Source organism: Martelella mangrovi (assembly GCF_040545495.1).
GTDB classification, from domain to species: domain Bacteria; phylum Pseudomonadota; class Alphaproteobacteria; order Rhizobiales; family Rhizobiaceae; genus Martelella; species Martelella mangrovi.
Window position 1 is genome coordinate 1 of the sequence record NZ_JBEPLY010000018.1, and the last position, 56,559, is coordinate 56,559.

The 56,559-nt window shown below is 59.7% G+C and carries 56 protein-coding genes and 2 tRNA genes (1 of these 58 only partly in view); 34 read left to right on the forward strand and 24 right to left on the reverse strand.

Annotation, left to right across the window (positions count from 1 at the left end; all coding sequences use genetic code 11):
- A partial coding sequence (locus tag ABID12_RS19205) for a GlxA family transcriptional regulator (protein ID WP_354435708.1) occupies positions 1-677 on the reverse strand: 677 nt, incomplete at its 3' end.
- Positions 678-943: 266 nt separating this feature from the next.
- The gene (locus ABID12_RS19210; RefSeq protein ID WP_354435709.1) at positions 944-1,111 is read right to left on the reverse strand and encodes a hypothetical protein; all 168 of its coding nucleotides are present in this window, start codon (positions 1,109-1,111) and stop codon (positions 944-946) included.
- Positions 1,112-1,232: 121 nt separating this feature from the next.
- On the opposite strand from ABID12_RS19210, the gene ABID12_RS19215 reads away from it, so the two are divergent.
- Entirely contained in the window at positions 1,233-2,135 is a 903-nt protein-coding gene (locus ABID12_RS19215; protein ID WP_319519573.1) for a LysR family transcriptional regulator, read from the forward strand.
- 16 nt (positions 2,136-2,151) lie between these two features.
- On the opposite strand, the gene ABID12_RS19220 is transcribed toward ABID12_RS19215, so the two are convergent.
- Positions 2,152-2,781, reverse strand: a complete 630-nt coding sequence (locus ABID12_RS19220; RefSeq protein ID WP_354435710.1) for an exopolysaccharide biosynthesis protein — start codon at positions 2,779-2,781, stop codon at positions 2,152-2,154.
- Positions 2,782-3,045: 264 nt separating this feature from the next.
- Here ABID12_RS19220 and ABID12_RS19225 point away from each other — a divergent pair, with 264 nt between their 5' ends.
- Entirely contained in the window at positions 3,046-3,207 is a 162-nt protein-coding gene (locus ABID12_RS19225; RefSeq protein WP_106302128.1) for an entericidin domain-containing protein, read from the forward strand.
- Between the two features lie 66 nt (positions 3,208-3,273).
- On the opposite strand, the gene ABID12_RS19230 is transcribed toward ABID12_RS19225, so the two are convergent.
- Positions 3,274-4,350 carry a Gfo/Idh/MocA family protein gene (locus ABID12_RS19230; protein WP_354435711.1) on the reverse strand — a complete coding sequence of 359 codons (1,077 nt, stop codon included), beginning with the start codon at positions 4,348-4,350 and terminating at the stop codon, positions 3,274-3,276.
- A 324-nt stretch (positions 4,351-4,674) separates the two neighbouring features.
- A complete protein-coding gene (locus tag ABID12_RS19235) occupies positions 4,675-5,481 on the reverse strand; it encodes a fructosamine kinase family protein (protein WP_354435712.1) in 807 nt (268 codons plus the stop codon).
- Positions 5,482-5,611: 130 nt separating this feature from the next.
- On the opposite strand from ABID12_RS19235, the gene ABID12_RS19240 reads away from it, so the two are divergent.
- The 3 genes from ABID12_RS19240 to ABID12_RS19250 all read left to right on the forward strand — a co-directional run bounded on the left by ABID12_RS19240 (position 5,612) and on the right by ABID12_RS19250 (position 11,392).
- Positions 5,612-7,015, forward strand: coding sequence for an FAD-binding oxidoreductase (locus tag ABID12_RS19240; RefSeq protein ID WP_106301326.1), 1,404 nt, complete (start codon positions 5,612-5,614; stop codon positions 7,013-7,015).
- A gap of 195 nt (positions 7,016-7,210) precedes the next feature.
- Positions 7,211-10,906: an AsmA family protein gene (locus ABID12_RS19245; RefSeq protein WP_354435713.1), complete on the forward strand. Its 3,696-nt coding sequence runs from the start codon at positions 7,211-7,213 to the stop codon at positions 10,904-10,906.
- A gap of 96 nt (positions 10,907-11,002) precedes the next feature.
- Positions 11,003-11,392, forward strand: coding sequence for a YbaN family protein (locus tag ABID12_RS19250; RefSeq protein WP_354435714.1), 390 nt, complete (start codon positions 11,003-11,005; stop codon positions 11,390-11,392).
- 8 nt (positions 11,393-11,400) lie between these two features.
- On the opposite strand, the gene ABID12_RS19255 is transcribed toward ABID12_RS19250, so the two are convergent.
- Positions 11,401-12,456 carry a LacI family transcriptional regulator gene (locus ABID12_RS19255; protein WP_106301320.1) on the reverse strand — a complete coding sequence of 352 codons (1,056 nt, stop codon included), beginning with the start codon at positions 12,454-12,456 and terminating at the stop codon, positions 11,401-11,403.
- 584 nt (positions 12,457-13,040) lie between these two features.
- On the opposite strand from ABID12_RS19255, the gene ABID12_RS19260 reads away from it, so the two are divergent.
- From ABID12_RS19260 to mgrA, 7 genes are all read left to right on the forward strand, one after another.
- Positions 13,041-14,273, forward strand: a complete 1,233-nt coding sequence (locus ABID12_RS19260) for an ABC transporter substrate-binding protein (RefSeq protein ID WP_354435715.1) — start codon at positions 13,041-13,043, stop codon at positions 14,271-14,273.
- Positions 14,274-14,362: 89 nt separating this feature from the next.
- The gene (locus ABID12_RS19265; protein ID WP_106301314.1) at positions 14,363-15,256 is read left to right on the forward strand and encodes a carbohydrate ABC transporter permease; all 894 of its coding nucleotides are present in this window, start codon (positions 14,363-14,365) and stop codon (positions 15,254-15,256) included.
- Between the two features lie 10 nt (positions 15,257-15,266).
- Positions 15,267-16,163, forward strand: coding sequence for a carbohydrate ABC transporter permease (locus ABID12_RS19270; protein ID WP_319519582.1), 897 nt, complete (start codon positions 15,267-15,269; stop codon positions 16,161-16,163).
- Between the two features lie 3 nt (positions 16,164-16,166).
- On the forward strand, positions 16,167-17,258 hold the full coding sequence (locus ABID12_RS19275) for an ABC transporter ATP-binding protein (RefSeq protein WP_106302119.1): 1,092 nt from the start codon (positions 16,167-16,169) through the stop codon (positions 17,256-17,258).
- Positions 17,259-17,386: 128 nt separating this feature from the next.
- Positions 17,387-18,148, forward strand: a complete 762-nt coding sequence (locus ABID12_RS19280; protein ID WP_354435716.1) for a sugar phosphate isomerase/epimerase family protein — start codon at positions 17,387-17,389, stop codon at positions 18,146-18,148.
- An 11-nt stretch (positions 18,149-18,159) separates the two neighbouring features.
- Positions 18,160-19,293, forward strand: a complete 1,134-nt coding sequence (locus ABID12_RS19285) for a Gfo/Idh/MocA family protein (RefSeq protein ID WP_354435717.1) — start codon at positions 18,160-18,162, stop codon at positions 19,291-19,293.
- Between the two features lie 132 nt (positions 19,294-19,425).
- Complete coding sequence (mgrA, locus tag ABID12_RS19290; RefSeq protein ID WP_354435718.1) at positions 19,426-20,475, forward strand: L-glyceraldehyde 3-phosphate reductase; 1,050 nt, start codon at positions 19,426-19,428, stop codon at positions 20,473-20,475.
- A gap of 85 nt (positions 20,476-20,560) precedes the next feature.
- On the opposite strand, the gene ABID12_RS19295 is transcribed toward mgrA, so the two are convergent.
- Complete coding sequence (locus tag ABID12_RS19295) at positions 20,561-21,568, reverse strand: zinc ABC transporter substrate-binding protein (protein WP_354435719.1); 1,008 nt, start codon at positions 21,566-21,568, stop codon at positions 20,561-20,563.
- Between the two features lie 102 nt (positions 21,569-21,670).
- On the opposite strand from ABID12_RS19295, the gene ABID12_RS19300 reads away from it, so the two are divergent.
- Genes ABID12_RS19300 through ABID12_RS19310 form a run of 3 tightly spaced genes read left to right on the forward strand, consistent with a single transcriptional unit; the run spans position 21,671 to position 23,715 of the window.
- The gene (locus ABID12_RS19300) at positions 21,671-22,510 is read left to right on the forward strand and encodes an ATP-binding cassette domain-containing protein (RefSeq protein ID WP_435528264.1); all 840 of its coding nucleotides are present in this window, start codon (positions 21,671-21,673) and stop codon (positions 22,508-22,510) included.
- The gene (locus ABID12_RS19305) at positions 22,464-23,297 is read left to right on the forward strand and encodes a metal ABC transporter permease (RefSeq protein WP_435528265.1); all 834 of its coding nucleotides are present in this window, start codon (positions 22,464-22,466) and stop codon (positions 23,295-23,297) included. The genes ABID12_RS19300 and ABID12_RS19305 overlap by 47 nt, the downstream gene beginning before the upstream one ends.
- Before the next feature lie 13 nt (positions 23,298-23,310).
- Positions 23,311-23,715: a Fur family transcriptional regulator gene (locus ABID12_RS19310; RefSeq protein ID WP_106301297.1), complete on the forward strand. Its 405-nt coding sequence runs from the start codon at positions 23,311-23,313 to the stop codon at positions 23,713-23,715.
- Between the two features lie 33 nt (positions 23,716-23,748).
- Here the strand turns inward: ABID12_RS19310 and ABID12_RS19315 are convergent, their stop codons facing one another.
- Genes ABID12_RS19315 through ABID12_RS19325 form a run of 3 tightly spaced genes read right to left on the reverse strand, consistent with a single transcriptional unit; the run spans position 23,749 to position 26,292 of the window.
- Positions 23,749-25,026, reverse strand: coding sequence for a GGDEF domain-containing protein (locus tag ABID12_RS19315; RefSeq protein WP_354435720.1), 1,278 nt, complete (start codon positions 25,024-25,026; stop codon positions 23,749-23,751).
- Positions 25,026-25,568, reverse strand: coding sequence for a gamma carbonic anhydrase family protein (locus ABID12_RS19320; RefSeq protein ID WP_354435721.1), 543 nt, complete (start codon positions 25,566-25,568; stop codon positions 25,026-25,028). The genes ABID12_RS19315 and ABID12_RS19320 overlap by 1 nt, the downstream gene beginning before the upstream one ends.
- A 34-nt stretch (positions 25,569-25,602) precedes the next feature.
- Entirely contained in the window at positions 25,603-26,292 is a 690-nt protein-coding gene (locus ABID12_RS19325) for a fumarylacetoacetate hydrolase family protein (RefSeq protein WP_354435744.1), read from the reverse strand.
- Between the two features lie 322 nt (positions 26,293-26,614).
- Here ABID12_RS19325 and ABID12_RS19330 point away from each other — a divergent pair, with 322 nt between their 5' ends.
- A complete protein-coding gene (locus tag ABID12_RS19330; RefSeq protein ID WP_354435722.1) occupies positions 26,615-27,706 on the forward strand; it encodes a GGDEF domain-containing protein in 1,092 nt (363 codons plus the stop codon).
- A 78-nt stretch (positions 27,707-27,784) separates the two neighbouring features.
- On the opposite strand, the gene gnd is transcribed toward ABID12_RS19330, so the two are convergent.
- From gnd to rpsD, 4 genes are all read right to left on the reverse strand, one after another.
- The gene (gene gnd, locus ABID12_RS19335; protein WP_106302110.1) at positions 27,785-29,209 is read right to left on the reverse strand and encodes an NADP-dependent phosphogluconate dehydrogenase; all 1,425 of its coding nucleotides are present in this window, start codon (positions 29,207-29,209) and stop codon (positions 27,785-27,787) included.
- A gap of 164 nt (positions 29,210-29,373) precedes the next feature.
- The gene (gene ttcA / locus ABID12_RS19340; protein ID WP_354435723.1) at positions 29,374-30,240 is read right to left on the reverse strand and encodes a tRNA 2-thiocytidine(32) synthetase TtcA; all 867 of its coding nucleotides are present in this window, start codon (positions 30,238-30,240) and stop codon (positions 29,374-29,376) included.
- A gap of 62 nt (positions 30,241-30,302) precedes the next feature.
- Positions 30,303-31,229 carry a glutaminase gene (locus ABID12_RS19345; RefSeq protein ID WP_106301285.1) on the reverse strand — a complete coding sequence of 309 codons (927 nt, stop codon included), beginning with the start codon at positions 31,227-31,229 and terminating at the stop codon, positions 30,303-30,305.
- A gap of 105 nt (positions 31,230-31,334) precedes the next feature.
- Positions 31,335-31,952, reverse strand: coding sequence for a 30S ribosomal protein S4 (gene rpsD / locus ABID12_RS19350; RefSeq protein WP_106301282.1), 618 nt, complete (start codon positions 31,950-31,952; stop codon positions 31,335-31,337).
- Positions 31,953-32,251: 299 nt separating this feature from the next.
- Between rpsD and ABID12_RS19355 the strand changes: the two genes are divergently transcribed.
- Positions 32,252-33,079: an inositol monophosphatase family protein gene (locus tag ABID12_RS19355; protein WP_354435724.1), complete on the forward strand. Its 828-nt coding sequence runs from the start codon at positions 32,252-32,254 to the stop codon at positions 33,077-33,079.
- A 153-nt stretch (positions 33,080-33,232) separates the two neighbouring features.
- Here ABID12_RS19355 and ABID12_RS19360 read toward each other — a convergent pair whose 3' ends face one another.
- From ABID12_RS19360 to ABID12_RS19390, 7 genes are all read right to left on the reverse strand, one after another.
- Positions 33,233-33,913, reverse strand: coding sequence for a hypothetical protein (locus ABID12_RS19360; RefSeq protein ID WP_354435725.1), 681 nt, complete (start codon positions 33,911-33,913; stop codon positions 33,233-33,235).
- A gap of 311 nt (positions 33,914-34,224) precedes the next feature.
- On the reverse strand, positions 34,225-35,406 hold the full coding sequence (locus tag ABID12_RS19365; RefSeq protein ID WP_354435745.1) for a multidrug effflux MFS transporter: 1,182 nt from the start codon (positions 35,404-35,406) through the stop codon (positions 34,225-34,227).
- Positions 35,407-35,529: 123 nt separating this feature from the next.
- Positions 35,530-36,750, reverse strand: coding sequence for a multidrug effflux MFS transporter (locus ABID12_RS19370; protein ID WP_319519597.1), 1,221 nt, complete (start codon positions 36,748-36,750; stop codon positions 35,530-35,532).
- A 167-nt stretch (positions 36,751-36,917) separates the two neighbouring features.
- A complete protein-coding gene (grxD, locus tag ABID12_RS19375; protein ID WP_106301270.1) occupies positions 36,918-37,253 on the reverse strand; it encodes a Grx4 family monothiol glutaredoxin in 336 nt (111 codons plus the stop codon).
- Positions 37,254-37,389: 136 nt separating this feature from the next.
- A complete protein-coding gene (locus tag ABID12_RS19380; protein ID WP_106301267.1) occupies positions 37,390-37,623 on the reverse strand; it encodes a BolA/IbaG family iron-sulfur metabolism protein in 234 nt (77 codons plus the stop codon).
- A 2-nt stretch (positions 37,624-37,625) separates the two neighbouring features.
- On the reverse strand, positions 37,626-39,887 hold the full coding sequence (gene purL, locus ABID12_RS19385) for a phosphoribosylformylglycinamidine synthase subunit PurL (protein ID WP_354435726.1): 2,262 nt from the start codon (positions 39,885-39,887) through the stop codon (positions 37,626-37,628).
- Positions 39,888-40,017: 130 nt separating this feature from the next.
- Entirely contained in the window at positions 40,018-41,472 is a 1,455-nt protein-coding gene (locus tag ABID12_RS19390; RefSeq protein ID WP_106301262.1) for a TrkH family potassium uptake protein, read from the reverse strand.
- 104 nt (positions 41,473-41,576) lie between these two features.
- Between ABID12_RS19390 and ilvA the strand changes: the two genes are divergently transcribed.
- Both ilvA and ABID12_RS19400 read left to right on the forward strand, forming a co-directional pair.
- Positions 41,577-42,827 (forward strand): threonine ammonia-lyase, encoded by a 1,251-nt coding sequence (gene ilvA / locus ABID12_RS19395; protein WP_354435727.1) that lies wholly within the window; start codon positions 41,577-41,579, stop codon positions 42,825-42,827.
- 101 nt (positions 42,828-42,928) lie between these two features.
- Positions 42,929-43,255: an HlyU family transcriptional regulator gene (locus ABID12_RS19400; RefSeq protein WP_106301256.1), complete on the forward strand. Its 327-nt coding sequence runs from the start codon at positions 42,929-42,931 to the stop codon at positions 43,253-43,255.
- Between the two features lie 346 nt (positions 43,256-43,601).
- Here ABID12_RS19400 and ABID12_RS19405 read toward each other — a convergent pair whose 3' ends face one another.
- From ABID12_RS19405 to ABID12_RS19415, 3 genes are all read right to left on the reverse strand, one after another.
- A complete protein-coding gene (locus tag ABID12_RS19405; RefSeq protein ID WP_319519600.1) occupies positions 43,602-43,829 on the reverse strand; it encodes a hypothetical protein in 228 nt (75 codons plus the stop codon).
- Between the two features lie 330 nt (positions 43,830-44,159).
- Positions 44,160-44,235: transfer RNA gene (locus ABID12_RS19410), tRNA-Val, on the reverse strand.
- A 234-nt stretch (positions 44,236-44,469) separates the two neighbouring features.
- Complete coding sequence (locus ABID12_RS19415; protein ID WP_354435728.1) at positions 44,470-44,808, reverse strand: hypothetical protein; 339 nt, start codon at positions 44,806-44,808, stop codon at positions 44,470-44,472.
- 75 nt (positions 44,809-44,883) lie between these two features.
- On the opposite strand from ABID12_RS19415, the gene ABID12_RS19420 reads away from it, so the two are divergent.
- The 15 genes from ABID12_RS19420 to nuoL form a co-directional block, all read left to right on the forward strand.
- Positions 44,884-44,960, forward strand: a tRNA-Asp gene (locus ABID12_RS19420).
- Positions 44,961-45,371: 411 nt separating this feature from the next.
- Positions 45,372-45,737, forward strand: a complete 366-nt coding sequence (locus ABID12_RS19425) for an NADH-quinone oxidoreductase subunit A (protein ID WP_106301251.1) — start codon at positions 45,372-45,374, stop codon at positions 45,735-45,737.
- The gene (locus tag ABID12_RS19430) at positions 45,728-46,306 is read left to right on the forward strand and encodes a NuoB/complex I 20 kDa subunit family protein (RefSeq protein WP_024707024.1); all 579 of its coding nucleotides are present in this window, start codon (positions 45,728-45,730) and stop codon (positions 46,304-46,306) included. Before ABID12_RS19425 ends, ABID12_RS19430 begins: the two co-directional genes overlap by 10 nt.
- A gap of 15 nt (positions 46,307-46,321) precedes the next feature.
- Positions 46,322-46,918 (forward strand): NADH-quinone oxidoreductase subunit C, encoded by a 597-nt coding sequence (locus ABID12_RS19435; protein ID WP_354435729.1) that lies wholly within the window; start codon positions 46,322-46,324, stop codon positions 46,916-46,918.
- Positions 46,919-46,928: 10 nt separating this feature from the next.
- On the forward strand, positions 46,929-47,363 hold the full coding sequence (locus ABID12_RS19440) for a GFA family protein (RefSeq protein ID WP_354435730.1): 435 nt from the start codon (positions 46,929-46,931) through the stop codon (positions 47,361-47,363).
- Positions 47,360-48,550, forward strand: coding sequence for an NADH-quinone oxidoreductase subunit D (locus tag ABID12_RS19445; RefSeq protein WP_106301242.1), 1,191 nt, complete (start codon positions 47,360-47,362; stop codon positions 48,548-48,550). The genes ABID12_RS19440 and ABID12_RS19445 overlap by 4 nt, the downstream gene beginning before the upstream one ends.
- Positions 48,551-48,672: 122 nt before the next feature.
- Positions 48,673-49,638: an NADH-quinone oxidoreductase subunit NuoE gene (gene nuoE, locus ABID12_RS19450; RefSeq protein WP_106301239.1), complete on the forward strand. Its 966-nt coding sequence runs from the start codon at positions 48,673-48,675 to the stop codon at positions 49,636-49,638.
- A gap of 9 nt (positions 49,639-49,647) precedes the next feature.
- On the forward strand, positions 49,648-50,946 hold the full coding sequence (gene nuoF / locus ABID12_RS19455; RefSeq protein ID WP_319519603.1) for an NADH-quinone oxidoreductase subunit NuoF: 1,299 nt from the start codon (positions 49,648-49,650) through the stop codon (positions 50,944-50,946).
- Positions 50,947-50,950: 4 nt separating this feature from the next.
- A complete protein-coding gene (locus tag ABID12_RS19460; protein ID WP_354435731.1) occupies positions 50,951-51,310 on the forward strand; it encodes a pentapeptide repeat-containing protein in 360 nt (119 codons plus the stop codon).
- Positions 51,311-51,392: 82 nt separating this feature from the next.
- Positions 51,393-53,474, forward strand: a complete 2,082-nt coding sequence (gene nuoG / locus ABID12_RS19465; protein ID WP_354435732.1) for an NADH-quinone oxidoreductase subunit NuoG — start codon at positions 51,393-51,395, stop codon at positions 53,472-53,474.
- A gap of 10 nt (positions 53,475-53,484) precedes the next feature.
- The gene (gene nuoH / locus ABID12_RS19470; RefSeq protein WP_354435733.1) at positions 53,485-54,531 is read left to right on the forward strand and encodes an NADH-quinone oxidoreductase subunit NuoH; all 1,047 of its coding nucleotides are present in this window, start codon (positions 53,485-53,487) and stop codon (positions 54,529-54,531) included.
- A gap of 40 nt (positions 54,532-54,571) precedes the next feature.
- Positions 54,572-55,063, forward strand: a complete 492-nt coding sequence (nuoI, locus tag ABID12_RS19475; protein ID WP_319519606.1) for an NADH-quinone oxidoreductase subunit NuoI — start codon at positions 54,572-54,574, stop codon at positions 55,061-55,063.
- Positions 55,064-55,202: 139 nt separating this feature from the next.
- A complete protein-coding gene (locus ABID12_RS19480) occupies positions 55,203-55,817 on the forward strand; it encodes an NADH-quinone oxidoreductase subunit J (RefSeq protein ID WP_354435734.1) in 615 nt (204 codons plus the stop codon).
- 43 nt (positions 55,818-55,860) lie between these two features.
- Positions 55,861-56,169: an NADH-quinone oxidoreductase subunit NuoK gene (gene nuoK, locus ABID12_RS19485; RefSeq protein ID WP_106301220.1), complete on the forward strand. Its 309-nt coding sequence runs from the start codon at positions 55,861-55,863 to the stop codon at positions 56,167-56,169.
- Positions 56,170-56,176: 7 nt separating this feature from the next.
- A protein-coding gene (gene nuoL / locus ABID12_RS19490) for an NADH-quinone oxidoreductase subunit L (protein WP_106301217.1) crosses the window boundary here: on the forward strand, positions 56,177-56,559 show its 5' portion. It continues 1,627 nt past the right edge of the window; the window shows 383 of its 2,010 coding nt (coding positions 1-383); the start codon lies at positions 56,177-56,179; the stop codon falls past the right edge of the window.

A 56,559-nucleotide genomic window follows, 5' to 3' on the forward strand; every position in this document is an offset into this window, starting at 1 on the left:
AGTTCGATGATCTGCAGCACCTTGCCGTTCTGCACGCCGAGACGGGCTCTTAGCGGCAGGCGCTGGCGCTCGCTGGAGGGACGCACGCGGTCGGTCAGCGTCTGTTCGCAGATCGCGTTGACAAGCCCGTCGCCGAATTCCTGGCTGATCAGGTGCAGGATCAGGTCGATTGCGGCCGTGCCGCCGGCGCAGGTGTAGATATTGCGGTCGATTTCGAAAAGGTCGGCATGGGCGTCGATTTCCGGATAGGTTTCGCAAAACCCCGGCATGTTTTCCCAATGGATGGCGCAGCGCTTGCCCTTGAGCAGCCCGGCGCGCGCCAGAAGATGGGTCGCCGTGCACACCGAACCGATGCCGCGGCCGCGATTGTTGAGTTCGCGCAGCCAGGCTTCGAACGACTTGTTGCCGTAATCGTCGACATTGACGCCGGAACAGACAAGGACGAGGTCGGGGCGGTTCTCGCCCATCAGACAGCGGCGCTCGTCTGCAAGCGAGGTGTCGGGATCGACGGCGATGCCGCTGGAGGACGTGACCTTTTCGCCGTTATCCGAGGCGATGCGCCAGCCATAGGCCTCGAAGCCCAGCATTCGGTTGGCAATGCGCAAAGTTTCGACCGCGCCCGAAAAAGGCAGTAGCGAAAACTGCGGAACCAGGTAAAAAACGAATGATCTCACCATTGTGCTCACACCGCCCCAATAGAACCCCGTTTATGATCTTGTAAACTTAACTTCTGCAAGAATTATGGCATTCAATTGTCTGTTTGCGACACTGCCACAGACAAATGCGCCAGAGAAGGTGATCGAGGGTCGGTTTGTGATTTTTTTGTGAAACCGTGGCCTATTCGCTTCATGCCGCCGATCTGACGGCGGGCGCCGGTCATTGCACAGCATTGCTGCACTGCAGCAAGGACGACCGCCATTCATAAGATTGGCGGTCGCCCATATCAGTCATAACGCCAGGGCTTTTCGCGAACGATGACGTCGTCGCGCAGATGTGGCGGAATTCGGTTGAGACTCTGTTCGCGCACGGCGCGCCGTTCGGATTCACCACGCAGTTCGGTCAGGCGTGTGAGCGGTGTGACAAGATGCTTCAGGATGATGAACAGTCCCATTTCGTTTTCTCCTTCAAGGTCGTTTTCGAGAACCTGAGAGCAGGATAGGGGCATTTGACATTCAATCAAACGAAATGTAGTCATGGTATAGATCAATGAAATTGAATTGATGGAGTGCCGCATGGCTCATTTTCTGCAGACGCCGCTTCCGGTTCTGGACAATGACATTCTGCGAACATTTGTTGCGATCGCCGAAACCGGCAGCTTTTCCGGGGCCGCTGAAACCGTGTTTCGCACGCCCTCGGCGGTTTCCATGCAGATCAAGCGGCTGGAAGAGCAATTGGGCGTTTCATTGTTCGTGCGCGATGCGCGCGCCGTGCGGCTGACCCACAGTGGCGAGACGCTGCTCAATTACGCGCGGCGCATGCTGGCCCTTTCCAACGAGGCGATGTCGCGTTTCAGACATCCCGACATGCACGGCGTCGTGCGCCTTGGCGCGACAGACGATATCGGCGAGAAGATCCTGCCGTCCATTCTGAAGCGTTTTGCCGAGGCCTTTCCGGGGGTGATGGTCGATGTCTGCATCGATAACAGTATCGGTCTCAGGCGGCGGCTGAGCGAGCAACGGCTCGATCTCACGCTGCTTAACGACGGCGATGAAACGGTCGATGAGAACAGTGAACTCATCCTGCGCGAGCGGCTGGTCTGGGCCGGTGCGTCCTGCGGCACGGCATATATGAAGGATCCGTTGCCGGTATCCATGTGGGAGCAGGGCTGTTCCTGGCGTAACGAAGCCGTTCAGAAACTGACGGAAAAGGGACGCGCCTACCGCGTTGCCTACATGAGTGCGACGACCATGGTGCAACGGGCCGCCGTGCTGTCCGACCTCGCCGTCGCGCCGATTGCGTCCTATTATGTCGCAGACGGGATGCAGGTTCTGGGCGAGGCCGAAGGGCTGCCGGAGCTCGGCTTTTATGAAATTCGGCTGAAATTTTCCGAGCAGGGCGGCGAGCTTGTCGAGGCTGTGGCCGATGCCATCCGCCATGCTTTCGGCGCGGCCCAGCGGCAAAGCCGCGTGGCCTAGTGCGTTTCAGGGTGCTTCAGAACAACAGTGCGAGCAGGAAACCTGCGGCAAGGATCACAAGACCGGCCAGCAGGATCGATAGCACGCCGATCACCAGCCCGACGATCAGTCCATAGCCATCCCGTTCCGTTGCCGACAGGCCGATGATGGCCAGCGCGAGAGCGGGCAGCCAGTTGCCGAACGGGATCGGAAAAAACACCACGATTGCCAGCACAAGGCCGAATGCGCCGAGAACGCGTTCGGCCCTTCGTGTTTCAACAAACCAGAAGCGCGGACGCACGGCGCTTTCGATCCACCTGAGCCACGGCAGGATACGCGCCAGAAGCCGCATGCAGCGTTCGCCATCGATCGAAAAACGGGCAATACGTTCGGGAAACCAGACCCGGGCGTGTCGTGAGGCCATCATCTGCCAGGTGACAAGGATCAGCGGCAGCCCCAGAACCAGCGTTGCGCCGGGCGGAAGCGGAACAAGGTTCGGAATTGCAAACAGCGCAATGAAGGCGCCGAATGAGCGTTCCGCAAGCGCATTGTCCAGCCGTTCGAGCGTGACCCGGCCATTTGCATCCGGCCGCAGGCGGGCCAGAATATCGGAGAGTTTGTCGCCATCATCGCCACGGGACTCAAAATCCGGTTCACTGTCATTCACGTCTGCAAATCCTCGTTCCTCGTGTTCGCAAACATGGTGACTGACGGTGTTGGAAACCAGTTGTTTTTTGACTCTGTCTTCGAGGACGGGAGGCGTGGCAGGCGGCTGCGGGCGGAAAGCCTGTGGAAATCCGCCACCGGGCCTGTGGATAAGCTGTGGATCGCCTGTGCACGAACCAAACCGGGCAGAAACTTGCGCAGCCTGGGGAACCCTGCCGGCTTCCAGGCGTTTATCCGACGACCGATCAAAATTCAGGAGTTTGAAATGTTCAAGAAGAAAGTCATTGCCGCCGCTACACTGTTTGCCATGAGCGCTCTGATCACCTCCTGTGGCAACACGATCGAGGGCATGGGCGAAGACACTGCAGGCGCGATCAACGCAACGCAGGATGCCGGCCGCTCGATTGACAATGCAGCGTCCTACTGATCCTTACAGACTACCAGTTTTCCTCAACGCCCGGGTTTGATATCCGGGCGTTTTGTCGTTCAGCCCTCAAAAGGCGTTCTGCCAGCCATTGTAGAACGGGTGGTCCGGCAGGATCGGCAGGGCGACGGCGCTGTAGGTTTTGGCAGACCAGTAGGCGGCAGTGGCAAAATCAAGGCTCTGCCGGGCATCGCCGAGCGTCAGCGGAAGCGGTGTCTTTTCACACACCGCCTTGTGGAAATCCTGCATCTGGCCGGCAAAACCGGAAGGCGGCGGTGTGAAATCGGCCAGCGCCGCATCGATCTTGCGGCCGATTGCATCATTGGCGGCAACAAAGCGCCAGGGGGCGTCTGCGGCGGTGAAATCCGGCCTGCTGTCGGTTTCGATGGTGACGTTTTCGAAGCACAGCCGCATCCGGCTGAGCGGTTCGACGGAGCCGAGCGTCGCCGATGTGGTGGCCAGCGCCCCGCATTCCAGTTCGACGCTGATGCTGGCGCAATCCTCGACCTCGATCTTGTTGACCCGGGTTGCCGTGCGCGCAAACAGCGATCGAACGGGCCCCAGAAGATAGAACATCAGGTCGTTGGCATGGATGGCGTGGTTCATCAGAACGCCGCCAAGCGCGCCGGACCAGCTCTTGCGCCAGTCTTTTTCATAATAGGTTTCATCGCGCAGCCAGTGCACCTCGCAGGTGGCCACGAGCGGTTTGCCGGCAAGACCCGCATTGATGATGTGTCGTGCCTTCTGGGCGCCATCATTGTAGCGATACTGCATGATCGGCATGACCCGCCCGGAAGAACGCGATTCTGCGTCGAGAAGCTCGTCGATTTCCGCCAGCGCACCGACAAGCGGCTTTTCGCAGATAACGTATTTTCCCGCGTGCAGCGCCGCCAGGATCATCTTGCGGTGCGTGCCGGGCGGGGTACAGACATCGATCACGTCGATATCGTCCATTCCGACGATTTCGAGGTAGTCTTTCTCAAGCCGTTCGACGCCGAATTCCTTGCCGCAGGAATGCAGCAGATCGGTATCCAGGTCGCAGAGTGCTGCGACCTCGAAGCGCTCGGTATTGGTGCGGTAACCGTTCAGAATGTGGTTGCGGCCGATGCCGAGCCCGACAACAGCGACTTTCAGCTTTCTTGTCATTCACATGTCCTGATATGATGTTGCCTGTTCCGACAAGCTGTTTTGCTCCTCCCGCCAATGGCGCGGACCAAAGTCCCCGTCATGGCGTCCCTTGCGCAAGGCCCGGTTGCTGCAAAGGCCCGTGCGACGCATAAAGCGCCGGGCAAGCTGACGGCAAGACCCAGGATTTCGCGCGGCCAAAAAGATGAGGTTGTTTGGCGCCGATCACGGCCACACTAAGACTGGTCAAGGCAAACTTTGCAAGAGAATCAGACGCTTTTTAAATCATTGATTCAGCATAAACCGAATTTCTCCCGTGGTCACCGCTTTGAAAAACACTGGCGTTCAGTAACCGCAGCGTGAAAGAAATCCTTCTACCATAGACCGGTATCCGCTGCCGAACAGACGCAGGTGCACCAGGGCGGGCCAAAGGCTGTAGATGGCCTGTCGCTCGCGATATCCGGGCTCAAGCGCCGGGTAATTGCCATAAAAGGCGTCGTCGAGACTTCCGAAAAGATTGAGCATGGCCAGGTCGACTTCGCAGTGGCCGTAATAGCTGGCAGGATCGATGAAGGCCGTGACCCTGCCGGACGACGACATCACATTGCCGGACCAGAGGTCGCCGTGAAGCAGGGCAGCCGGCGGGTTGTCGGGCAGGAATTCGGCCAGGTTGCCGGCAAGCTTCTCGATGCGCCGGCCAATTGCCGGCGGGATATCGCCGATATTGTTCAAAAGCCGGTGGTCGCGCCAGAAGGCAACCCAGGAATCAGTTTCGTTGTTGATGATCGCCACCTTGCCGAAGGCGTAGTCATCTCCAAAGCCGAAGCGTGTGCCGGTGGCCGCATGGAGCGTGGCAAGTGCGCGCCCGAGATCGGCCTGAGCGCCGGAAAAGCCGCTGTGGCCGTCAACCTGAGTGATGATCAGCACCTTTTCGTTGGCGGCAACCACCTTGGGCGCAGGCGCCCCGGCAGCGGCAATCAGGCGCAGCATTTCGGCTTCGAGCGCCGGTGCCGGGCCGCCCTTGGCGATAAAATGCCGGTTATCGTGTGTATCGACCCGCATGACGGACGACAGGTCGCCGGACGCAAAATGGGAGAGGGTGACACGCTCGACACCGAGCAATTGCGCAATCGTGTCCTGAAAATCATTCATCGGGAATGCCGCTGCTGGATGGTTTACAATGCCTGCTGGCTCTGGACGTCGGGGACGATCCTCGCATAAAACGCTGAAACGGTCCGGCTTCGGTGAGAAGCTATGGCAAAACAGGTTCGGAGTGCAAGTTTTGGCAATTGAAGACGTTCAGACCCGTCCGCGTGATCAGCAGGCAGCCCAGCAGGTCATTGCGCTGTTGAAGGAGCGCTTCGGCGACAAGGTGCAGACGGGTGAAGCTTTCCGTGCGCAGCATGCGCACACCACCACCTATCTGCCGCCGCAGCTGCCGGATGCGGTGTTCTTCGCCGAAAGCTCGGACGATGTGAAGGCGGTTGTGAAGCTTTGCGCCGAATACAAGGTTCCGATCATTCCCTTCGGGACCGGCTCTTCGCTCGAAGGGCAGGTCAATGCGCCCGAGGGCGGCATTTCCCTTGACCTGTCGCGCATGAACCGGGTGCTGGAAGTCAATGCCGAAGACCTTGATTGCCGGGTCGAGCCCGGCGTGACCCGCGAGGAACTGAACGAATATCTGCGCGATACCGGGCTGTTCTTTCCGCTTGATCCCGGTGCCAATGCCTCGATCGGGGGCATGGCCTCAACCCGGGCGTCCGGCACCAATGCCGTGCGCTACGGCACGATGAAGGACATGGTGCTGGCGCTGACGGTGGTAACGGCCGATGGCGAGGAGATCACCACGGCGCGGCGCGCCCGCAAATCATCTGCCGGTTATGACCTGACGCGGCTTTTCGTCGGGGCGGAAGGCACGCTCGGCATCATAACCTCGATCACGCTGCGGCTTGCCGGCATTCCTGAAAAGATTGCCGGCGGGGTATCGTCCTTCGAAACGCCGGAAGACGCCTGCAACGCCGTGATCATGACGATCCAGATGGGCATTCCCGTGGCTCGTATCGAGCTTCTCGACAGTTTGCAGGTGAAGGCCTGCAACGCCTATTCCGGGCTTGAATTTCCCGAAAAACCACTGCTGCTGCTGGAATTTCACGGCAGTGAGGAGGCGGTGGCCATGCAGTCGGCCCAGTTTGCCGAAATCGCGGCCGAATGCGGCGGTTCGGAATTCATCTGGACGGCCAATGCCGAAGAACGCACCAAATTGTGGAAAGCACGTCACAGCGCCTATTGGGCGGGACGGGCGCTGGCGCCGGAACTCGATGGGTTTTCAACCGATGTCTGCGTGCCGATCTCGCGGCTTGCCGATTGCATGCGCGAAACCCGCGACGATGTTCAGCGCGAAGGCATTCTGGCGCCGGTGGTCGGCCATGCGGGCGATGGTAATTTTCATCTTCTGGTGCTGTTCGACGCCAAAAATCCCGACGAAATTATCCGTGTCGAGGATTTCACCACGCGCCTGGCCGAACGCGCGATTGCGATGGGCGGAACCGCGACCGGCGAACATGGCGTGGGGCAGGGCAAGAAACGCGTTGTCGGTCAGGAGATCGGCACGGCGGTGGCGGCGATGCGCGCGATCAAGCAATCGCTCGATCCGGACAACATCTTCAATCCGGGCAAGATCTTCTGACCGCGTAAAATCGGTCGGTCCAGGCTGTCGGGAGGCACGCCGAACTGGTTTGCCTGTGTCGCTCGTGATAGGTTTGCGGCAATGACGTAATCCGGGCGGAACAGGCCGCCTGCGGCACGGGAGGGGGCAAGTCCGATCTGCTGGTGCCGGCACCATCGCGACCGCCTGCATGAATGACATAAGGGAACCGCAAGATTGCTGGGACGAATACTTGTTTTCATCGGAGCGCTTCTGGTTCTTCTGCTGTTTTCGGCGCTGGTTATCCCGTATTTCGTCGACTGGGGCAGTTTTCGCAAGGAATTCGAGGTTCAGGCAAGCCGGGCGCTGGGCAAGAAGGTCGAGGTTGTCGGTGAGGTCGATGTCAGGGTGCTGCCGTTTCCCTCGATCACCATGCATGATGTTCGCGTTGGCCGCGATGCGTCGGGCATGCCGCTGGCCACGGCCGATGCCTTTTCGATGGATGCCGAGCTTGCGCCGTTTCTCAGCGGCGAGGTCCGCATCTTCAAGATGCTGCTGGATCACCCGGTTCTCAATCTGACGCTGGATGAAAACGGGGCAATGTCGTGGACGGCCACCGGCAATGCGCCGCTTTCGGCCCGACGCGTGGTGTTCGAGGACGTTGAAGTGCGCGATGGCGAGATCCGCCTGGCCGATGACGGCAGCGGTCGCGTGCGCACCCTTTCCGATATCAACGCCATGCTGTCGGCAAACGCCATTGAAGGGCCGTGGCGGATGGACGGCAGCGCCGTGCTTGACGGTCATCCGGGCGCCTTCACCATCCTGACGGGACGGCCGGATGCCGAAGCCGGCACGATGCGTCTCCGGCTTTCCGCAGACCCCGAGGAATGGCCGGTTTCGGCCGCACTTGAAGGCGATGTCACGCTGACGGATGGCCGGCCGGCCTATGCTGGCGGTTTCCGGCTTTCGGTTGTCGATGACGACGCCGATGCCGATGATATCCCGCCGCCACGCGCCAGCGGCCAGTTCGAACTCACCAATGAGTCGATCGCCGTTTCCGAATACCGGCTTGAGATCGGCACACAGGTCGACCCTTACGTGATTTCCGGCGAGGCGAATTTCGATACACGGCCGGGCGGTACGTTTCTGCTGACGGCCAACGGCCAGCAGTTCAATGTCGAGCGGCTGTCCGATTACGACACCAATCTGAAGAAGGATCGCGTTGCAACGCCGAGCGCGCGCGAAAGGCTCGATACGCTGATCGACTTTTTGCGGCAGGTGCCGTTGCCGCAGCTGCCGGGCACGGTCACCTTCCGCCTGCCGGCACTCGTGTCCGGTGATACCACGATCCGCTCCATCGTTCTCGATGCCGCGCCCGATGGCGATGGCTGGACGATCGAGGACGGATCGGCCGAACTGCCGGGGCGCACGCAGGTGGAGGTTTCCGGCAGGCTTGCGCTCGGTGACGAGACATCGTTTGCCGGCTCCCTGCTTGTTGCCTCGCGCCAGCCTACCGGTCTGTCACAGTGGCTGACGGGCGAGGTGGGGCCGGAAATCCGGGCGCTGAACAGGGCCGGCTTCTCCGCCGATGTCAATCTGACGCCGGATACCCAGATTTTCGAAAATCTCCAGGTCGTTGCAGGGGATGCAGTGCTCGATGGTGCAGTCTCGCGCCAGTCGCAGGGCGCGGGGACACCTCAGCTGGATCTCGATCTTTCCGGCAATGTCATCGATCTCAGCGCATTGCGGGCCCTTGCCGGGCTGATGGTCGGCGAGAATATCGATGGCGGACTCAATCAGCATCGCATTCACGCAACGCTGCGGGCGGGTACGGTGAACGCCTTTGATCTGAGCGCCGAGGTCGTGGATACGGATTTCACCTATCAGTCCGGCGCGGTGACCGTTGACCGGCTCGAGATCGGCGATCTCGCCGGTGCGGCCGTCACGCTTTCCGGGCAGGTCCAGGCCGGCCGCGCGCTGCCGACTGGTTCGGGACGGGTGACCTTTGCGGCTGACGATATTTCCGGTTTCGTTGCAACGCTTGAACAGCGTTTCGGCGACCATCCGGTTCTCGACAGACTGGCGGAAAATGCCGCCTGGTATCAAGATACCGATCTGGAGGCGGATATCGCCTTCGGACAGGACGGAACGGGCGTTTCCGCGGTTTTCAGCGGCAGTGCCAATGATAGCAAAATCTCGGGGTCGTGGCGGCGCGATGCGCTTATGGGTCCCAGCGGCATGAGTGGACAGGTTCAGTTGTCGAACCCCGATGCCGCCATTGTCTTCGGTCAGGCCGGGTTTGCACCGCTGCCGATCCCCGCGCCGGCCGGCGCGCAGGTTTCGCTCACGCTGGAGCGCTCCGAAGCGACAGGCCCGGTCTCGCTCGGCCTGCGTGCGGCAAGCGGGGAGACGCGGCTTTCGGTCTCCGGCGAGGCCGGTCTCGACACCGAAAATTTCCTCGGCGGCCGTTATGCCGTTTCCCTGACCAGTCCCGATCTTGAACCTTACCTTGCGATGAACGCATTCGCGGTGCCGGGAACGGCGTTCGGGGTTCCGCTGTCGGCAAAGGCGACGCTCGACATTTCCGCGCAGCAATACGCGCTTTCGGCCATCGAGGGGGAACTGGACGGCAATGCCGTGCGTGGCCGGCTTGCGCTGGCCCGCGGCGAACCGGTGGCGCATCTCGATGGTGCGCTGTCGTTCGACAGCTTTGATCTCGGGTGGTTGATGGAGGCGGTCTACGGTCCGAATTTCACGCTCGGCCCGGAAGGGTTGCCCGATACGCCGTTCGGTTCTGCCTATTTCGGCACGGCGGAGGCCGATATCGACATTCAGGCCGCTTCATTCGATGCCGGCCTGATGGAGCCGGTGACCGGCATGAGCGGCACGGTGGATTTTCGCGGTGGCGGGCTTTCGATGACCGGACTTTCCGGGCGCTTTCTGGGCGGCACGCTGTCGGGTGATCTGCAGATCGGCAATGCCGGCGGCGACGGTTATTTTCAGGCGCAGGTCAATCTCGCCGACGCGGCGCTGCCGGAAACGCTGTGGCAATCGGACGGAGAACCTGTGGTGAGCGGACGTTTCGATCTCGGCCTTGTGGTGGAAACGACGGCGGATACTGCGGCCGGACTCTTGGAACAGGCGAGCGGTTCCGGCATGTTGACACTGAAATCGCCGGTCGTTTCCGGGCTGGATCTTTCTGTTGCCGAGCCTTTGCTTGCCTGGGCCGATGCGCAGGGCACCGAGGTCACCAATGAGGCAATCGAACAGGAAATGCGTTCGCTGATCTTTGTCGACGGGTCGTTTGAGGCAGGCGATGTCGCTGTACCCTTCAGCATTACCGATGGTGTGCTGCAGGCCCGCAATGTCTTCGTCGATCTGCCGGAAGCCCGGATATACGGGGCCATGCGCACCGATCTTGCCAGGCGTGACGTTGACGCTTCGGTCGACGTGGCGCTGAAGCTGGGTGAGGAAAGCGAAGAGGGGGCCAATGCGGGCTTTTCCATCGGTTTTTCCGGGCCGCTTGCCGATCCCGATCGCAGCCTCGAACTGACGGAGGTGAACAATTTTCTGGCGTTGCGGGCGGTTGAACGCGAACGGGCGCGGGTTGAGCGGCTGCAGGCCGATATTCTCGAAAAACAGCGCCTGCGCCGTGAGGCGACGCTCTACAGCTTCCGTGCGGAACAGCGGGAAATCGAGCGTCAGCAGCGCGAAGAAGCCGAACGCCTGCGCCGCGAGGAAGAGCAGCGCCGCGCGCGCGAGGCCGGTGACGCCGCCGATGATCAGTCCGCCATTCCGGCACCTGCGCCCGACGGCGAGACCGCCATGCAGGGCGAACCGCCGCTGCCCGCCGACAGTGACTGGGACAGGCTGATCGAATCGATCATTGAAGGAAGTGCCGAACAACAGGGCATTTCGCCGCCTGCGCCGTAACCCAGTCAAAAAAAAGCCTGTTTTCAAACGCATGAACGCCGCTTCTGGACCGGGAAGACGTTTTTGGTTATTGAAGCCCGGATTTCGGGAGGCAGGGTGTTGAAGCGCAGATTTTTGCTTGTTGTCGGTTGGATCATGGTCGGACTGGGGGTTATCGGCGTTTTTCTGCCGCTGATGCCGACAGCGCCGTTTCTCATTGTTGCCGCTGCGGCCTTCGCGCGCTCGTCGCCGGAGCTTGAAGCGCGGTTGATGAACCATCCCCGTTTCGGTGCTCATCTCCGGCAATGGCGCCATCAGGGCGCAATCGCCGTTCCGGCCAAGATCATGGCGGTCCTGGCCATGGGGTGCAGTTTCCTTTCCGTGCTGTTTTTCGCACAGTCCTTTTTCTGGCTGCAGCTTGCCGTCGGGCTGGTGCTTCTAAGCTGCGCCGCCTTCGTGGTGACGCGTCCGTCCCCCGCACCTGTTGCCGTGCGCACGGATCGCTGAAGCGAGCGTCAGTTATCGCCGGGCGTTTTCAGCACCGGCGCCATCGACCAGTCCGGTTTGCTGATGCTTTGTCGCGGCGCGGATGTGCGGTCTTCGATACGGGCGAGGACGGCGCGGGCGAGTTCGCGCCCGGCCTGTCTGAAATCCTCGCTCATGGCGATGATCTCCGGGCTTATCCAGTTGAGAAAATGCGCCGGCTGTTTGGCGACGAGGTCGATATCCTCGCCCAGCGTCAGCCCGCGTGAGCGCAGCGCCGCCATGATCGGCACGGCGCTGCTGCCGCTGCAGGCGATAATCCCGTCCGGCGGGGTGCTGGATGACAGTGCGGCCATCATTCCTTCGCGGATTTCCGAAAGCGGGGAATCGGTGCTGACGGAGGTCAGCGGCGTTTCCTGAAGGCCGAAACGGCCAAGACCGCGCTCGAAGCCGCTGCGGAAATAGCGGTAATAGGTCAGGTGGCTTGGCGGCTGCAGACAGACAATGCGCCTGCGCCCGCGCTCTGCCAGTCTTTCGACCGCATCCATCGCATAGGCTTCGTTGTCGAAATCATGAAAAGGATAGTCGTGATCGTTCTCGGTGCGGCCGTGGGTCGCGAATGGCATGCCGCGCTCGCGCATCAGCGCGATGCGCGGATCGTCGGGCGCGATACGTGAAATGATCACGCCATCGGCCGAGCCGGTATCGAGAATGTAGCGGATCGGCGCCATCGGGTCGTGATGGATCGGCTGCGGCATCAAGACGAGATGATAGGGCGTGCCGGAGAGGGCGTCCGAGATGCCGAAAATCATCTGGCCCGACATGCCCATGATCTCCTCTTCCATGTTGAGGACGAGCGCGATCACATTGGTCTTGCCGGTGCGAAGCCTCACACCCGCGCGGTTCGGCATGTAGCCGAGCTGTTTGGCGACCAGACGCACGCGTTCCTTGGTGTGTTCGGCAATGTCCGGTGCGTCCTTCAGCGCCCGGGAGACGGTCGTCACCCCGAGGCCGGTCATATAGGCAATGGTCTTCAATGTCGGGCGCGCACTGGTTGTGTCGCGCATCTGGCCGGTCGTGGATTTCATCGGCGTCCTTCATCTCCCGCGTCGTTCCGGTTCAGGCGGTTCGGCTTCTCTCCCTGCCGGTGTCTGAACCTGTCCGACCCCGGATCGTGGCCAGCCTGAATGGGCCACGATACGCTGATTCTCCCGGATCGCGCGAACTTTGCGAGCCTTCCTGGCAATTTTGCGCGGCTTCCTTTCCGGCATGCCCGCAACCGTTCTCCGTCCTGCGTGTGGTGGACGAAAATACCGGGTTCACTGCGGTCCGGCACCCGTATTGGGCAACTTAATGTGATATTGGCTGTAACGATACAGAAAAATGCTGTTGCGTGTTAGAGCGCCTTTTTTCGAGTGGGGCAGGCCGTGCTCAAGGATATAGTCGGCCGGCTTTCGCAGGTGCGAAGCATCAGGGGTTATCGGCGTAATATTTCCATGAAAATATATATTTAACAGATAAATGTGGAAAATTTGCACTGCAATATAGGGTTGATGTCGGAGTTTTGATCTTGTGTCGACTTAAGTCTGGCGTCGGGGTTCCAATAAAAGGGTTGCGCGATATTTGGCTTTCGAATACCGTTTTACGGCAACGTTTCAGTTGGGAGGACAGTATGAAACATGCAATTCTCACCGCCGCCCTGGCGGCCGGCGTGGCCATGCCTGTCGCAGCCAATGCGACCGACCTTGAGGTCACCCACTGGTGGACTTCCGGTGGCGAGGCAGAGGCCGTGAAGGTGCTCGCTGACAATTTCAATGAAACCGGTAACAATTGGGTGGATAGTGCGATTGCCGGTTCAGGCTCCACCGCCAACCCGATCATCATCAGCCGGATTATCGGCGGCAATCCCATGGGCGCAACCCAGATGAACACCGGCCGTGATGCCGAGGAGCTGATCAAGGCCGGTTTGATGGTGGACCTGACGGAGCTGGCCGAGGAGGAGAACTGGGCCGAAAAGATCCGTCCGGCAAAGCTTCTGGAAGCCTGCGAATATGATGGCAAGATCTATTGCGTGCCGATCAACATCCACTCCTGGCAGTGGATGTGGCTGAACCGCCATGTGTTCGAGGATAACGACCTTGCCGTGCCGACCAACTGGGATGAACTGGTGGAGGCCGCGCCCGCGCTTCGTGAAGCCGGCGTCATTCCGCTGGCCACCGGCCAGCCCTGGCAGGTGGACGGTATCCGCAACGTCATGCAGAGCGCTGTCGGCGGTGTCGACAACTATCTCTCCGTCAATGACGAAAAAGATCCCGATGCCGTGATGAGCGATGCAAACCGGTCCATCTGGGAGGCGTTCGCGCAGGCCCGCGACATGGTGGACGATGCCTATTCCGGTCGTGACTGGAATGTGGCCACCAATATGGTGATCCAGGGCGATGCGGCTGCCCAGATCATGGGCGACTGGGCGCAGGGTGAATTCGCCATGGCCGGTCTGGAAGCCGGCGTTGATTACGATTGCCTTCCGGGGCTTGGCAACACCGCCGTGCTCGATACCGGCGGCGATGCGTTCTACTTCCCGAAAAATGACAATGAAGAGATTACGGCCGCCCAGCTGGAACTGGCGTCGATGCTGGTTTCACCGGAAACCCAGGTCGAGTTCAATCTCGTCAAGGGCTCTCTGCCGGTGCGTGGCGATGTCGACCTGGAAGCGGCCAATGCCTGCATGAAGAAGGGGCTCGAAATTCTCGCGAACCCGGAAAATGTCCTGCCGTCGACCGAGCAGATGCTCGATTCCGACACCCAGGGACAGATCACCGATCTGGCGCTTGAGTTCTTCTCCTCCAACATGTCGGTCGATGAGGCGCTCGAGCAGCAGCAATCGATCATCGAGCAGGCCCGATAAGCCTGCCATATGATCCGGAGCGGGGCGCAATCGGCGAACCCCGCTCCGTTTCCTCAAGGTCTGATGCCAACCTTTCAAGGGGAGCTGCAATGGCTGCTGTCGCTCGCCGTCCGTTTGGTCTGTTCAAGAATCTGAACGCCAAGATCGCGGCAATCCCGATGATGCTGACCGCCGTGGTCATTTTTATCGGCTGCACCGCCTGGACGGTCATTTATTCATTCACCGACTCGCGTCTGTTGCCGAGCGAAAATTTCGTCGGCTTTGACCAGTATGACCGGCTGTTCGACACCACGCGCTGGAATGTCGCAATCGTCAACCTGCTGATCTACGGGGGCCTGAGCCTCGTCTTTTCCTTTGTCGTCGGCTTTCTGCTGGCAACGCTGCTGGATCAGAAGATCCGCTTCGAAAATACATTCCGCACCATCTTTCTCTATCCCTTCGCGCTTTCCTTTATCGTCACGGGCCTTGTCTGGCAGTGGATCCTCGATCCCGGTCTCGGCGTGCCGAAATTTCTTGACGATCTTGGCCTTCCCGGCGGCGATCTTGCGCTGCTCGGCAACAAGAGCACCGTCATCTATGCGCTGGTGATTGCCGGTCTGTGGCAGGGAACCGGTCTGGTCATGGTGCTGATGTTGGCGGGGTTGCGCGGCATCGACAACGAAATCTGGAAGGCTGCAAAGGTCGACGGCATTCCCGCCTGGCGCACCTATATTTTCATCGTCATTCCGATGATGCGTGGCGTGTTCGTGACCACGCTGGTGATCGTCGCTTCCGGCATTGTCCGCGTCTACGACCTCGTCGTGGCGATGACGCAAGGAGGGCCCGGTTTTGCCTCCGAAGTGCCGGCGAAATACGTCTACGACCTGATGTTCCAGCGCGGCAATATCGGTCAGGGGCTCGCCGCCTCGACCATCATGCTGGTCACCGTCTTCATCATCATCGTGCCATGGGCGCTGATGGAATTCAGAGACAAGAAGAAGTGAGGAACGGATGATGAGTGCTGTTCAATCAACCGAACCGTCCGGCCCGCGCCCGAAACGCCGTCTCGCGCCCTCACGGATCATTCTCTATTCCATCCTGTTTGTCGCCGCCGTCTATTACCTGATCCCGCTTTACGTGATGGTGGTGACCTCGCTGAAGGGCATGCCGGAAATCCGCATGGGCAATATTTTCGCGCCGCCGGTCGAGATCACCTTCGAGCCGTGGGTGAAAGCCTGGAGCCAAGCCTGCACCGGGCTTTACTGCGAGGGTATCCGCGTTGGCTTCTGGAATTCGGTGAAGATCACCGTGCCGGGCATCATCGTCTCGATTGCCGTTGCCTCGGTCAATGGCTATGCGCTGGCGAACTGGCGCTTCAAGGGCTCCGAATTCTTCTTCACCGTGCTGCTGTTCGGGGCGTTCATTCCCTATCAGGTGCTGCTCTATCCGCTGGTGATCATCCTGCGCGAGTTGCATATCTTCTCGACGCTGCCCGGCATTGTGCTGGTGCACACGATCTTCGGCATGCCGATCCTCACACTGCTGTTCCGCAACTATTTCGCCTCACTGCCCGAAGAACTGTTCAAGGCCGCGCGCGTGGATGGCGCCGGTTTCTGGCAGATCTTCTTCAGGATCATGCTGCCGATGTCGCTGCCGATCTTCGTTGTCGGCATGATCATCCAGACCACCGGCATCTGGAATGACTTCCTGTTCGGCGTGATCTTCGCCGGCCAGCAGAATTACCCGATGACGGTGCAGCTCAACAACATCGTCAACGCGGTGCAGGGGGTCAAGGAATACAACGTCAACATGGCGGCAACGCTTCTGACCGGCCTCGTTCCGCTTATCGTCTATTTCATTTCCGGACCGTTGTTCGTGCGCGGCATCGCCGCCGGCGCGGTGAAAGGCTGAATGATGAACACAAGTGTCTCCATCAAGGATCTGTCGCTTTCCTTCGGCGCTATCGATGTGTTGAAGAACCTCGATCTCGATGTCCATGACGGCGAGTTTCTGGTTCTGCTCGGCTCGTCGGGTTGCGGCAAGTCAACGCTTCTGAACTGCATTGCCGGGCTTCTGGATGTCTCGGCCGGTCAGATTTTCATCAAGGACAGAAACGTCACCTGGCTGGAGCCGAAGGATCGCGGCATCGGCATGGTGTTCCAGTCCTATGCGCTCTATCCGCAGATGACGGTGGCAAAGAACCTGTCCTTCGGCCTGCAGGTCGGCAAGGTTCCCAAGCCGGAGATCGACAAGCGGGTCAAGCGGGCCTCCGAAATCCTGCAGATCGAGCCGCTGTTGAAGCGCAAGCCCGCCGAACTGTCCGGCGGTCAGCGCCAGCGCGTTGCCATCGGCCGCGCGCTGGTGCGCGACGTGGACGTATTCCTGTTCGACGAACCGCTCTCCAATCTCGATGCAAAGCTCAGATCGGAGTTGCGCGTCGAGATCAAGAGATTGCATCAATCTCTTGAAAACACAATGATTTATGTGACGCATGACCAGATCGAGGCGATGACGCTGGCCGACCGTATCGCGATCATGCGCGGCGGCGTGATTCAGCAACTCGACGAGCCGACAACGATCTATAATCGCCCGGTCAATCGCTATGTTGCCGGCTTCATCGGCTCGCCCTCGATGAATTTTCTCGATGGCGAACTGGCGCAAAAGGACGGCAAGACGATCTTCCGTTCCAACGGCGTCGATTTCGACCTCGACGGCTATGACGGCAATGGGCCGTTGCCGACGTCGGGCAAGGTGACCCTCGGTGTCCGGCCCGAGCATGTGATGGTCGATGATGAAATTCCCTCCGGCCAGGAGGTTCATCAGGCCGTGGTCGATCTGGAAGAGCCGATGGGCGCGGACAATCTCCTGTGGCTGAAACATGCAGGTCATCTGTTTACCGTGCGTGTCGGCGGCAACAAACGGTATCGCCCGGGTCAGGAAATCAGGCTCGCTTTCGCCATGGAGCTGGCGTCCGTTTTCGATGCGGAGACCGAACTCAGGCTTTAGTCCGTTTGGAAAGTTGCCGCTTTCCCTTTTGGGGGAACGCACTAATATGTAAAAAATGAGAAGGATCGCCGGCGTGCGCGCCGGTCGCATTGCGGAGATCGGCGGCAACACGCTGCCGGGAGGAAGACATGACAAAACTTGGATTTCAACTGTATGGCGCTCGGGAATATCAGCCTTTTTCGGGTATTTTCAATAAGTTGGCAGCCGCGGGTTATGGCGAGGTTGAAGGCTACGGCGTGCTCTATGACGATCTCGATACGGCCGGTCTGGAACGGCTGGCTGCCGATCTCGATGCCCTGGGCCTTTCGATGTCGACCGGTCATTTCAGTATCGCCATGCTGGAGAATGAGCCGGACCGCGTTCTGGAAATTGCCACCAGGCTGAACATGGACAGCGTGTTTTGCCCTTACCTACAGCCCGAACAGCGGCCCGATACCACAGCCGACTGGAAGGCATTCGGCGCACGGCTTGAAACCATCGGCACGCCGTTCCGCGATGCCGGCCTGATCTTCGGCTGGCATAACCACAATTTCGAATTTGAGCTTCTGCCCGATGGCACGGCGCCGCTCCGCCATATTCTGGAGAACGGCCCCTCTCTGGCCTGGGAGGCCGATCTTGCGTGGTTGATCCGGGCCGGCGCCGATCCCTATTTCTGGATCGAGCTTTTCAAGGAGCGCATCACCGCCGTCCACGTGAAGGACCTTGCGGAAGAAGGGGAGAACGCGGATGAGGATGGCTGGGCCGATGTCGGCCACGGCACGGTCGACTGGAAGGGGCTGATGAAGGTGCTGAAATCCATGCCGGTCAGACATTATGTTGTCGAACATGACAACCCGAATGACATCGACCGCACGATTGAGCGTTCGATCGCATCCTTCCAGACATTCTGAGCGAGGCATCCATGACCAAGGAACTGGGCGTCGGCATCCTGGGATGCGGCAATATTTCTGCGACCTATTTTTCGCTCGCGCCGATGTTCAAGGGGCTGAAGCTCCTGGCATGTGCGGATATCAATCCGGCAATGGCCACGTCGCGGGCCGAAGAATATGGCGTCACCGCGCAAGGTGTGGATGAGCTTCTGGCCAATGACGAGGTTGATGTCATCGTCAATCTCACGGTTCCCGGTGCGCATTACGACATGTCGAAGCGCGCGCTTGAGGCCGGAAAACATGTCTATTCGGAAAAGCCGCTGGTGCTTTCCGTCGACGAGGGCAAGGCGCTCGGCCGCATTGCCGCGGAGCAGAACCTGTCTGTCGGGTGTGCGCCCGATACGTTTTTGGGCGGCGCGCATCAGCTTGCCCGTTCCTTCATCGATGAAGGTGGTATTGGCGCGATAACCTCCGGCACGTGCCATGTCATGAGCCATGGCATGGAGATGTGGCACCCCAATCCCGACTTCTTCTTTCTTCCGGGTGGAGGGCCTGTCTTCGACATCGGGCCCTATTATATCGCCAATCTGATCAATCTTGTCGGGCCGGTAAAGCGCGTTGCAGCACTTGCCTCCACGGCAACCAAAACCCGCACGATCACCAGCGAACCGCGCAATGGCGAAATCATACCGGTTGAGACGCCAACCAATATCCATGCGCTGCTGGAGTTCGAAAACGGGGCAACGATATCGCTTGTCGCCAGTTGGGATGTCTGGGCGCACCGGCATGCCAACATGGAACTTTACGGCACTGAAGGTTCCCTGTTCGTGCCAGATCCGAACTTTTTCGGCGGCACTGTTGAAGCGGCAGGCCGCGACGGGCAGATTGAGGTGCTCGAAGAGCGCGGGCATCCGTTCGGCAAGCCGAATCAGGAAACGCCGCGCGGGTCGCGGGCGAATTATCGCACCGCCGGGCTGGCAGACATGGCGCTCGCCCTCATCGAGGGGCGCGACGCGCGATGCTCGCTTCAGCGGGCACTTCATGGGGTTGATGTCATGGCGGCAATCCTGAAATCCGGAGAAACCGGCGCGTTTGTGGATTTGTCGACGACCTGCACCCGGCCGGCCGCTCTCGATGCCGCAGCAGCTTCTGCTCTTTTGCGGTAGTCTTGCCATAAGGCATGGCCTGAAGCAGTCAGCCTGCCTATAATCACAATCACGAAAGGCGGCCTGGCCGCCTTTTTCATGCCGCCGTGCCGGCAGGCGCGACGGCGTTCTTCAGAAAACGGGAACGACATAATGAGCTGGACACCGTCCGAAACGCGTTACGACACGATGAAATATAACCGCTGCGGCAAATCCGGCCTCAAGCTGCCGGCCATTTCGCTGGGGCTCTGGCATAATTTCGGTGATGATACGCCGCGCGAACGCAAGATTGCCATTTGCCAGACGGCCTTCGACAAGGGCATTACCCATTTCGATCTCGCCAATAACTACGGGCCGCCGCCCGGAAGCGCGGAGTTGGCGTTCGGCACCATTTTGAAGCGCGAATTTGCAGGCCTTCGCGACGAACTGATCGTCTCATCCAAGGCCGGTTACGGCATGTGGGAAGGGCCCTATGGCGAGTGGGGCAGCCGCAAGAACCTGATTGCATCCTGCGACCAGAGCCTCAAGCGGCTCGGCCTCGACTATGTCGACATCTTCTATTCCCACCGTTTCGATCCCGATACGCCGCTTGAGGAAACCATGATGGCGCTCGATCATATCGTGCGGTCGGGCAGGGCGCTTTACGTAGGCATTTCTTCCTATAACTCCCAGCGCACCCGCGAGGCCTATGCCATCCTGAAAGAGCTGAAGACGCCTTTCGTGATCCATCAGCCGAGCTATTCGATGATCAATCGCTGGGTCGAGGATGACGGGCTGCTCGATACGCTGGAAGCACTGGGTCTTGGTTCCATCGTGTTCTCGCCGCTGGCCCAGGGCATGCTGACGTCGAAATATCTCAAGGGCATTCCCGAAGACAGCCGCGCTGCCCAGGGCAAGTCCTTGCAGCAGGCCTTCTTGAAGGAAGAGACCATCGCTCACATCCGTTCGCTGAACGCGATTGCCGAGCGGCGCGGGCAGACGCTGGCGCAGATGGCGCTCGCCTGGGTTCTGCGCAAGGGCCGGGTGACCACGGCGCTGATCGGCGCAAGCCGTCCCGAACAGGTGGAAGATTGCGTCGCCGCCCTCGACAATCCCGACTTTACCGATGCCGAACTGGCCGAAATCGACAGCTATGCGCTGGATGCCAATATCAATATCTGGGCAAAATCGGCCGAGCGCAAAGGCCCCGATCGCAGGAAATAAAAAAGCCCGCGGGTGGCAGCTACGACACCCGCAGGCTCCATCATCCCGGTCATGCGCGTGCCCGGGATGATGCCTTAATGGCCGTTTATTCAGCCACGAAGCAGTCGGTCAGATTGCTGGCAAGATTTTCCAGCAGCACGAAATAAAGGTCCGGTCCGTCTTCCAGCCCTGCGCCCAGCGGGTCCAGAACGCCGGTGCGGGCATCCGTGCCCTCGATCACCGTATTGATGATTTTCGGCGGAAACTGCGGTTCGGAGAAGACGCAGGCCGCGCCGAGATTGGTCAGCTTGTCATGGATTTCGCGGATGCGCTGGGCGCTCGGCGGGGCTTCCGGGTTGACCGTGATCGAGCCTGCGGCCTCGACGCCGAAGCGGTGGCCGAAATAGTGATAGGCGTCGTGGAAGACGACGTAGGGCTTGGCCGAAACACTGTCGATCTGGGTCTGGATGTCGGCCGTCAGGCCATCGAGCCTGTCTTCGAGCTTTTCGGCATTGTCGGCGTAGATTTCGGCATTGGCGGGGTCACTTGCCGCCAGCGTTTCAGCCATGGTCGCGGCAAAGGCCTTGGCGTTCAGCGGGTCCAGCCACATATGCGGATCGACCTCGCCGTCATGGTGATGCCCGTCTTCCGCATGTGCTTCGTGGTCATCATGCTCATCCTCATCGTGATGGGCGTGATCTTCGCCGTCATGATCATGACCTTCGTGGTCGTGATCATGCGCCTCGAAAGCGCCGCCTTCACGCGGCGCCAGCGTTTCCACGCCGGGGGCGTCTTCCAGCTCGACCAGTGTTGCATTGCCGCCAAGCGCATCGAGCGGCTTTTCTAGGAAGTGCTCGAGCGCCGGACCGATCCAGAACACCACATCGGCGTTCTGCAGCGCGCGTGCTTCCGACGGCGTCATGCTGTAGGTATGGGGTGAGGCCGCGCCCTTGACCAGAAGCGTCGTCTCCGTCTCCGTTCCCGCCGTCAGCGCGGTTGTCAGCGCATAAAGCGGCTTGATCGACGTGACCACTTTCAGGCTGTCGTCAGCCATGGCGGCTCCTGCGGCCGAGACAACCGCCGTGGTCAGGAGAAGCATTTTGAGCGATTTCATTGTCACCTCACTTGCATTAAAACGTAATGTTATTACATTAATTGCGTAATGCTATAACGTATGTCATAGAACACCGCAAGACGGAGTTTTGAGAAATTGAACATGACCAAAAAAGACGCCGACCTGCTGGTGTCGCTGGACGATGCCGGGATTAGGCGCGAGGGGCGCTTTCTGGTGCGCGGCGTGAGCTTTGATGTCCGCCGCGGCGAGATCGTCACCCTGATCGGCCCGAACGGCGCCGGCAAATCGACCAGCGCGAAAATGGCGATCGGCGTGTTCGAGCCGGATGAGGGCAGGGTGATCCGTGCTGCCCGGCTGAAGATCGGTTATGTGCCGCAGAAGCTCAATATCGACCATTCGCTGCCGCTGACCGTGCGCCGGCTGATGACGGTGACCGGCCCGCTGCCGCGATCTGCCATTCAGGACGCCCTGGAGCAGGTGGGCATCGCCCATATGGAAGAGGCCAGCGTGCAGACCCTTTCCGGCGGTGAGTTCCAGCGCGCGCTTTTGGCCCGGGCAATTGCCCGCAAGCCCGATCTGCTTGTGCTCGACGAGCCGGTACAGGGTGTCGATTATTCCGGTGAGATCGCGCTCTACGAACTGATTTCGAAGATCCGCGACCGGCAGGGGTGTGGCGTGCTGATGATTTCGCACGACCTGCATGTGGTGATGGCGCAGACCGATACGGTGGTCTGCCTCAACGGCCATGTCTGCTGCACGGGCACGCCGGAGGCCGTCAGCGGCAGCGAGGCCTATCAAGCCCTCTTCTGCGCGCGGGCGTCCGGTGCGCTTGCCGTCTATCGCCACCATCATGACCATACCCACCTGCCGGATGGCAAGGTGCGCCATGCCGACGGCACGGTGACCGAGCATTGCACACCCGGTGACGGTCATCATGACCATGCGCATGAACATGGACATGGGGAGACGTCGCATGCTTGACGATTTCTTCACCCGTGCGCTGATTGCCGGCATCGGCGTGGCGTTGACGGCCGGGCCGCTCGGCTGTTTCATCATCTGGCGCAAGATGGCCTATTTCGGCGACACCATGGCCCATTCCGCGCTTTTGGGGGTGGCGCTGTCGCTGCTGTTTACCGTCAATCTGACGCTCAGCGTCTTCGTCGTCGCTACAGCCGTCTCGGTCATGCTGATCCTTCTGGAGCGCCACCGCGCGCTGTCGACCGACAGCCTGCTCGGCATTCTCGCCCATTCCACACTTGCCGTCGGGCTGGTGATCGTCTCCTTCCTCACCTGGGTCAGGGTCGATCTCATCAGTTTCCTTTTCGGCGACATTCTTTCGGTAACGCGCACCGATATCGCCATTGTCTGGCTTGGTGGTCTGGTGGTCGTCGGGGTCATTGCCGCCCTGTGGCGGCCGCTTCTGGCGGCAACCGTTTCGCCTGAAATTGCCCAGGCTGAAGGGATGCGGCCGGAAACCTCGCGCTTCATCTTCATGCTGCTGATGGCGCTGGTGATCGCGATCGCGATGAAGATCGTCGGCATCATGCTGATCACCTCGCTTCTGATCGTTCCGGCAGCAACCGCCCGGCGCTTTGCCAGAACCCCGGAGGCGATGGCCGTGATCGCATCCCTGATCGGGGCGGTTTCCGTGGTGCTGGGCCTTTACGCCTCACTCTATTATGATACGCCGTCCGGCCCTTCGATCGTGGTGGCTGCCATGCTGCTGTTTCTTGCCGGCCTGATGCCGCTCGCTGTCCGTCGGGCATGAAGGAGGTCTTGTTATGAATATTGCCGCCAGAAAATTGACCCGCAATCAGTCGCTTGTGTTCGACTGCCTTGCCGGAAGCGACGGACCGCTGAGCGCTTACACCATCCTCGACCGGCTGCGCGATCATGGCTTCAAGGCGCCGCTGCAGGTCTATCGCGCGCTCGACAAGCTGACCGATGCCGGCATGGTGCACCGGCTGGAAAGCATGAATGCCTATGTCGCCTGCGCCCATCCAGATGAAGACTGTACCCATCACGGCATGACCGCTTTTGCGATCTGCGAGGGCTGCGGCGCGGTGATCGAATTCCACGCTCACGATATCGAGGATGCGCTGGTCTCGCTCGCCAAAGCCAAAAACTTCAAACCGGAACGGATGACCGTGGAAATGCGGGGGCTGTGCGAGGCCTGCCGGAACTGATGCCCCCTTGATGCCGCAGGAACTGCCTTGCCTTCAATAGGCTCGATATTCCGCAGCCTCGCTTTCTTCGAATGAATTCTGCGCCGTCTGCTTGTCAATACGTGTCCGGTTGCGACCGGCCTGCTTGGCCTCATAAAGCACGCGGTCGGCCCTGAGCAGCAGGTTGCGCGGCTCATGGGTGGTGTCCGACGGCCGCGCGGACGCCACCCCGATGCTGACCGAAAGCCGCTTCAGTGGACTTGTGGCATGGGTAATCGCCAGCCCGGCAATGGTTTCGTGGATGCGCGCGGCCATGCGAAGTCCGCCGGTCTCGTCGCAACCGGACAGGATCAGGGCAAATTCCTCGCCGCCGAAACGCGCGGGCAGGTCGCGGTCCGAGCGTGTGCAGGCCTTAAGCGCCTGCGCGACGCGCTTCAGGCATTCATCGCCGGCGGGGTGGCCATAGGTATCGTTATAGCCCTTGAAATGGTCGATATCGATCATCAGCAATGTAAGCGGCTCGCCATTTAGCCTGGCGGCCTGCCAGTTCTGCTTGAGGCTGTCGTCGAACAGGCGGCGATTGGCAAGATCGGTCAGGGCATCGGTATTCGATATCTGATCGAGCGAACGGTATTCGTGCAGCAGCGCCTCGCCCCGCAGCTTTTCGCGCAGATAGAGCAGGAATATTTTCCGCTCGATGGTTTCGATGCGCACATTGGCCAGCAGCGTCATAAGGGTCGTTGCCAGAAGAAAGATCAGCGGCGAGGCCTTCTCGTCCGGCAGGAGGGCCGGCAGCGGCATGATGAAATAGACGGCAATGGCGAAATTGATGGTCGAAGCCAGAAGCGCCTGAGGCGGGCGCAGCGGCAGCGCGATATTGGCAATGACGGCGACGAGGATAAACGTGTAGGGCTCAAAGCGGACAATCGGGTTGCCGATGGAGACCAGCATCAGCCCGGTGCCGAGCGATGCAGCCGATATGCCGAGAATGGACATAAGGCCCGGCAGGCGGATGTCCTGTTTGCAGATAATCACAAGTGATAGCGCTGCCATTATGGTCAAAATTACGCCAGCCCGGATGATCGACAGATGCACGAGCAATGCCGGGCGATAGATCAGGTCGATGGAAACGAAGGCAAACAGAAACACGATCCCGACCACGGCCGCGCGGACGACCTGCCGGTGACGGTTGGTGTGGATATGTTCGTTGAACCGGTCTTCGAGCGCTGCGGGAAAACTGATCATCCAGCCGGAGCGCGCCAGATTCCTGCCGATCAGCTCATCCAGTGCCTGATCATGCGCCGACAATGTGATGGCCGGGGCGGTGCGCATCAGGCATGACCATCATCGACGACAACGAGATCCCGGCTGAAGCGCTGCCAGTTCTTGCGGTAGCTCTCTGCCGAATGGCGAAGCCCTTCGATTGCCGCTTCGTCGAGCGTGCGGACCGCTTTTGCCGGCGCGCCGACGATCAGGCTGTTGTCGGGAAAGGTCTTGCCTTCGGTGACCAGAGCATTGGCGCCCACCAGGCAGTTCTTGCCGATAACCGCGCCGTTGAGAATGGTTGCGCCCATGCCGACCAGGCTGTTGTCGCCGATGGTGCAGCCATGGATGATGGCGTGGTGGCCGATGGTGCAACCTTCTCCGATGGTTGCCGGCGCGCCCATATCGGTGTGGATCATCACGCCGTCCTGGATATTGCTGCCTGCACCGATGGTGATCGGTTCGTTATCCCCCCGCAGGACGGCATTGAACCAGATGCCCACATTGTCACCGACGATGATGTCGCCGATCACCGCCGCGTCGGGCGCGATCCAGTATCTGTCGGCCGAGGGCAAGCTCGGTCGGCGGTCGCCAAGAGCATAAATCGTCACGTCACATCCTCCAGAAGAGAAACGCCACAGTATATCAGATTACGTCGAACGCAAGTTGTGCGACAGACTTAATCGCGCAGGAAATACGATCTCCGCGTGTGACCGGCCCGACCCCGGACGGTGTGCCGGTCAGAATGATATCGCCGGGGGCCAGCGTCACGTATTCCGACAGCGCGGCGATGATTTCCGGCACTTTCCAGATCATCTGGTTGAGGTTTCCATGCTGGACGTCCACGCCGTTGCGTGAAAGCACGATGGTGCCTTCAAAAGGATGGCCGATATCCTCTGCGCGGGCGATCGCGGAAACCGGTGCAGAATGCTCGAATGCCTTTGCCATTTCCCAGGGGCGGCTTTTCTTCTTGGCTTCGTCCTGAATGTCGCGCCGGGTGAAATCCACGGACACGCCATAACCGTATATGCAGTCGAGAGCCTCACTGACGGGAATGTCGGCGCCGCCACTTTTGAGGGCAACATAGCATTCGACTTCGTGGTGGACGTTTTTCGAAAGACCCGGATAGGGAAAGGGCAGGCCCGGCAGAAGAAGATTGTCGGCATTTTTCTGAAAGAAAAAAGGCGCTTCGCGGCTTGGATCGTGCCCCATCTCGACGGCATGGGCGGCATAATTGCGCCCGACACAATAAACGCGGCGGACCGGGAAACAGTTCTGGATCCCGGTGACGGGCAGTAATACGGGAGGCGAAGGTGGAAATACGGTGGCGGACATTGTCGGGGTGCCTTTTGTCTTGTCGTTATGCCGGACTGAGGTCTGGAACCTTGCGCATTCGGACAGGTTGATCAAGCGGTACATTAGACAACGATGACATAAACGGGGATGGTTTGCCCTGACGGCTTTTTTTACTTGTGGTCTAAGGCCGTTAACCATACTTACGCGTCAGAGCGTGTGAGGTGTGTTCCCCGAAAATTGTCGTCGGTCTCGTGCTGTGGTGCCTGAGGGGTGCCGGTTGCTGCAATGCGGTCGTTGCGCGCTGGTATTTGCGAAAAAAATCAAACTGACCGTGCGGATGGAAATGGTAGGACTGTGACCGATGATTGAGAATATGCACATTCTCGCCGGCATGCTCGAGAAGGTCGGGCTGGCCGCGCTGGTGGTCCTGACCTACCGTATCATTCTGCGCTGGCATTTGCCGGCGTTGTGGCGCGGACCGGCGATCGGCGTGCTCTTCGGGCTTGCTGCAGTCGTCACCATGATTGACCCGTTCGAAGTCAGTCCCGGTGTCATGATCGATGTTCGAAATGTCATGATTGCTCTTGCCGCCGTCTTCGGTGGTGTCTGGTCAGCTGTTATCGCGGGCTCGATTGCGGTTCTCGTCCGTATCGCTATCGGTGGAGCGGGGCTTCTGCCCGGAACGGTCAGCATCATTCTGGGAACCGTGATTGCGCTTACATTCGTGCATTTTCGCGGCAACAGACGCGATTTGCCGACCCTTGCGCTGCTGGGGCTGGTCATATCATTCAGTCTTTTGAGCGCCGTGTTGCTGCCGGTTGACGTGCTGGTGACCATGGCCGTGAAATCCCTGCCTGCGCTGATTGTGAGAAACATCGTCGGAACCATGCTCGTCGGCTCTCTGCTGGCCATGGAGGAGCGGCGCGAGAAGGAGTATATGACCTTCAAGCAGCTTGCCGAACGCGACGCTCTCACGGGGCTCAGCAATCGGCGGGCGCTGGAACTTGTCGAACGACGCACGCCCGGCCATGAGAGTTCCGGGCTTTTTTGCGTCATCATGTTCGACCTTGACCACTTCAAGAGCGTGAATGACACCTATGGCCACAGCTTTGGCGATGTGGTGCTGGCCCGTTTTGCCGAGATCATTTCTATGCGGATCCGAGGAAGCGATCTCGTGGTGCGCTATGGCGGCGAGGAGTTCTGCGTGATCCTCAACGATGCCCGCCTCGATAATGCCGAGCGTATCGCCGAGGACATCAGGCAGCAGCTCGCCAGGGAAAACTTTTCCCGCAATGTCACCGTCACGGCCAGCGCCGGCGTTGCGCAGTCATCGCAGGAGGCTTCGTCGGTCTATACCGTGATCAAGAATGCCGACATGGCGCTCTATATGGCCAAGCACAAGGGCCGGAACGAGGTCGTGACCTATTCGAAACCTGTCTATCTCCCTGGATGACGGGTCGTCCCGCTGTTTTCATAAAAAAAGCCCCGTTTCCGGGGCTTTTCTGCATTTATGGCCTTGTTACGGAGCGCCTCAGGCCGCGCCGCTGCCCCAGGGACCGTGATGGATATCGAGGCCATCGAGGCGGTCGAAACCATGGGCGCCGAAGAAATCGCGCTGTGCCTGGATCAGGTTGGCAGTACCGCGCGACTGGCGATAGGCATCGAAATAGGTCAGTGCCGAGGCAAGACCCGGAACCGGCAGGCCGGCAGAGGTTGCGGCTGCAACAATGCGGCGCAGCGACGGCAGGCACTCGTTGACCATGGCGGCAAAGGCCGGTGTGACGATCAGGTTGGCGACATCCGGCGTGTCGGAGAACGCCTTGGTGATCTCGTCGAGGAACTGCGAACGGATGATGCAGCCGGCACGCCAGATCCGGGCGATCTCGGGCATCGGCAGTTTCCAGTCATATTCCTGCGAAGCCGATGCCATCACGTCAAAGCCCTGTGCGTAGGCCGCGATCTTGGCGGCAAACAGGGCAAGTTCGAGATCGCGGTTGAGCCAGGGGCCGGGCGCAATGCCGAATTCAAGCTCTTCCTTGTTGAACATCGGTTCGGCGTTCTTGCGTTCATCGCGCATCGAGGAAAGGCAACGCGCGGCAACGGCGGCCTCGATAACGGTCGCCGGCACGGCAAGCTGCTGGGCCTCGATCGCCGACCAGCGACCGGTGCCCTTCTGACCGGCGGCATCGACGATGACATCGGGCATGGCCTTGCCGGTTTCCGGGTCCGCAGCCGTCAGCACCTTCGCGGTGATTTCGATGAGGAAGGAGTTCAGGCGGCCGTCGTTCCACTCGCTGAAGACCTGGGCGATCTCGGCAGCATTCAGGCCGACACCATCGCGCAGGATGCCGTAGATTTCGGCGATCATCTGCATGTCGGCATATTCGATGCCGTTATGGATGGTCTTGACGAAGTGTCCGGCGCCGTCCGGGCCAAGCCAAGCGCAGCAGGGATCGTCTTCATATTTTGCGGAGATCGAGGTCAGGACCTTTTCGACCCGGGCGTAGCTGTCTTCCGTACCGCCGACCATGATCGACGGGCCGTGGCGCGCACCTTCCTCGCCGCCCGAAACACCCATGCCGATAAAGGTCAGGCCGGTGCCTTCCAGTTCCTGGAAGCGGCGGCGGGTGTCATGGAAATTGGCATTGCCGGCATCGATGATGATGTCGCCCTTGCCGAGATAGGGGCGAAGCTTTTCGATTTCCTGGTCGACGGGCTCGCCGGCCTTGATCATGATGATGAGCGGGCGCGGCGGACGGATGGCTGCGACGAATTCCGAAAGCGTTTCTGTGGGAACGATATTCTTCTGAAGTTCACCTGCACCCGCATAAAACGCGCGCGTCTTGTCGACCGTACGATTGTAAACGGCGATTCTGTTGCCTTTTTCAGCAATGTTCAGGGCGAGGTTGGAGCCCATGACACCCAGACCGATCAGTCCGATTTCTGCTTTTTCCACGACATCACCTCTCGTGTTTTGATGGTGGCCTTTTGTGGCACCGCAAAAAACAAACAGCAAGGGTCGGAGCCGCAAAACTGTCTCTTTTCAGGAAGATGATCGAAAGTTTAGTAAAACTGACATGTTTTTTAAGCAGAAATCCGAACCGTGCCGGAGGGCAAATTTCAGTCGATTCCGGGTTTCAAACCGGCAAAATCAAACAGCTTCGGATCAAGGAGATGCGAGGCATTGACGTTTGAAAGCGCCCTTAACATCACATCCTTGCGGCCCGGCATGCGGGCTTCCATGTCGGCCAGCATCTGCTTCATGGCGTTGCGTTCCAGCCCGTCCTGCGAGCCACAGAGATCGCAGGGGATGATCGGAAACTGCATGGCTTCGGCAAAGCGCGCCATGTCATCCTCGGCGGCATAGGCGAGGGGGCGCAGCAGGGTCAGGTCGCCTTCGTCGTTCAAGAGCTTCGCCGGCATGGTGGCAAGCTTGCCGCCGTGAAACAGGTTCATGAAGAAGGTTTCCAGAATATCCTCGCGGTGATGGCCGAGCACCAGTGCATCGCAGCCTTCCTCACGGGCGATCCGGTAAAGATGGCCGCGCCTGAGCCGCGAACACAGCGAGCAATAGGTGGAACCGGGCGCGAGCTTGTCGGTGACAATCGAATAGGTGTCGCGATATTCGATCCGGTGCTTCACGCCCAGACGGTCCAGATATTCCGGCAGGATATGTTTGGGAAAGTTCGGCTGGCCCTGATCGAGATTGCAGGCGATCAGCTCGACCGGCAACAGGCCGCGCCATTTCAGTTCCATCAGGATGGCAAGAAGCCCGTAGCTGTCCTTGCCGCCGGAAAGGGCAACAAGCCAGCGTTTCTGCCCTTCAAGCATGGCAAAATCGGCAATCGCCTGGCGCGTCTGCCGCAACAGCCGCTTGCGCAGCCTTGCAAAATTGACGGAGGACGGCGCATTGGCAAACAGCGCGCGGAACGCCCGGTCTTCCGGCGATGTGTCGTCAGCTTCGGCAAAGGTTGCAGTTTCACTCATGGCCTGATGTCCGTCATGTTTCATTCCGTTGGTCATGCACATGCCTTGTCCTGCGGCCGTGATCAAGTGCCGAACACCGACCAGCCCGTGCGCGCGGCAAGCATTTCGAGGGCAACACCGCCAAGCAGGGAGTTGCCGGTTTCATCGAGAGCCGGTGACCAGACCGCGATCGAGGCCTTGCCGGGCGCCACGGCGAGAATGCCGCCGCCAACGCCGGATTTTCCCGGAAGACCGACGCGAAAAGCGAAATCGCCGGATCCGTCATAATGGCCGCAGGTCAGCATGATGGCGTTGATGCGCCGCGCACGCCGCGGTGACACGACCGAAAAGCCGGTCAGCGGATTGGTGCCGCGATTGGCCAGAAACAGTCCCGCATGGGACAGCTGAACGCAGTTCATGGCAAGCGCGCACTGGTGGAAATAGACGCCGAGAACATGATCGACGGGATGTTTGAGATTGTCAAAGCCGCGCATGAAGTTGGCGAGCGCGTAATTGCGGTAGCCGGTGCGCTGTTCGGAGCGCGCGACCTTCTCGTCGATATAGAGGCTGTCATCGTCGGCGACATAATGCATGAAGCGCAGGAACTCGCCGATTGCCTCGCGCGGCCGGTGCCCGGAAAGCACGATGTCGGTGACGACGATGGCGCCGGCATTGATGAAGGGATTGCGCGGAATGCCATGCTCGTGCTCGAGCTGGACGATGGAATTGAAGGCCGTGCCCGAGGGTTCGCGCCCGACCCGGCGCCAGATCGTTTCGCCGACCTTGCCAAGGGCGAGTGTCAGCATGAATGCCTTGCTGATGCTTTGCACGGAAAAGATGGTCTGAGCATCGCCGGCCTGATAGGTCGTGCCGTCGACGGTGGAAATCGCGATGCCGAGTTGCTCCGGCTCCACCTTGGCAAGCTCGGGAATGTAATCGGCCACCTTGCCCTCGCCGAGACGGGGGGCGAGGTCACGCACGATATCGTCGGCAATGGCCTGCAGATCCATGGTCGCTCTCTCGGGTTTCGTTGCTACCCTATGCGCAAAACACACCGGACAAAAGAAAAGCCGCCCCGAAGGAGCGGCTTTCCGGATTTCGATCCGCGTGAAAAATCAGCGCGAATAGAATTCGACAACGAGGTTCGGTTCCATGATGACCGGGTAGGGGATATCGGCGAGTGCCGGAACCCGTACGTAGGTCGCAACCATCTTGTTGTGGTCGGCATCGATGTATTCGGGAACATCACGCTCGGAAAGCTGGCTTGCTTCGAGAACGCTGGCGAGCTGCTTGGAGCGCTCGCGCACTTCGATGACATCACCCGGCTTGCAGCGATAGGAGCCGACATTGACCTTGGTGCCGTTGACCGTAACGTGGCCGTGGTTGACGAACTGACGGGCAGCAAAGACCGTCGGAACGAACTTGGCGCGGTAGACGATCGCGTCGAGGCGGCTTTCGAGCAGGCCGACCAGGTTTTCACCGGTGTCGCCCTTGCGGCGGTTGGCTTCCTCGAAGGTGGCCAGGAACTGCTTTTCGCGCAGCTCGCCGTAGTAACCCTTCAGCTTCTGCTTGGCGCGCAGCTGCACACCGAAGTCGGAAAGCTTGCCCTTGCGGCGCTGACCGTGCTGGCCGGGGCCGTATTCGCGGCGGTTGACCGGGGACTTCGGACGACCCCAGATGTTTTCGCCCATACGGCGGTCAATTTTATGCTTGGACGATTCGCGCTTGCTCATCGTATTTCCTTTAAGTCATAACAAAAGAACCGGGGTTTCCCGGCTCCAAGGAAACACGCCCTCCTTTGGTTCTTCCCGAGGGAAGATCCTGACAGGTTTTCGCGGAAAAAAGCGCCCGGAAAACCACGGGACATGTCGGTGAAACATCGGCCGGAGCCGGTGTTGGCGCGGAAATAGTCGGGTTTTAGCGAAAAGTCAACGACAAAGCATGCGGCTTTGGCCGGCAAACCATGGACTTTGCCGCCATGGTCATGATTTAACCGGCGCCAGCTTAGTCTAGTCAACCGGGATTTCATCACATGACGATCACCTCCGAAACGCTCGACGCCATCGCCGGGCTGATGCGCGACGCTGCGGCGCAGGAAATCCTGCCGCGCTTTCGAAAACTCGGCGATCAGGACGTTGCGGAAAAGACCGAGGCAAGCGATCTGGTCACCATCGCCGATACCGGCGCGGAGCGCGTGATCAAGGCGGGTATCGAGAAAATCCTGCCCGACGCCGCCTTTGTCGGCGAAGAAGGCGTTGCAGCCGATCCGACACTGCTTGCGAAACTGAAGGATGCCGAACTGGCGGTGGTCGTGGACCCGATCGACGGCACGTTCAACTTTGCCCACGGCATTTCCGCCTATGGCGTGATGGCGGCGATCGTGGTCAATGGCGAAACCGTTGCCGGGCTGATCTATGATCCGATGGGCGATGACTTCATGGTGGCTGAAAAGGGCGGCGGTGCCTGGCTGAAACGCGCTGACGGTTCGACAAGCCGGATGAAGGTTGCAGCCCCGGTTGCGCTTGCGGATATGCTCGGAACCGCCTCTGTCGCCTTCATGCCGCGCGAGAAGCGCGCCACGCTTCTGGCCAACACCGCAAAGCTGCGCTATGCGGCCAGCTATCGCTGCGCGGCTGTGGAATACCGCGCCTTTGCCTCCGGCGGCCTGCACTTCTTCACCTATTTCAAACTGATGCCCTGGGATCATCTGGCCGGCGTTCTGATCGGCCAGGAAGCCGGCGGCTATATCGCCCGCTATGACGGCTCCCCCTACCGTCCCGACCACCTCGACGGCGGCCTGCTGGGGGCGCCCGACAAGGAAAGCTGGCAGGAACTGCGCGAGAAAGTGTTTACGATCTAGGCCTTGCCCGGTTTGGAGCTTCTTCTTCAGGTCGAGAAATGAAGCGCGGTGTGGGGATAGGTTTGTGAAAGAAAATCAGGCGCACTGATTGCAGCGCGCCTGTTTTGTGTTGTCGTATCGAGCCTGTGCCCAGCGCTAATTCGACGCGCCGGTTCAGCGGTAGGTATCGACGAGCTTGCACAAGCGCTGCAGTCCCACTTCAAAGGACTGCGGGGTCCGCATGACCTGCTCGCACTGCTTTCTGACGACAGCCTGCTCGTCACCCGAAAGCTGGTCGAAACCAGCAACAAGTTGACGATCATCGTTCGCCGGAGGCATTGAGCCGCCACCGCCGCCCGAACCACTGCCAGTCCCGCCGCCATTGCCCGGAACAGCCGCACTATCGCCGATGCCGACATCCACATCGGCACCGATGCCGCTGTCGCCGCCAACATCAGCACCGACATCGGCATTCACGCCATCTGAACCGCCGATACTGGCGCTGACATCCGCATCCACGGCCTGGTCGCCGCCGACCGACGCACTGGTGCTGGTATCAACGCCGCTGGAACCGCCAACGCTGGCGTCTGCGTCAGCACTGGCAGCCTGACTGCCGCCAACATCCGCGCCGGCATCGGCATTCACCCCGCTGTCGCCGCCGACACTGGCGCCGGCGTCGGCGCCGAGGCCGCCATCGTCGTTCTGGCCAACATCAACACTTGCACTCACTCCGTTTTCACCACCGACATTAACATCGATAGCGTGAGCCTGCTGGGTTATCGATGCCGAAACCAGCAGAGATCCGGCGATTACCGAACCGGCAAGCAGTCTGGATTTCAAAATAGCTGTGATCATCATGTCCTCCTTCTGGGCTCCCGGCATGAAGTCACCGAGTTCAACCTCGTGTTCAGTCGGAAACGGACCGAGCCTCCCGCCCGGTCTTAGGTTGATAAACGTGAGTTTCGGAATTTTAGTTCCAGCTAAACGCACAACTTCACATTTGCATTCATGATGTGCGAGGCGAGAATTCAGTAGATCGAAACGGTGTAATGTTCTGAAAAGAATTAATATTTCAGGGAGGATACGGTGCGATTCATGCCATAGTTCAGGGCACCGGCAACCCCTTGGCGATTGCCGGGGCTGCCGTCCGAAGGCGTCGTTTTTGTTCAGACCTCGGGATTGTGCGGCTGGAACAGTTTGCCGCGTTCGGCGATCACCGTGGCAATGCAGGCGCCGACAGCGAAGGTGAAGAACCCGGTGATCAGCGGCGTGGTCGTACCGTTGAACGACTGGCCGACGAGCGAACCGATAAGGGCGGACCCGGCGGTGCTGGTGAAGCCCAGGATCGAGGAGCCGATGCCGGCGACATGACCGAGTGGCTCCATAGCCATGGAATTGAAATTGGCGCCGAGAATGCCGAATTGCAGCCAGGCGAGACAGAACATCGTGTAAAACAGCCAGAACGGCATCACGCCTGCATAGGCAAGGTCGAGCACCAGCCAGATCCCGATCAGCGTGGTGAAGATGATCAGGCCTGCCTGCGACAGCCTTCGCATACCGAAGCGGCCGACAAGGCGCGAGTTCAACAGCGCCGAACAGGACATGGTGATGCCAAGCCCGGCAAACGCGACCGGAAACAGCTTTCCAAGATCGAAAACGCCGATATAGATCTGCTGGGCCGAGGTGATGTAGCCGAACATGCAGGCCTGAATGAAGGTGGTCGCCAGAATGTAGAATGCAGCCGAGCGATTGCGGATCACGATCATGAAGCCGCCTGCAATCGAGGCAATGCTGAAGGGGCGTCTGTCGGAAGGGTGGAGCGATTCCGGCAGCCGGGTCAGTGTCCAGAGAAACATGGCCGACGAAAACAGCGCCAGAAAAAGAAAGATCAGGTGCCATTCGCCGGCAAGCAGAATGACCTCGCCGATCGAGGGCGCCAATATCGGTATGATCATGAACACCATCATGATCAGCGACATGACTTCCGCCATCATGCGTCCGCCATAGAGGTCACGCACGATTGAAATCGAGATCACGCGGGTTGCCGCCGAGCTTATACCCTGAATGACACGGACGAACAACATCAGGGCGAAGCTGGGAACGAAGGCGGCGCAAACCGATGTCGCGAGATAAAGAGCCAGGCCGGCAAGCAGAGGCATTTTGCGCCCGAACCGGTCGGACAGCGGCCCGAACAGCAACTGCCCGCAGCCCATGCCAAGAACATAGGCGGTGACGATGAACTGTCGCCGGTTTTCCTCTTCAACCCCGAGGCTTGCGCCGATCTGCTGAAGGCCAGGGAGCATGATGTCGATGGCGAGCGCATTGAGCGCCATCAATCCGGCCATCATGGCGACCAGCTCCCATTTGGGGAGCCGGGCGGTTATTGTTGCGTGTTCGGGGTGAGAGGCATAGGTCACGGGCGGGGACTTTCGGGAGGAGGGCCCGGTCCCAGCCGGAACCAGGTATTGACTTTAGACTTCTGGATTATGTGGTTGGAAAAGCTTTCCTTTTTCCGCAATCAGCGTCAGGCCCAGCGCAACGAGGGCGAAGACGAAGAAACCGGCGATCATCGGTGTCGTCGTGCCGTTGAAGGACAGCCCAATCATCGCGCCGAGAAGCGCGGAGCCGGCCGTGCTGGCAAACCCGAGAACGGATGAGGCTGCACCGGCCACATGGCCGAGCGGCTCCATCGCCAGCGCGTTGAAGTTCGGCGCGATCCAGCCGAACTGGAACCAGGCGATCATGAAGATCAGATAGAACAGCACGAACGGCATAGCGCCGGCGAATATCAGATCGATGGCGAGCCAGACGCCGTTTGTCAGGACAAAGCCGATCAGCGCGCCATGGGAAAGCCTGCGCATGCCGATCTTGCCGACAATGCGGGAATTGGCCAGCGACGATGCCGCCATGGTGACGCCGATGCCGGCAAACGCCAGGGGAAACAGCGCACCAAGCCCGTAGATATCGATATAGACCTGCTGTGCCGAGGTCACGAAGCCGAAGATGCAGGCCATGATGAAAGTGGTCGCCAGCGTGTAGAACAGGGCAACACGATGGCTCAGCACGTAGAGGAAGCTGTGGGCGACAGCCTTCGGCGTCAGCTGGATGACATCTTCGGGATGCTGGGTTTCAGGCAGGCGGAACGTCACCCAGAAGAAATTGCCAAGTGCGGCCAGACCGAGGAACACGAAAACCAGATGCCAGTCGCCGAGGAACATGATCGTCTGGCCGATTGACGGTGCAATGACCGGGATGATCATGAACACCATCATGATCAGCGACATGATCTCGGCCATCTTGCGCCCGCCGTAAAGGTCACGCACCACGGCAACGGAAATGACGCGCGTGGCTGCCGCGCCCAGTCCCTGGCAGAAGCGCACAAGCAGCAATGCCGTGAACGTCGGCACAAAGGCACAGGTGACGGCGCCGGCGAAATAGATTGCCAGCCCCACCAGAAGCGGCAGTTTGCGGCCGAAACGGTCGGCAAGCGGGCCGTAGGCGAGCTGGGCTATGCCGAAACCGAGCACGTAGGAGGTGATGATGAACTGATGCTGGTTTTCCGCCTCGACGCCGAGGCTGGCGCCAATCTGTTTCAGGCCGGGCAGCATGATGTCGATGGCCAGCGCGTTGAGCGCCATCAACCCGGCCATCATCGCGACCAGTTCCCATTTTCCCGGAGCTTTTCGGACCATTGGTCCCGATCCCTGTAACGTATCTGTCAAAACGAATAATCCTGAAAGCAAAAGAAGGCGCCGCTAGAGCGACGCCTGTACCCAAACAAATGCAGAGCATGTCCGGGCAGCCGCCTGTCGCGGCGCCCTCCGGTGGGCTTTTCTTGTGAAAAAGCCGACGCCCGGTCTCAGGCCGCGCCGCTGACGGCAACACCCTTGGATGACAGGTGTTCCTGCAATTCGCCCGCCTGGAACATCTCGCGTACGATATCACAGCCGCCGACAAACTCGCCCTTGACGTAGAGCTGGGGAATGGTCGGCCAGTTGGAATAGTCCTTGATGCCCTGTCGCAGGTCGCCGTCGGCCAGCACGTTGATGCCTTTGTAGTCGACGCCGAGATAGTCGAGAATCTGAACGACCTGACCGGAGAAACCACACTGCGGAAACTGCGGTGTGCCCTTCATGAAGACGACGACATCGTTACCGTCGACTTCGCTCTTGATGTAGGCGTTGATGTCACTCATGCGTAATCCTTTCACATACGGGTTCAAGATCCGTAGCGTTTATTTGCTTTCAGCATATAATCGATCGATTTACAACCGCCAAGCCCCCAGGCCGGCGAATTGACCGCGACCGGTCGAAATCGAACCGGTGAGCGCTTTATTGTGGCGCCGAAGTCTGCAGGGCAAGAGCGTGCAGCGCATCGCCCATGTTTCCCTGCAGGGCATCATAGACCATCTGGTGTTGCTGCACCCTGGTCTTGCCCCTGAAGCTTTCCGACACAACTTCGGCAGCAAAGTGATCGCCGTCGCCCGCCAGATCCCTGATCGTGACCGTGGCGTCCGGGATTGCAGCCTTGATCATGTCTTCGATTTCGCCCGCGTTCATTGCCATATTCAGTGCTCCTCGCTTGACGCCGGTTCTTCCGCCGACGGGCTGTTGCCGCTCGTTGCGGTCATGAATTGAGGGAACCACATTTCGTGGGCGTCGCGCAACTCCCCGACCGGGACCGACAACAGATCATCAATCACCAACGCGTCTCCCTCGACCTTGCCGAGGCGGCGGAACTGTACGCCGCTGCCTTCTGCCGAAGCGCAGACGAAATTGCCGTATTCGGCCGGAACCGTGATGACATAGCGCGCCTGGTCTTCGCCGAACAGCAGCGCATGCGGCATGCCGCGCGCCTGTTCGATGCTGATCGCCATGCCCTTGCCGGCGGCCATGCACATTTCGGCCAGGGCAACCGCGAGGCCACCTGACGAAATATCGTGGCAGGCGGTGATCTGGCCGTTGTTGATGGCGGAGCGCACGAAATCGCCATTGCGGCGCTCGACATAAAGATCAACCGCCGGGGCAGGGCCATCAATGAGGCCGAGAACTTCGCGCATATAGGCCGAAGCGCCCAGATGGTCGCCATCGGCGCCGATGAGAATCACCTGGTCGCCATCGGAAAACGAGCCGACCCGGGCCATCTTGCGCCAGTCGGCAATGAGGCCGACACCGCCGATTGTCGGGGTTGGCAGGATCGCCTCGCCATTGGTTTCATTATAAAGCGAGACATTGCCCGACACGATCGGGAAGCCGAGCGCGTGGCAGGCCTCGCCAATGCCCTCGATCGCCTTGACCAGCTGGCCCATGACCTCCGGTTTTTCCGGATTGCCGAAATTGAGATTGTCGGTTGATGCCAGCGGTTCGGCACCCGTTGCAGTGAGGTTGCGCCAGCATTCGGCCACGGCCTGCTTGCCGCCCTCGTAAGGATCGGCCTCGACATAATGCGGGGTCACATCGCAGGAAAAGGCGAGTGCCTTCACCGGATGGCCGTCAACGCGAACGACACCGGCATCGCCGCCGGGCAGCTGCAGCGAATTACCCTGGATCAGCGTGTCATACTGTTCATAGACCCAGCGGCGGCTCGACTGGTTCGGTCCGCCGACGAGTTTCAGAAGAGCGGCGGCATAATCCTCCGGCGCTTCGACCAGATGGGAGGGCAGTTCGCCGCGTGTATCGGGTTCGCGCCACGGGCGGTCATATTCGGGCGCTTCGTCGCCCAGTTCCTTGATCGGCAGATTGGCGACTTCCTCGCCGCGGTGAAGCACGCGGAACCTCAGATCATCGGTGGTCTTGCCGACGATGGCGAAATCCAGGCCCCATTTCTTGAAGATAGCCTCGGCTTCCTCTTCCTTTTCGGGGTCGAGCACCATGAGCATGCGCTCCTGGCTTTCCGACAGCATCATCTCGTAGGCCGTCATTTCCGTTTCGCGCACCGGCACGCGGTCGAGATCGAGTTCGACGCCGAGATTGCCCTTGGCGCCCATTTCCACGGCCGAGCAGGTCAGTCCCGCAGCACCCATGTCCTGAATGGCGATCACGGCGCCGGTCTTCATCAGCTCCATGCAGGCTTCAAGCAGGCATTTTTCCGTAAAGGGGTCGCCGACCTGAACCGTCGGGCGCTTTTCCTCGATATCCTCGTCGAATTCGGCAGAGGCCATGGTTGCACCGCCAACGCCGTCACGCCCCGTCTTGGCGCCGAGATAAACCACCGGCAGACCGACGCCCTTGGCTTCGGAATAAAAGATCGCGTCAGACCGGGCGATCCCTGCGGCAAAGGCGTTGACGAGATTGTTGCCGTTATAACGCGCGTCGAATTCCACTTCGCCGCCCACCGTCGGCACGCCGAAGGAATTGCCATAGCCGCCGACGCCGGCGACCACGCCCGAGACCAGATGGCGGGTCTTCGGATGGTCGGGCGCGCCGAAGCGGAGCGCATTCATGGCGGCAACAGGACGCGCGCCCATGGTGAAGATGTCGCGCAGGATACCGCCGACACCGGTGGCAGCTCCCTGATAGGGCTCGATATAGGAGGGGTGGTTGTGGCTCTCCATCTTGAAGACGACACAGTCGCCGTCATCGATGTCGACGATACCGGCGTTTTCGCCGGGCCCCTGGATGACCCGCCGGCCGGTCGTCGGCAGGGTTCTGAGCCAGCGTTTCGACGATTTGTAGGAGCAGTGCTCGTTCCACATCGCCGAAAAAATGCCGAGTTCGGTAAAGCTCGGCTCCCGGCCGATCAGTTCCAGAACCCGCTCGTATTCGTCCGGCTTCAGTCCATGGGCTTCGACGATTTCAGGCGTAATGGCCTGATTGTTGGAAAGTGTCATGAGACAAGAGCATCCCGCATTGGTTTTCGACGTTCGCGCGTTTTCGCCCCTCAATAAAGCGGTTCACGCTGAAATGGAAGCTTCTCCGCCGCCCGCGCACGGTTTTCCGCTGACAGATGACGGCTGCGGATTACCCGCGCCAGTACATCGGCATCAGGATCACGGCGACGGTGAGGATTTCAAGACGGCCAAGCAGCATCAGCACCGACAGGAGGTAAAGCTCCGGATCGGCGAAGGTGGCAAAATTGCCGGCCGGGCCGATGATGTCGCCCAGTCCCGGGCCGACATTCGAAAGCGCGGTCAGCACCGAGGAAATTGCGGTGATCAGATCATAGCCGAAGGCCGCCATGGCAATGCTGCCGAACGCCCACAGAAGAATGAAGGCGGAAAAGAACATCGAGACGGCGCGCTGCGTTTCCGAATCGACGCTCAGTCGGCCGTAACGGATCGAATAGACGGCATTCGGATAGATCAGCTTTTTCATGCCGGTCGACAGCATGTTGTAGAGAATCAGAAAACGATAGGCCTTGATCCCGCCTGCCGTCGAACCGGAGCATCCGCCCATGAACATCAGGAAAAACACCAGCACGATGGCGAACGCGCCCCACTGTGTGTAATCGGTGCTGGCGTAACCCGTCGTCGAGAGGATCGATGACACATTGAAGTAAGACTGTATCAGCGCATTCACGAAATCCATCTGCCCGTCCAGGCTGATATAAAGCGCCAGCACGAAGGTGGCCATCGCCAGATAGGACAGGAACAGCATGATCTGCGGATCACGCAGCGTATCAAGACGGCCGCGGACGACGAACAGGATCAGGATCGAAAACGGCAGGCTGCACAGCATCATGAAGAAGCTGGAAATCAGCAGCAGGGCAGGGCTGTCGAAATAGCCGAACGAAGCATCATGTGTTGAAAACCCGCCGGTCGCCACCGTCGTCAGCGCATGGTTGACGGCATCGAAATGCGACATGCCGGCGAGATCGTAGGCCACGGCGCAGGCGATGGTGATGCCGACATAGATGGCGAGGAAGGCCCGGGTGAAGCTGGCCATGCGCGCGAACGGCTTGTCGCTGGTATCCGACGATTCCATCTTGAAGAAGGCCATGCCGCCGATGCGCAGGAACGGCAGGATGAACAGCCCGAGAGCAACAATCCCGATACCGCCCATCCACTGCAGCAGCGAGCGCCAGAGCAGAAGACCGGGCGCCGAATCGTCCAGCCCGGTCAAAACCGTCGAGCCGGTCGTGGTGATGGCGGAGACCGCTTCGAACAGCGCCTGCGCAAAGGTGAGGTCTTCGCGTGCAAGGTAAATCGGGATCGAACCGACCAGCGCAAAGGTGATCCACAGCAGATTGACGAGGAAGAAGCCCAGCCGCCGGCTGAATGGCGGCGGGTTGCCGCGCATTGCCACAGCGGTGACAAGGCTGGTGCCGCCGACCATGAAGCCGCAAATGGCGAAGACCTGCCAATCGTCATTCGCGTAATAGAGGTCGGCCATCGCCGGTACGAACATCGCGGCGGCAAGATAGATCCCGCAGATGGCCGCAATATAAAAGGCTGACCGCAATAGAGTGGCGTTCAAGGAGACCGTACCCTGTCATACTCAGTGTCATGAGCGGGGTTTTTCCAAACCCGCGATCTATGCCATAGCGGTGTAGCGGCACAAACTCAATGGGAAGCACCAGAATGCGCGATCAAGTTCAAGAAGCGACCACAGCACTCAGAAGCCTGTTCGAGCCGACACCGCTCCAGCGCAATGCGCATCTGAGCGCACAATTTGATGCCGACATCTATCTGAAACGCGAGGACCTGACGCCTGTGCGCTCCTACAAGCTGCGCGGGGCCTTCAACTTCATGCGCAAACGCATGGCCGAAGGCGGCGGCGACAAGGTGTTCGCCTGCGCCTCGGCCGGCAATCATGCCCAGGGCTTTGCCTATTGCTGCAGCCATTTCGGGGTGCAGGGCGTCGTCTTCATGCCGGTGACCACGCCGCAGCAGAAGATCGACAAGACCCGTATTTTCGGGGGCGGCAATATACGAATCGAACTTGTCGGGGATATTTTCGACGTCTGCTATGCGGCCGCCAGGGATTTCGTGGCGGCAAATGACGGGGTGATGGTGCCGCCCTTCGACGACCCGGATATCATCGAGGGGCAGGCAAGCGTCGCAGCCGAAATCGAGGCCGCATGGCCGGAGGCGGGGGAACTGCCCGATCTGATCGTGATGCCTGTCGGCGGCGGCGGGCTTTCGGCCGGCGTTACGGGATATTTCGAGGGGCGGCTTGCGCCCGATGCCTTCCTGTTTGCCGAGCCCTCCGGCGCGCCGAGCCTCAGGCGTTCTCTGGAAGCGGGGAAAATTGTGACGCTGGACGAGGTCGACAATTTTGTCGATGGGGCCGCTGTAGCTCGGATCGGCGATGCCAATTTCGCTGCATTGAGCCGGTTTTCCGCCCAACAGGTGGCGCTCGTGCCGGAAAATGCGATCTGCGTGACGATGACGGAAATGCTGAATGTCGAGGGGGTCGTGCTCGAGCCCGCCGGCGCGCTGGCACTGACCGCGCTTGGCATGCTTTCGCCCGAACAGGTGCGCGGCCGCAGGATCGTCGTTCTGGTCTCCGGCGGCAATTTCGATTTCGACCGCCTGCCGGACGTGAAAGAAAGGGCGATGCGCTATTCCGGGCTGAAGAAATACTTCATCCTGCGCCTGCCGCAGCGGCCGGGCGCGCTGAAGGATTTTCTCGGCCTGCTTGGCCCGCACGACGATATTGCCCGGTTTGAATATCTGAAAAAATCCGCCCGCAATTTCGGATCGATCCTGATCGGCATCGAAACGGCGGAACCGGAGAATTTTGCGGCATTGTTCGAAAAGATGACGGCAAGCGGCCTTAAATATCAGGACATTACCGAAAACGAAATTCTGGCGAACCTGATCATCTGAGCGCGGCGGCATGCCGCGTCTGCGTTGCGCTTAAATTCGGTGTGCAAGGCTGGCGAAACCGGGGTTGATCGGTTAAGAACGCAAAAAAGGGAGTTGTTTCTATGGCATCGTTTTTCTCGAAGCTCGGTTCTCTGTTTTCCGGTGGCCCCGGTGGCGGCGGCCAGGAGAACGATCAGGCCGTCAAGTCGATCGTCCATGAAGAGTGCATCATCTTCGCCGAACCGGTGAAGGAAGGCGCGCAATACCGGCTTCAGGGCCGCATCGAGAAGGAAGTCGGCGAGGAAACACTGGTCCGCACCTTCATCCGCGCCGACCTGTTTGCCTCTCAGGACGAAGCGATCGAGTGGAGCCTGAAAAAGGGCAAGCAGATCATCGACCAGAACGGCAAGTCTCTGTTTTCCGACGGCGAAAAGAATCGCACGGCCTGATCCTGCCCGATTTCGGAAACAGAATTGAAGCATCCTTCCCTGTGTGGCGGCTTTATCTGCACTGCCGCCGCGCATCCGCTGCATGAATCCCGCATCCTGCGAATAATGCGCTGCGCGTGAAATGATCCGCGCAATACGGCGAAAGCGGCCTCGCTGGCTTTTTTCTCCATGCACCAGCCAGCCGGCTGGGCGAGTCGGCCAGATAAGCATATCTCCTTGCCATACACCTTCGAAGACGATGCCGTTACCGCCCGCGCTGGCGAGGAAGCCAACGCGTGACACGGCGTGTCCGCTGCCATGCGGTCAGCGCAACCACCGCCTTGCCGACACCGGCAACCTGCCGTCGCTACATATGAAAGATCAGCAGGTAACTGGTCAGGATGGCGATCCCGAAAAAGGAGATCCATACCGGCATGTTGAACGACGTCGCCGCGGGCACCTGGGTGTTCTGCTCGCGCTCGTCGGCAGCGCCGCTATGCGTCTCAAGCGCCGTAAGGCTGTAACTTCCGCACCGGCGGCAAACGCGCCCGGTATCCTGCACCATCAAGCAATCGGAACACTTGTAATGGGCCATAATAATCGACTCCCCCCGTGATGCGCGAAAGAATAGTCCTGAATGGCAGCGCAATCAAGTTGAACATTCTTGAAATTTATTGTCGGTGCATAGGGTAAGGGAGGTCGTTGTGGTGATTTATATTATGCTTTATTAGAAAAGTTCTATTTTCCGAAAGGTTCGGCGCATGAACGTGGCCTTCCCGTATTCTGCCTGGCGACGCCATCCGATCGCAAAAGCTGCCTTTCGCCGATGCGATTCATAATCGGACAGCCTGAAAGCGGGGCGCGCTGAAAATCCGAACCGAGATGTTGCGGTTTCGAATGCAGAAAAGGAAGAAAGGGAAAAGAATGGTGGGCGATGAGAGGCTCGAACTCCCGACATCCTCGGTGTAAACGAGGCGCTCTACCAACTGAGCTAATCGCCCGACCGCGTTGGTGAGGCGTGAAATATGCGGAACGCGCGGAAACCGCAAGAGGGTTTTCGCGGAATCTGCAATTTTTTTCAAAAAGACGCTGCCGTGTGTAATGCCAAGAGTCGATGAGTAGGACTCATGTGATGCGTGCTGGAATGGCTGTGCGAGCAGGACAATGCCGTGAGAGCAATGCTCAGGCGTCGCGCGAGGATTTTGACGCCCTCGGCGGCCAGTCCAGCCGCACCCTTAAAGGGGCGGACGCTTTTGAGAGCCTGCGGCGTTGAAAGTCCTCGCCATAGCGATGGCTACGACTGCGGCTTTCGCCTGGCCGGCTTTCAAAATCGCTCCGGTCATATGAGCCCTAATCATCGACTCTTGGTGTGAGTGGCGGATGGGTGAAAAGTGAATCGCACTTTGGCCGGGGCGGCCATGATTGTGGTTTTCGCCGTCGGTGTGCTGCGGCTTCATCTTATCGAGGTGCATTTTTTTTGACGGTGGTTTTCCCGGTTTTGCGGGGGTCTTGAAATTGGCCGCGTAAAAAAAGCAGAAATGCGTGACAAGCTGCTTGACAGTAGCAGGCGTCACCCTTAAATAGCCGCTCACGCCAGACAGACAAGCGCTCACGAAAACAAGCGTTTGACCCTGAAACGGCGAAAATGCGCGGGTGTAGCTCAGCTGGTTAGAGTGCCGGCCTGTCACGCCGGAGGTCGCGGGTTCGAGCCCCGTCACTCGCGCCATTTTCTTCTTCCTGAAAATGCTTTTTCTCTTTTGTTGCAATGTGGTTCGCTGCCGGACTTAAATCCTTTTGTCAGGATGCGTTGGGCTGTTTGCGTCTGCGCGCGAGTCTGCGGCTTTGTGCGACTCGGTTTGTTTTGGCTGTCTTTGTTGACGAATGTCATGGCGGGCGGTGGCGCGTGTCGCCGGGCGCAGCAAATTGCCGCACCCTTAAATAAGCCCTGCAACGGGTATAAAAACGCCGCATTTCGTCCGTCACCGAATGCTGCAGCGCGACGAAATGAAGTCATAATTGGCTTGCGCGAGCGCGTCGGCTGCGCTAACCACAACCCCGACATCTATCAATTTTCGGTCTCGCGGTTTATTCTGCGAGTGCGCTGACCCGGGCGCCATCTAACGGCAAGGGTGTTTTTATGGCTGAAGTCCTCAGTTCCTATATTCCGATCGTCATCTTTATCGCAATCTGTCTCATCATCGGGCTTGCCCTGATGGTCGCGCCCTTTGCGCTGGCCTTCAAGGCGCCCGATGCAGAAAAGCTTTCGGCCTATGAGTGCGGTTTCAACGCGTTTGATGACGCCCGCATGAAGTTCGATATCCGCTTCTATCTTGTTGCGATTCTGTTCATCATCTTTGACCTCGAAGTGGCCTTCCTGTTTCCCTGGGCGGTATCCTTCGGGACAATCGGCTGGTTCGGTTTCTGGTCGATGATGGTGTTCCTCGGCGTGCTGACGATCGGCTTCATCTACGAATGGAAAAAAGGAGCACTCGAATGGGAGTGAGCCAGGACGAAACGCTGGTCGCGCCGGTGCCCAAAGGCGTCGTTGACCCGATGACCAACAAGCCGGTCGGCGCTGACGACCGCTTTTTCGGTGAAATCAACAATGAGCTTGCCGACAAGGGCTTTCTTGTTACCTCGTCCGCGCAGCTGATCACCTGGGCGCGCACCGGCTCGCTGATGTGGATGCAGTTCGGTCTTGCCTGTTGCGCCGTCGAGATGATGCAGATGTCGATGCCGCGTTATGACTGTGAGCGCTTCGGTTTTGCCCCGCGCGCTTCACCGCGCCAGTCGGATGTGATGATCGTTGCCGGCACGCTGACCAACAAGATGGCGCCCGCGCTGCGCAAGGTCTATGACCAGATGCCCGAGCCGCGTTACGTCATCTCGATGGGGTCGTGCGCCAATGGCGGCGGCTATTATCACTATTCCTATTCCGTCGTGCGCGGCTGCGACCGGGTTGTTCCCGTCGATATTTACGTGCCGGGCTGTCCGCCCACGGCCGAGGCGCTGCTTTACGGCGTGCTTCTGCTGCAGAAGAAGATCCGGCGTACCGGCACGATCGAGCGATAGCGGCTGGAGACCATTATGAGTGAAGTTTTGAACGAACTCGGCGCCCATATCCGCGAGGCCTGCAATGGTGTCCACGATAGCCGTGTCGCCCATGGCGAGTTGACCGTGTTCACGACGCCGGAAGCGATTGTGGATGTCGCGAAATTCCTGCGTGATGACGGGCAGTGCGCTTTCGTGAACATCATTGATGTTTGCGGTGTCGACTGGCCCGGACGCGAAAAGCGTTTCGACGTCGTCTACCACCTTCTGTCGCCGACCCAGAATGTCCGTATCCGCATCAAGCTTGCGGTGGAGGAAGATGAGGTCGTGCCGTCGATCACTTCGATCTTTCCCGGCGCCGACTGGTTCGAGCGCGAGACCTGGGACATGTACGGCATTCCCTTCTCCGGCCATCCGGACCTGCGCCGGTTGCTGACCGATTACGGTTTCGAGGGCCATCCGCTGCGCAAGGACTTTCCGACGACCGGCTTTGTCGAGCTGCGTTATGACGAGGAAGCCAAGCGGGTGATCTACGAGCCGGTCGAGCTTCGCCAGGAATTCCGCAGTTTTGATTTCCTGAGCCCTTGGGAAGGACCCGAATATGTCCTGCCCGGCGACGAGAAGGCGAGCTGAGGAGCGTGTGATGGCTGAACGGCTTTCTGGCGGCTGTATCTGTGCTGCGATTCGTTTTACCGCTGTCCCGGTAAACGATGAGATGGGCGTTTGCCATTGCGGCCTGTGCCGTCGCTGGAGCGGTGGTGCCGGTTTTCTCGGTGTTGAATGCGGCACGGCCGTGGACGTCGAAAACGGGGACATGCTCGGCGTCTACAAATCGTCCGAGTATGGAGAGCGCGTATTCTGCAAGACCTGCGGAACGACGCTTTTCTGGCGCATGCAGGATGGTTCCGACATTGTCGTTTCCGCCCATGCTTTCGATGCACCGGGTGTCTTCCGCTTCACCAGCGAGATTTTCATCGACGAAAAGCCGGACAACTACGCCTTCGCCAACGAGACCAAGAAGATGACGTCCGCAGAATTCTTTGCGGCTTATGCTGCACAACAGGATCCATCGGCATGACTGAACATAATGTCCGCAATTTCACGATCAATTTCGGCCCGGAGCATCCGTCTGCCCACGGCGTGCTGCGTCTGGTGCTGGAGCTGGACGGCGAGATCGTAGAACGTGTCGACCCGCATATCGGCCTGCTTCACCGCGGAACCGAGAAGCTGATCGAGAGCAAGACCTTCCTTCAGGCCGTGCCGTATTTCGACCGCCTCGATTACGTGGCGCCGATGAACCAGGAACACGCTTTCGCGCTTGCCGTGGAAAAGCTGCTGGAGGTCGAGATCCCGATCCGCGGGCAGCTCATCCGCGTGCTGTTTTCCGAAATCGGCCGTGTTCTCAACCATCTTTTGAACTCGACGACCGCCGCCATGGACGTCGGCGCGCTGACCCCGCCGCTGTGGGGCTTTGAAGAGCGCGAAAAGCTGATGGTGTTTTACGAGCGGGCCTGTGGCGCGCGCATGCATGCGGCCTATTTCCGCCCCGGCGGCGTGCATCAGGATCTTCCGCCGGAACTGGTCGAGGATATCGGCAAGTGGTGCGAGCAGTTCCCGGCGCGCCTTGATGACATCGAGGCGCTTCTGGCCGGCAACCGCATCTTCAAGCAGCGCAATGTCGATATCGGCGTTGTTTCGCTTGACGATGCCTTCGCCTGGGGCTTTTCCGGCCCGATGGTGCGTGGTTCGGGTGCTGCCTGGGATCTGCGCCGCGCGCAGCCCTATGAATGCTATTCCGATCTCGATTTCGATGTTGTGATCGGCAAGAATGGCGACTGTTATGACCGCTGGGTTCTGCGCATCAACGAGATGCGCGAATCGGTGAAGATCATGAAGCAGTGCGTCGAGCGGCTTCTGGGCGATGCCAAGACCGGCCCGTTCAATTCCATGGACGGCAAGGTGGTACCGCCCAAGCGCGCGCAGATGAAGCGCTCGATGGAAGCGCTGATCCATCACTTCAAGCTCTACACCGAAGGCTATCATGTGCCGGAAGGTGAGGTTTATGCCGCCGTTGAAGCGCCGAAGGGCGAATTCGGCGTCTATCTGGTGTCCGACGGCACCAACAAGCCTTACCGCTGCAAGATCCGCGCGCCGGGCTTTGCCCATCTTTCGGCAATGGACTTCATGTCGAAGGGCTATCAGCTTGCCGACGTCACCGCCATTATCGGGACGCTCGACATCGTGTTCGGTGAGGTGGACCGGTGAAGCCAGACGCCTTTGAACTTTCAAGAACCGCTTTTTGCTGTCCCGGACCGGTTGAAGGCCGGTACCAGAACATGGGATATGCGAGAGCTGTGACTAAAACCTCCGAAGAGGTATAAGAGAGCATGTCCGTTCGTCGACTAGCCGAAGAGAATGTCCAGCCTGCCGCATTTGCGTTTTCAGACGAGAATGCCGCCTGGGCCGAAGCCACGATCAAGAAATATCCCGAAGGCCGCCAGCAATCCGCCGTCATCCCGCTTTTGATGCGCGCGCAGGAACAGGAAGGCTGGGTGACGCGCGCGGCGATCGAAAAGGTCGCCGACATGCTGTCCATGCCGCTGATCCGGGTGCTCGAGGTCGCAACCTTCTATACCCAGTTCCAGCTGAAGCCGGTGGGCACCAAGGCCCATATCCAGGTATGCGGCACGACGCCCTGCATGCTGCGCGGGGCCGGCGACCTGATCAATGTCTGCAAGAAGAAGATCGGCGCGGCAGCGCTTGAGCCGAATGCCGATGGCACGCTGTCCTGGGAAGAGGTCGAATGCCAGGGCGCCTGTGCCAACGCGCCGATGGTGATGATCTTCAAGGACGCCTATGAAGACCTGACGCCGGAACGGCTTGAGGAAATCATCGATGCATTCGAGGCCGGTCGCGGTGACGAAATCAAGCCCGGTCCGCAGATCGACCGCTGGTTTTCCGCCCCTGAAGGCGGCTTCACCTCGCTGACGGATGATGACGACGATGCGGTAACGGCCCGTGAGGACGAGACCGAAGACGACGCCGGTTCGCCCGAAGCGATCAACGGCGCCAAGGGCGATCGCCCGCCGGCCGCCGAAGAGAAGCCGGAAGACCCTGACGATCTGAAAATGATGTCCGGCGTCGGCCCGAAGATCGAGAAGCTTCTCAACGATATCGGCATCTACAAGTTCGAGCAGATTGCGGCATGGACGCCCGGCGAATGCGCCTGGGTCAATGAATCGCTGAAGCTCGGCGGTCGCATCGAACGTGACGAATGGGTGCGTCAGGCCGGAGTGCTGGCCAAGGGCGGCATCGAGGAATATGAAAAAGTATTCGGCAGAACAGCGCGCTAGGAGTGAAGCATGTTAAAGGATAGGGATCGCATCTTCACCAACCTTTACGGCCATCGGGACACGTCCCTGAAGGGCGCGATGGCGCGTGGTTCGTGGGACAATACCAAGGCGCTGGTCGACAAGGGCCGCGACTGGATCGTTCAGGAAATGAAGGATTCGGGGCTGCGCGGCCGTGGCGGCGCGGGCTTTCCGACAGGGTTGAAATGGTCGTTCATGCCCAAGGATGACCGTCCACATTATCTTGTTGTGAATGCTGACGAATCCGAGCCCGGCACCTGCAAGGACCGCGAGATCATGCGTCATGATCCGCACCATCTGATCGAGGGCTGCCTGCTTGCCGGCGTCGGTATGGGGGCGCATACGGCCTATATCTATGTCCGCGGCGAGTTCATGCGCGAGCGTGAGGCGCTGCAGGCGGCGATCGACGAATGTTACGATGCCGGCCTTCTGGGCAAGAACAACAAGTGCGGCTGGGACATGGACGTGATCGTCCACCACGGCGCAGGCGCTTACATCTGCGGCGAGGAAACGGCGCTTCTGGAAAGCCTTGAGGGCAAGAAGGGCCAGCCCCGTCTGAAGCCGCCATTCCCGGCGAATATGGGCCTTTACGGTCTTCCGACCACGGTCAACAACGTCGAATCGATTGCGGTCGCGCCGACGATCCTCAGACGTGGCGCAAGCTGGTTCTCCTCCTTTGGCCGTCCCAACAATGTCGGCACCAAGGTGTTCATGGTCTCCGGCCATGTGAACCGTCCCTGCGTGGTTGAGGAAAGCCTTGGCATTACCTTCCGCGAGCTGATCGAAAAGCATTGCGGCGGCATTCGCGGCGGCTGGAACAATCTGCTGGCGGTGATCCCCGGCGGCGCATCCTGCCCGGTGGTCAAGGCCGAGGACATGATGGATGTGCAGATGGATTTCGATGGCCTGAAGGAAGTCAAATCCTCCTTCGGGACCGGCGGCGCCATCGTCATGGACAAGTCGACCGATATCATCAAGGCGATCGCGCGGCTGGCCGAATTCTTCAAGCATGAAAGCTGCGGCCAGTGCACGCCGTGCCGCGAGGGCACCGGCTGGATGTGGCGGGTGATGGAACGCATGGTCGAAGGCCGCGCCCAGAAGCGCGAAATCGACATGCTGTTCGAGGTCACCAAACAGGTGGAAGGCCACACGATCTGCGCGCTCGGCGATGCCGCCGCGTGGCCGATCCAGGGCCTGATCCGCAATTTCCGTCCGGAAATCGAAAAGCGGATTGACCAGTACACGGCCAATGCCACGTCGGAAGGCGCGGTGATGGAAGCGGCGGAGTAGGGGGATGGACATCCACGGACAGGCCACATGCATCGACGCAAGGAAAAGCGATCTTTCGGGATCGAGCTTCGACGATGTCAACCTGTCCGGGGTTTCCCATGAGAACGTCAATCTCTCGGGCGGCAAGTATCATCGTATCACGTTGTCCGGCTCCAGCTTCGATGATGTGAACATGTCGGGGTGCGGGTTCGAGAATGTGAATATGTCGGGGTGGCGCGTGAACAACGCCAACTTCTCCGGCATGGTGGTGACGGATGCCAATCTCTCCGGTGTCTCGATCAGCGATTGCCGTCTCGACGGCATGACGGTCGAAGGCATCGATGTCGGCGCAATGCTGGCGCTGTGGAAAGAACATAAGGCTTGAGACGAGGCCCTGACCGGGCGCACGCAAGCGAGAATGGACTGTCGGCGGCCTTTGGATCGTCGGCGAAGCGGGAAGAACGGATATGGTAAATCTGATTGTTGACGGCAACGAAATCGAGGTTCCCGACCACTATACGCTGCTGCAGGCGGCGGAGGCGGCGGGCGCCGAAATTCCGCGCTTCTGCTTTCACGAGCGGCTGTCGATTGCCGGCAATTGCCGCATGTGCCTGATCCAGGTGAAGGGCGGGCCGCCGAAGCCGGCAGCCTCCTGTGCCATGGGGGTCAAGGATATTCGCGGCGGACCGGATGGCTCGCTGCCGGAAATCTACACGAAGACGCCGATGGTCAAGAAGGCGCGCGAAGGGGTGATGGAGTTCCTGCTCATCAATCATCCGCTCGACTGCCCGATCTGCGACCAGGGCGGCGAATGCGACCTGCAGGACCAGGCCATGGCCTTCGGCATCGACGCTTCGCGCTATCAGGAAGACAAGCGCGCCGTTGAGGACAAGTATATCGGCCCGCTGGTCAAGACGGTGATGAACCGCTGCATTCACTGCACGCGCTGCGTCCGCTTCACCACGGAAGTGGCCGGAATTTCCGAGTTGGGCCTGATCGGCCGCGGCGAGGATGCCGAGATCACCACCTATCTGGAACAGGCGATGACGTCGGAGCTGCAGGGTAATGTCGTCGACCTTTGCCCGGTCGGCGCGCTGACCTCCAAGCCGTTCGCCTTCACCGCTCGTCCGTGGGAGCTGAACAAGACCGAATCCATCGACGTGATGGATGCCGTCGGTTCGGCGATCCGCGTCGATACGCGCGGCCGCGAAGTGATGCGTATCATGCCGCGCGTCAATGAAGAGGTGAACGAGGAGTGGATCTCCGACAAGACCCGCTTCATCTGGGACGGTCTGCGCACCCAGCGCATCGACAAGCCCTATATCCGCGTCAACGGCCGTCTTCAGGCGTCCAACTGGAACGATGCCTTTGCCGCGATCAAGTCCGCCGTCGACGGTGTTTCCGGCGACAGGATCGGCGCGATTGCCGGCGATCTGGCCACGGTTGAGGAAATGTATGCGCTGAAAGGGCTGATGGCCTCGCTCGGTTCGGTCAATGTCGACTGTCGGCAGGACGGGACGGCGCTTGATCCGTCGCTTGGCCGCGCAAGCTACCTGTTTAACCCGACGATCGAAGGCATTGAAAACGCTGACGCTCTGCTGATTATCGGCGCCAATCCGCGCTTCGAGGCATCGGTTCTCAACGCCCGTATCCGCAAGCGTTTCCGCAAGGGCAATTTCCCGATCGGCGTGATCGGCGAACATGCCGACCTGCGTTACGACTACGAGTATCTCGGCGCCGGTCCCCAGACGCTTTCCGATCTGGCTTCCGGTTCGCTCGGTTTTCTCGACGTGCTGAAGAACGCCGAGCGTCCGATCGTTCTGATCGGGCAGGGCGCCCTGACCCGCGAAGACGGCGCGGCGGTGCTGGCTAAGGCGGCTCAGCTTGCCGGCGATGTCGGTGCGGTGAGCGAAGACTGGAACGGCTTTGCCGTGCTGCATACCGCAGCATCGCGCGTCGGCGGTCTCGATATCGGCTTCGTGCCGGGCGAGGGCGGCAAGACCGCGGCCCAGATGCTGGGCGATACCGACGTTCTGTTCCTGCTTGGCGCCGACGAACTTGATTTCTCCGCCAAAAAGGCCGGGTTCACCGTCTATATCGGCTCGCACGGCGATGCCGGCGCGATGAATGCCGATGTGGTTCTGCCGGCTGCGACCTATACGGAAAAGTCGGGCACCTACGTCAACACCGAGGGCCGCGTGCAGATGACCAGCCGCGCAGGCTTTGCGCCGGGTGACGCCCGCGAGGACTGGGCGGTGCTGCGTGCGCTTTCCGGCATTCTCGGCAAGACGCTGCCCTACGACTCGCTGATGGCGTTGCGTGCAGCGATTTATGGCGAATATCCACACCTTGCTGCGCTTGACGCGGTCGCTGACGCTGATATCAAGGCGGTCGAAACGGCGGCATCGAAGGGTGGGGACCTGGGCGAAGCCGGTTTCGTCTCGCCGATCACCGATTTCTACCTGACCAACCCGATTGCCCGGGCCTCTGCCGTGATGGCCGAATGCTCGGCGCTGGCGCGCAATAATTTCAAGGCAGCGGCGGAATAAGGACCGAACAATGGATTCTTTTCTCTCAACCTATCTCTGGCCCGGACTGATCATGGTCGGTCAGTCGCTGCTGCTGCTGGTCCTTCTGCTCGTCGGTATCGCATTCATCCTGCTGGCCGACCGCAAGATCTGGGCCGCCGTGCAGATGCGGCGCGGACCGAATGTGGTTGGGCCGTTTGGCCTGTTCCAGTCCTTTGCCGACCTGTTCAAGTTCGTGCTGAAGGAGCCGATCATTCCGGCCAGTGCCGACAAGGTCGTGTTCCTGCTGGCGCCGCTGATCACGGTGACGCTGGCGCTGGCCACCTGGGCGGTGATGCCGGTGGCCGATGGCTGGGTGATTGCCAATATCAATATCGGCATTCTCTATGTTTTCGCGATTTCCTCGCTTGAGGTCTACGGCGTGATCATGGGCGGCTGGGCGTCGAACTCGAAATACGCCTTCCTCGGCTCGCTGCGCTCTGCCGCGCAGATGGTGTCCTACGAAGTGTCGATCGGGCTTGTGATCGTTACCGTGCTGCTGACGGTCGGCTCGCTGAACCTTTCGGATATCGTCTATGCACAGGAAACCGGCCTCGGCACCATGCTCGGCCTGCCCAACTCGTTCCTTGACTGGAACTGGCTGGCGCTGTTCCCGATGTTCATCGTGTTCTTCATCTCCGCCCTTGCCGAAACCAACCGTCCGCCCTTCGATCTGCCGGAAGCGGAATCGGAACTGGTTGCCGGCTTCATGGTGGAATATGGCTCGACCCCGTACATGATGTTCATGCTCGGCGAATATGCGGCCATCGTCCTGATGTGCGCGATGACCACGACGCTGTTCCTCGGCGGCTGGCTGCCGATCCTGGATGTGCCGGTGCTGAACTGGGTTCCCGGCGTGATCTGGTTCCTGATCAAGGTCTGCCTGTGCTTCTTCATGTTCGGCATGGTGAAGGCATTCGTGCCGCGTTATCGCTACGACCAGCTGATGCGTCTCGGCTGGAAGGTCTTCCTTCCGCTGTCGCTCGCCATGGTCGTCATCGTGGCCTTCGTTGTTAAACTGACCGGCTGGGTGGGCTGATTGATGGTACTTTTCGAAGTGCCGGATTGGAGAATTTGAAATGGGTTCTGTTGCTCAGGCTTTCAATGCCGTCTTCCTGAAGGAGTTCGTCGGCGCGTTCTTTCTGACGATGCGCTACTTCTTCGCCCCGAAGTCGACGGTCAATTACCCCTTCGAAAAGGGACCGGTGAGCCCGCGTTTTCGCGGTGAGCATGCGCTGCGTCGTTATCCCAACGGCGAGGAACGCTGCATTGCCTGCAAGCTGTGCGAGGCAATCTGTCCCGCCCAGGCGATCACCATCGAGGCCGGCCCGCGCCGCAATGACGGCACGCGCCGCACGGTGCGCTACGACATCGACATGGTGAAGTGCATCTATTGCGGTTTCTGCCAGGAGGCATGTCCCGTCGAGGCCATTGTCGAAGGGCCGAATTTCGAATTCGCGACCGAAACGCGCGAAGAACTTTACTACGACAAGGAGCGCCTGCTCGCCAATGGCGACCGGTGGGAGCGCGAAATCGGGCAGAACATCGCCATGGACGCACCTTATCGCTGAGATTTGAACAATAAGTGGCCGGGCGGCATAAAGCCGGCCGGTGAGACGATTTGAGAACGGAAAGCCTGGCCAAGTCGGCTGGTTTTTCAATGAGACGCGTCCGGGGTTCCCGCGGCGTACAGGAAGAGAAGGCACCAAGATGGGTCTCCAGGCTCTTTTTTTCTATATTTTCGCGTTTATCGCCGTGGCCTCGGCGTTCATGGTGATTTCCGCGCGGAACCCGGTCCATTCGGTCCTGTTTCTGATCGTGGTGTTCGTGAATGCCGCTGCGCTGTTCATTCTGGCCGGCGCGGAATATCTCGGCCTGTTGCTGCTCGTCGTCTATGTCGGCGCGGTCGCGGTGCTGTTCCTGTTTGTGGTGATGATGCTCGACATTGATTTCACGGCGCTCAGATCCGGCATCTTGCGCTATGCGCCGATTGGCGCGCTGATCGGCGTCGCGCTTCTGGCCGAACTGATCATCGTTGTCGGCGGCACCTTCATCTCCCCGGAGATCGCAGCCAATACCGCGATGCCGATGGCGCCGCTTTCCGAATCCTCCAGCATTCAGACGCTGGGCGATGTGATCTACACGCATTACGCCTATTTCTTCCAGGTCGCCGGCCTCATCCTTCTGGTGGCCATGATCGGCGCGATCGTGCTGACGCTGAAGCATCGCACCGACGTCAAGCGCCAGAACATCGGCAAGCAGGTGGCGCGCACGCCGGAAACAGCGCACGAGGCCGTCAAGGTCAAGCCCGGACAGGGCCTGTAAATTTAAGAGAATTTAGCAGGGATACGGACTCAAGGACAGAGCAATGGAAATCGGACTTTCCCACTACCTGACGGTCAGTGCCATACTTTTCACGATCGGCGTTTTCGGCATCTTTCTGAACCGAAAGAACGTCATCATCATTCTCATGTCCATTGAGCTGATCCTGCTTTCGGTCAATCTCAACATGGTCGCGTTTTCTTCGTTCCTGAATGACGTGGTCGGTCAGGTCTTCGCGCTTTTCATCCTCACGGTGGCAGCGGCCGAAGCGGCGATCGGATTGGCGATCCTCGTGGTGTTTTATCGTAACCGCGGCTCGATTGCGGTCGAAGACGTCAATATGATGAAGGGCTGACTACCAGATGATTTACAAACTCATCATTTTCCTGCCGTTGCTCGGCTTCCTCATCGCAGGCCTCTTCGGAAACCGTATGGGCGCGAAGGCCACCGAATGGCTGACCATCGCCTTCATGGCCGTTTCCGCCATCCTGTCCTGGTACGTGTTCATCTCGGTCGGTTTCCTGTCGCATGCAGAGGATCTGGTAATCCAGGTTCCGGTGATGCAGTGGATTTCCTCCGGCAATATCGATGTTGCCTGGTCGCTGAGGATCGACACGCTGACCGCCGTCATGCTGGTCGTGGTCAATACGGTGTCCTGTCTCGTCCACCTTTATTCGGTGGGCTACATGCACGACGATCCGCATCGTCCGCGCTTCTTTGCCTATCTGTCGCTGTTCACCTTCGC

Bases quoted from the DNA above. Each gene is read 5' to 3' on its own strand.
- ABID12_RS19210 (WP_354435709.1), bottom strand. From the start codon at position 1,111: ATGGGACTGTTCATCATCCTGAAGCATCTTGTCACACCGCTCACACGC.
- ABID12_RS19215 (WP_319519573.1), top strand. From the start codon at position 1,233: ATGGCTCATTTTCTGCAGACGCCGCTTCCGGTTCTGGACAATGACATT.
- ABID12_RS19225 (WP_106302128.1), top strand. From the start codon at position 3,046: ATGTTCAAGAAGAAAGTCATTGCCGCCGCTACACTGTTTGCCATGAGC.
- ABID12_RS19230 (WP_354435711.1), bottom strand. From the start codon at position 4,350: ATGACAAGAAAGCTGAAAGTCGCTGTTGTCGGGCTCGGCATCGGCCGC.
- ABID12_RS19235 (WP_354435712.1), bottom strand. From the start codon at position 5,481: ATGAATGATTTTCAGGACACGATTGCGCAATTGCTCGGTGTCGAGCGT.
- ABID12_RS19255 (WP_106301320.1), bottom strand. From the start codon at position 12,456: ATGAAATCCACGACCGGCCAGATGCGCGACACAACCAGTGCGCGCCCG.
- ABID12_RS19260 (WP_354435715.1), top strand. From the start codon at position 13,041: ATGAAACATGCAATTCTCACCGCCGCCCTGGCGGCCGGCGTGGCCATG.
- ABID12_RS19265 (WP_106301314.1), top strand. From the start codon at position 14,363: ATGGCTGCTGTCGCTCGCCGTCCGTTTGGTCTGTTCAAGAATCTGAAC.
- ABID12_RS19270 (WP_319519582.1), top strand. From the start codon at position 15,267: ATGAGTGCTGTTCAATCAACCGAACCGTCCGGCCCGCGCCCGAAACGC.
- ABID12_RS19275 (WP_106302119.1), top strand. From the start codon at position 16,167: ATGAACACAAGTGTCTCCATCAAGGATCTGTCGCTTTCCTTCGGCGCT.
- ABID12_RS19280 (WP_354435716.1), top strand. From the start codon at position 17,387: ATGACAAAACTTGGATTTCAACTGTATGGCGCTCGGGAATATCAGCCT.
- ABID12_RS19285 (WP_354435717.1), top strand. From the start codon at position 18,160: ATGACCAAGGAACTGGGCGTCGGCATCCTGGGATGCGGCAATATTTCT.
- mgrA (WP_354435718.1), top strand. From the start codon at position 19,426: ATGAGCTGGACACCGTCCGAAACGCGTTACGACACGATGAAATATAAC.
- ABID12_RS19295 (WP_354435719.1), bottom strand. From the start codon at position 21,568: ATGAAATCGCTCAAAATGCTTCTCCTGACCACGGCGGTTGTCTCGGCC.
- ABID12_RS19300 (WP_435528264.1), top strand. From the start codon at position 21,671: ATGACCAAAAAAGACGCCGACCTGCTGGTGTCGCTGGACGATGCCGGG.
- ABID12_RS19305 (WP_435528265.1), top strand. From the start codon at position 22,464: ATGACCATGCGCATGAACATGGACATGGGGAGACGTCGCATGCTTGAC.
- ABID12_RS19310 (WP_106301297.1), top strand. From the start codon at position 23,311: ATGAATATTGCCGCCAGAAAATTGACCCGCAATCAGTCGCTTGTGTTC.
- ABID12_RS19315 (WP_354435720.1), bottom strand. From the start codon at position 25,026: ATGCGCACCGCCCCGGCCATCACATTGTCGGCGCATGATCAGGCACTG.
- ABID12_RS19325 (WP_354435744.1), bottom strand. From the start codon at position 26,292: ATGTCCGCCACCGTATTTCCACCTTCGCCTCCCGTATTACTGCCCGTC.
- ABID12_RS19330 (WP_354435722.1), top strand. From the start codon at position 26,615: ATGATTGAGAATATGCACATTCTCGCCGGCATGCTCGAGAAGGTCGGG.
- ttcA (WP_354435723.1), bottom strand. From the start codon at position 30,240: ATGAGTGAAACTGCAACCTTTGCCGAAGCTGACGACACATCGCCGGAA.
- ABID12_RS19345 (WP_106301285.1), bottom strand. From the start codon at position 31,229: ATGGATCTGCAGGCCATTGCCGACGATATCGTGCGTGACCTCGCCCCC.
- rpsD (WP_106301282.1), bottom strand. From the start codon at position 31,952: ATGAGCAAGCGCGAATCGTCCAAGCATAAAATTGACCGCCGTATGGGC.
- ABID12_RS19355 (WP_354435724.1), top strand. From the start codon at position 32,252: ATGACGATCACCTCCGAAACGCTCGACGCCATCGCCGGGCTGATGCGC.
- ABID12_RS19360 (WP_354435725.1), bottom strand. From the start codon at position 33,913: ATGATCACAGCTATTTTGAAATCCAGACTGCTTGCCGGTTCGGTAATC.
- ABID12_RS19365 (WP_354435745.1), bottom strand. From the start codon at position 35,406: ATGATGGCCGGATTGATGGCGCTCAATGCGCTCGCCATCGACATCATG.
- ABID12_RS19370 (WP_319519597.1), bottom strand. From the start codon at position 36,750: ATGGTCCGAAAAGCTCCGGGAAAATGGGAACTGGTCGCGATGATGGCC.
- grxD (WP_106301270.1), bottom strand. From the start codon at position 37,253: ATGAGTGACATCAACGCCTACATCAAGAGCGAAGTCGACGGTAACGAT.
- ABID12_RS19380 (WP_106301267.1), bottom strand. From the start codon at position 37,623: ATGGCAATGAACGCGGGCGAAATCGAAGACATGATCAAGGCTGCAATC.
- purL (WP_354435726.1), bottom strand. From the start codon at position 39,887: ATGACACTTTCCAACAATCAGGCCATTACGCCTGAAATCGTCGAAGCC.
- ilvA (WP_354435727.1), top strand. From the start codon at position 41,577: ATGCGCGATCAAGTTCAAGAAGCGACCACAGCACTCAGAAGCCTGTTC.
- ABID12_RS19400 (WP_106301256.1), top strand. From the start codon at position 42,929: ATGGCATCGTTTTTCTCGAAGCTCGGTTCTCTGTTTTCCGGTGGCCCC.
- ABID12_RS19405 (WP_319519600.1), bottom strand. From the start codon at position 43,829: ATGGCCCATTACAAGTGTTCCGATTGCTTGATGGTGCAGGATACCGGG.
- ABID12_RS19425 (WP_106301251.1), top strand. From the start codon at position 45,372: ATGGCTGAAGTCCTCAGTTCCTATATTCCGATCGTCATCTTTATCGCA.
- ABID12_RS19430 (WP_024707024.1), top strand. From the start codon at position 45,728: ATGGGAGTGAGCCAGGACGAAACGCTGGTCGCGCCGGTGCCCAAAGGC.
- ABID12_RS19435 (WP_354435729.1), top strand. From the start codon at position 46,322: ATGAGTGAAGTTTTGAACGAACTCGGCGCCCATATCCGCGAGGCCTGC.
- ABID12_RS19440 (WP_354435730.1), top strand. From the start codon at position 46,929: ATGGCTGAACGGCTTTCTGGCGGCTGTATCTGTGCTGCGATTCGTTTT.
- ABID12_RS19445 (WP_106301242.1), top strand. From the start codon at position 47,360: ATGACTGAACATAATGTCCGCAATTTCACGATCAATTTCGGCCCGGAG.
- nuoE (WP_106301239.1), top strand. From the start codon at position 48,673: ATGTCCGTTCGTCGACTAGCCGAAGAGAATGTCCAGCCTGCCGCATTT.
- nuoF (WP_319519603.1), top strand. From the start codon at position 49,648: ATGTTAAAGGATAGGGATCGCATCTTCACCAACCTTTACGGCCATCGG.
- ABID12_RS19460 (WP_354435731.1), top strand. From the start codon at position 50,951: ATGGACATCCACGGACAGGCCACATGCATCGACGCAAGGAAAAGCGAT.
- nuoG (WP_354435732.1), top strand. From the start codon at position 51,393: ATGGTAAATCTGATTGTTGACGGCAACGAAATCGAGGTTCCCGACCAC.
- nuoH (WP_354435733.1), top strand. From the start codon at position 53,485: ATGGATTCTTTTCTCTCAACCTATCTCTGGCCCGGACTGATCATGGTC.
- nuoI (WP_319519606.1), top strand. From the start codon at position 54,572: ATGGGTTCTGTTGCTCAGGCTTTCAATGCCGTCTTCCTGAAGGAGTTC.
- ABID12_RS19480 (WP_354435734.1), top strand. From the start codon at position 55,203: ATGGGTCTCCAGGCTCTTTTTTTCTATATTTTCGCGTTTATCGCCGTG.
- nuoK (WP_106301220.1), top strand. From the start codon at position 55,861: ATGGAAATCGGACTTTCCCACTACCTGACGGTCAGTGCCATACTTTTC.